58 protein-coding genes, 1 pseudogene and 3 riboswitches (2 of these 62 running past the window's edge) are annotated in these 56,359 nt (G+C 62.9%); of the genes and pseudogenes, 20 read left to right on the top strand and 39 right to left on the bottom strand.

Features of this window, described 5'->3' with window-relative positions:
• On the top strand, window positions 1–192 hold the 3' end of the coding sequence (gene thiD / locus AC1Q61_RS14180; protein ID WP_003945044.1) for a bifunctional hydroxymethylpyrimidine kinase/phosphomethylpyrimidine kinase. 651 nt of this gene lie to the left of the window's left edge; the window shows 192 of its 843 coding nt (coding positions 652–843); its start codon lies beyond the left edge, outside the window; the stop codon is at window positions 190–192.
• 18 nt (window positions 193–210) lie between these two features.
• Here the strand turns inward: thiD and AC1Q61_RS14175 are convergent, their stop codons facing one another.
• The 7 genes from AC1Q61_RS14175 to thiO form a co-directional block, all read right to left on the bottom strand.
• Window positions 211–1,062, bottom strand: coding sequence for an adenylate/guanylate cyclase domain-containing protein (locus tag AC1Q61_RS14175; RefSeq protein ID WP_047268851.1), 852 nt, complete (start codon window positions 1,060–1,062; stop codon window positions 211–213).
• A gap of 113 nt (window positions 1,063–1,175) precedes the next feature.
• On the bottom strand, window positions 1,176–2,627 hold the full coding sequence (locus AC1Q61_RS14170) for a M20/M25/M40 family metallo-hydrolase (protein WP_192712084.1): 1,452 nt from the start codon (window positions 2,625–2,627) through the stop codon (window positions 1,176–1,178).
• 132 nt (window positions 2,628–2,759) lie between these two features.
• Complete coding sequence (locus AC1Q61_RS14165; protein ID WP_003945038.1) at window positions 2,760–3,530, bottom strand: ABC transporter permease; 771 nt, start codon at window positions 3,528–3,530, stop codon at window positions 2,760–2,762.
• Window positions 3,530–4,519, bottom strand: coding sequence for an ABC transporter ATP-binding protein (locus tag AC1Q61_RS14160; RefSeq protein WP_058038516.1), 990 nt, complete (start codon window positions 4,517–4,519; stop codon window positions 3,530–3,532). Before AC1Q61_RS14160 ends, AC1Q61_RS14165 begins: the two co-directional genes overlap by 1 nt.
• Before the next feature lie 129 nt (window positions 4,520–4,648).
• Window positions 4,649–5,401, bottom strand: a complete 753-nt coding sequence (locus AC1Q61_RS14155; protein ID WP_007726857.1) for a thiazole synthase — start codon at window positions 5,399–5,401, stop codon at window positions 4,649–4,651.
• Window positions 5,394–5,609, bottom strand: coding sequence for a sulfur carrier protein ThiS (thiS, locus tag AC1Q61_RS14150; RefSeq protein WP_003944402.1), 216 nt, complete (start codon window positions 5,607–5,609; stop codon window positions 5,394–5,396). The genes AC1Q61_RS14155 and thiS overlap by 8 nt, the downstream gene beginning before the upstream one ends.
• Window positions 5,606–6,685, bottom strand: a complete 1,080-nt coding sequence (gene thiO, locus AC1Q61_RS14145) for a glycine oxidase ThiO (protein ID WP_003944311.1) — start codon at window positions 6,683–6,685, stop codon at window positions 5,606–5,608. The genes thiS and thiO overlap by 4 nt, the downstream gene beginning before the upstream one ends.
• Window positions 6,685–6,831, bottom strand: a riboswitch (TPP riboswitch). It overlaps the preceding gene by 1 nt.
• 26 nt (window positions 6,832–6,857) lie before the next feature.
• Here thiO and thiE point away from each other — a divergent pair.
• A complete protein-coding gene (gene thiE / locus AC1Q61_RS14140) occupies window positions 6,858–7,553 on the top strand; it encodes a thiamine phosphate synthase (RefSeq protein ID WP_003944422.1) in 696 nt (231 codons plus the stop codon).
• A gap of 248 nt (window positions 7,554–7,801) precedes the next feature.
• A complete protein-coding gene (locus AC1Q61_RS14135; protein WP_003944354.1) occupies window positions 7,802–7,933 on the top strand; it encodes a hypothetical protein in 132 nt (43 codons plus the stop codon).
• A gap of 92 nt (window positions 7,934–8,025) precedes the next feature.
• Here AC1Q61_RS14135 and AC1Q61_RS14130 read toward each other — a convergent pair whose 3' ends face one another.
• The gene (locus AC1Q61_RS14130) at window positions 8,026–8,625 is read right to left on the bottom strand and encodes an NUDIX hydrolase (protein ID WP_042925897.1); all 600 of its coding nucleotides are present in this window, start codon (window positions 8,623–8,625) and stop codon (window positions 8,026–8,028) included.
• 158 nt (window positions 8,626–8,783) lie between these two features.
• On the opposite strand from AC1Q61_RS14130, the gene AC1Q61_RS14125 reads away from it, so the two are divergent.
• From AC1Q61_RS14125 to AC1Q61_RS14115, 3 genes and pseudogenes are all read left to right on the top strand, one after another.
• Window positions 8,784–10,145: a GlnX family signal transduction membrane protein gene (locus AC1Q61_RS14125; protein ID WP_042452116.1), complete on the top strand. Its 1,362-nt coding sequence runs from the start codon at window positions 8,784–8,786 to the stop codon at window positions 10,143–10,145.
• Between the two features lie 14 nt (window positions 10,146–10,159).
• Window positions 10,160–11,146 carry a glutamate ABC transporter substrate-binding protein gene (locus AC1Q61_RS14120; RefSeq protein ID WP_042925914.1) on the top strand — a complete coding sequence of 329 codons (987 nt, stop codon included), beginning with the start codon at window positions 10,160–10,162 and terminating at the stop codon, window positions 11,144–11,146.
• A gap of 7 nt (window positions 11,147–11,153) precedes the next feature.
• Window positions 11,154–13,480, top strand: a pseudogene (locus tag AC1Q61_RS14115) (serine/threonine-protein kinase).
• A gap of 33 nt (window positions 13,481–13,513) precedes the next feature.
• Here AC1Q61_RS14115 and AC1Q61_RS14110 read toward each other — a convergent pair.
• The 6 genes from AC1Q61_RS14110 to AC1Q61_RS14085 form a co-directional block, all read right to left on the bottom strand.
• Complete coding sequence (locus AC1Q61_RS14110; RefSeq protein WP_007726849.1) at window positions 13,514–14,713, bottom strand: acetate kinase; 1,200 nt, start codon at window positions 14,711–14,713, stop codon at window positions 13,514–13,516.
• On the bottom strand, window positions 14,710–16,794 hold the full coding sequence (pta, locus tag AC1Q61_RS14105; RefSeq protein ID WP_042452123.1) for a phosphate acetyltransferase: 2,085 nt from the start codon (window positions 16,792–16,794) through the stop codon (window positions 14,710–14,712). The genes AC1Q61_RS14110 and pta overlap by 4 nt, the downstream gene beginning before the upstream one ends.
• A 146-nt stretch (window positions 16,795–16,940) precedes the next feature.
• On the bottom strand, window positions 16,941–17,954 hold the full coding sequence (gene fgd / locus AC1Q61_RS14100; protein ID WP_003944371.1) for a glucose-6-phosphate dehydrogenase (coenzyme-F420): 1,014 nt from the start codon (window positions 17,952–17,954) through the stop codon (window positions 16,941–16,943).
• 95 nt (window positions 17,955–18,049) lie between these two features.
• Window positions 18,050–18,397, bottom strand: coding sequence for a YidH family protein (locus tag AC1Q61_RS14095; RefSeq protein WP_003944317.1), 348 nt, complete (start codon window positions 18,395–18,397; stop codon window positions 18,050–18,052).
• Entirely contained in the window at window positions 18,394–18,867 is a 474-nt protein-coding gene (locus tag AC1Q61_RS14090; RefSeq protein ID WP_003944375.1) for an RDD family protein, read from the bottom strand. Before AC1Q61_RS14090 ends, AC1Q61_RS14095 begins: the two co-directional genes overlap by 4 nt.
• On the bottom strand, window positions 18,867–19,601 hold the full coding sequence (locus AC1Q61_RS14085; protein WP_042925894.1) for a hypothetical protein: 735 nt from the start codon (window positions 19,599–19,601) through the stop codon (window positions 18,867–18,869). Before AC1Q61_RS14085 ends, AC1Q61_RS14090 begins: the two co-directional genes overlap by 1 nt.
• Before the next feature lie 115 nt (window positions 19,602–19,716).
• Between AC1Q61_RS14085 and AC1Q61_RS14080 the strand changes: the two genes are divergently transcribed.
• The gene (locus AC1Q61_RS14080) at window positions 19,717–20,658 is read left to right on the top strand and encodes an alpha/beta hydrolase (protein ID WP_003944347.1); all 942 of its coding nucleotides are present in this window, start codon (window positions 19,717–19,719) and stop codon (window positions 20,656–20,658) included.
• A 30-nt stretch (window positions 20,659–20,688) separates the two neighbouring features.
• Here AC1Q61_RS14080 and AC1Q61_RS14075 read toward each other — a convergent pair whose 3' ends face one another.
• The 16 genes from AC1Q61_RS14075 to AC1Q61_RS14000 all read right to left on the bottom strand — a co-directional run bounded on the left by AC1Q61_RS14075 (window position 20,689) and on the right by AC1Q61_RS14000 (window position 35,834).
• Window positions 20,689–21,186, bottom strand: a complete 498-nt coding sequence (locus tag AC1Q61_RS14075; protein ID WP_073513513.1) for a nucleoside deaminase — start codon at window positions 21,184–21,186, stop codon at window positions 20,689–20,691.
• Between the two features lie 28 nt (window positions 21,187–21,214).
• Window positions 21,215–22,357 (bottom strand): LLM class flavin-dependent oxidoreductase, encoded by a 1,143-nt coding sequence (locus tag AC1Q61_RS14070; RefSeq protein ID WP_042925890.1) that lies wholly within the window; start codon window positions 22,355–22,357, stop codon window positions 21,215–21,217.
• Window positions 22,354–23,178 (bottom strand): DUF1684 domain-containing protein, encoded by an 825-nt coding sequence (locus tag AC1Q61_RS14065; protein ID WP_042925888.1) that lies wholly within the window; start codon window positions 23,176–23,178, stop codon window positions 22,354–22,356. Before AC1Q61_RS14065 ends, AC1Q61_RS14070 begins: the two co-directional genes overlap by 4 nt.
• Window positions 23,175–24,545 (bottom strand): NtaA/DmoA family FMN-dependent monooxygenase, encoded by a 1,371-nt coding sequence (locus tag AC1Q61_RS14060; RefSeq protein WP_042925886.1) that lies wholly within the window; start codon window positions 24,543–24,545, stop codon window positions 23,175–23,177. Before AC1Q61_RS14060 ends, AC1Q61_RS14065 begins: the two co-directional genes overlap by 4 nt.
• Before the next feature lie 24 nt (window positions 24,546–24,569).
• Window positions 24,570–25,688 carry an LLM class flavin-dependent oxidoreductase gene (locus AC1Q61_RS14055; RefSeq protein WP_042925883.1) on the bottom strand — a complete coding sequence of 373 codons (1,119 nt, stop codon included), beginning with the start codon at window positions 25,686–25,688 and terminating at the stop codon, window positions 24,570–24,572.
• Window positions 25,675–27,297 carry a dipeptide ABC transporter ATP-binding protein gene (locus tag AC1Q61_RS14050; protein ID WP_042925881.1) on the bottom strand — a complete coding sequence of 541 codons (1,623 nt, stop codon included), beginning with the start codon at window positions 27,295–27,297 and terminating at the stop codon, window positions 25,675–25,677. Before AC1Q61_RS14050 ends, AC1Q61_RS14055 begins: the two co-directional genes overlap by 14 nt.
• Window positions 27,294–28,184: an ABC transporter permease gene (locus AC1Q61_RS14045; RefSeq protein WP_042925872.1), complete on the bottom strand. Its 891-nt coding sequence runs from the start codon at window positions 28,182–28,184 to the stop codon at window positions 27,294–27,296. The genes AC1Q61_RS14050 and AC1Q61_RS14045 overlap by 4 nt, the downstream gene beginning before the upstream one ends.
• Window positions 28,177–29,175, bottom strand: a complete 999-nt coding sequence (locus AC1Q61_RS14040; protein WP_003944382.1) for an ABC transporter permease — start codon at window positions 29,173–29,175, stop codon at window positions 28,177–28,179. Before AC1Q61_RS14040 ends, AC1Q61_RS14045 begins: the two co-directional genes overlap by 8 nt.
• Before the next feature lie 2 nt (window positions 29,176–29,177).
• Window positions 29,178–30,815, bottom strand: a complete 1,638-nt coding sequence (locus tag AC1Q61_RS14035) for an ABC transporter substrate-binding protein (protein WP_003944291.1) — start codon at window positions 30,813–30,815, stop codon at window positions 29,178–29,180.
• A 139-nt stretch (window positions 30,816–30,954) separates the two neighbouring features.
• Entirely contained in the window at window positions 30,955–31,044 is a 90-nt protein-coding gene (locus tag AC1Q61_RS14030) for a putative leader peptide (protein ID WP_310504006.1), read from the bottom strand.
• 8 nt (window positions 31,045–31,052) lie between these two features.
• Window positions 31,053–31,147: riboswitch (SAM riboswitch) on the bottom strand.
• A 17-nt stretch (window positions 31,148–31,164) separates the two neighbouring features.
• Complete coding sequence (locus tag AC1Q61_RS14025) at window positions 31,165–31,755, bottom strand: GNAT family N-acetyltransferase (protein ID WP_042925869.1); 591 nt, start codon at window positions 31,753–31,755, stop codon at window positions 31,165–31,167.
• An 8-nt stretch (window positions 31,756–31,763) separates the two neighbouring features.
• Window positions 31,764–32,873, bottom strand: a complete 1,110-nt coding sequence (locus AC1Q61_RS14020; RefSeq protein WP_215515723.1) for an FAD-dependent oxidoreductase — start codon at window positions 32,871–32,873, stop codon at window positions 31,764–31,766.
• Window positions 32,874–32,883: 10 nt separating this feature from the next.
• Window positions 32,884–33,855 carry an ABC transporter substrate-binding protein gene (locus AC1Q61_RS14015; RefSeq protein ID WP_007726832.1) on the bottom strand — a complete coding sequence of 324 codons (972 nt, stop codon included), beginning with the start codon at window positions 33,853–33,855 and terminating at the stop codon, window positions 32,884–32,886.
• A gap of 34 nt (window positions 33,856–33,889) precedes the next feature.
• On the bottom strand, window positions 33,890–34,675 hold the full coding sequence (locus AC1Q61_RS14010; RefSeq protein WP_020968833.1) for an amino acid ABC transporter ATP-binding protein: 786 nt from the start codon (window positions 34,673–34,675) through the stop codon (window positions 33,890–33,892).
• On the bottom strand, window positions 34,672–35,646 hold the full coding sequence (locus AC1Q61_RS14005) for an amino acid ABC transporter permease (protein ID WP_003944440.1): 975 nt from the start codon (window positions 35,644–35,646) through the stop codon (window positions 34,672–34,674). The genes AC1Q61_RS14010 and AC1Q61_RS14005 overlap by 4 nt, the downstream gene beginning before the upstream one ends.
• 110 nt (window positions 35,647–35,756) lie before the next feature.
• Window positions 35,757–35,834 carry a putative leader peptide gene (locus AC1Q61_RS14000; protein WP_374195723.1) on the bottom strand — a complete coding sequence of 26 codons (78 nt, stop codon included), beginning with the start codon at window positions 35,832–35,834 and terminating at the stop codon, window positions 35,757–35,759.
• Window positions 35,835–35,841: 7 nt separating this feature from the next.
• Window positions 35,842–35,936, bottom strand: a riboswitch (SAM riboswitch).
• A gap of 199 nt (window positions 35,937–36,135) precedes the next feature.
• On the opposite strand from AC1Q61_RS14000, the gene AC1Q61_RS13995 reads away from it, so the two are divergent.
• The 8 genes from AC1Q61_RS13995 (at window position 36,136) to AC1Q61_RS13960 (ending at window position 42,703) form a co-directional block, all read left to right on the top strand.
• Entirely contained in the window at window positions 36,136–36,903 is a 768-nt protein-coding gene (locus tag AC1Q61_RS13995; RefSeq protein WP_003944404.1) for a sulfite exporter TauE/SafE family protein, read from the top strand.
• Between the two features lie 37 nt (window positions 36,904–36,940).
• Window positions 36,941–37,756, top strand: coding sequence for an HAD-IIA family hydrolase (locus AC1Q61_RS13990; RefSeq protein ID WP_003944345.1), 816 nt, complete (start codon window positions 36,941–36,943; stop codon window positions 37,754–37,756).
• Window positions 37,757–38,046: 290 nt separating this feature from the next.
• Entirely contained in the window at window positions 38,047–38,625 is a 579-nt protein-coding gene (locus tag AC1Q61_RS13985) for an alternate-type signal peptide domain-containing protein (protein WP_007726829.1), read from the top strand.
• Between the two features lie 7 nt (window positions 38,626–38,632).
• Window positions 38,633–39,220: a hypothetical protein gene (locus AC1Q61_RS13980; protein WP_128638010.1), complete on the top strand. Its 588-nt coding sequence runs from the start codon at window positions 38,633–38,635 to the stop codon at window positions 39,218–39,220.
• A gap of 30 nt (window positions 39,221–39,250) precedes the next feature.
• Entirely contained in the window at window positions 39,251–39,913 is a 663-nt protein-coding gene (locus AC1Q61_RS13975; RefSeq protein WP_039972748.1) for a signal peptidase I, read from the top strand.
• The gene (locus tag AC1Q61_RS13970) at window positions 39,900–40,499 is read left to right on the top strand and encodes a hypothetical protein (RefSeq protein WP_042924228.1); all 600 of its coding nucleotides are present in this window, start codon (window positions 39,900–39,902) and stop codon (window positions 40,497–40,499) included. The genes AC1Q61_RS13975 and AC1Q61_RS13970 overlap by 14 nt, the downstream gene beginning before the upstream one ends.
• Before the next feature lie 6 nt (window positions 40,500–40,505).
• Entirely contained in the window at window positions 40,506–42,119 is a 1,614-nt protein-coding gene (locus tag AC1Q61_RS13965; RefSeq protein WP_042924227.1) for a signal peptidase I, read from the top strand.
• A complete protein-coding gene (locus AC1Q61_RS13960; protein ID WP_007726825.1) occupies window positions 42,119–42,703 on the top strand; it encodes an alternate-type signal peptide domain-containing protein in 585 nt (194 codons plus the stop codon). The genes AC1Q61_RS13965 and AC1Q61_RS13960 overlap by 1 nt, the downstream gene beginning before the upstream one ends.
• A gap of 53 nt (window positions 42,704–42,756) precedes the next feature.
• Here AC1Q61_RS13960 and AC1Q61_RS13955 read toward each other — a convergent pair whose 3' ends face one another.
• From AC1Q61_RS13955 to AC1Q61_RS13945, 3 genes are read right to left on the bottom strand one after another with little or no spacing between them, the layout of a single operon-like run.
• Window positions 42,757–43,980, bottom strand: a complete 1,224-nt coding sequence (locus AC1Q61_RS13955; RefSeq protein WP_172403504.1) for an O-succinylhomoserine sulfhydrylase — start codon at window positions 43,978–43,980, stop codon at window positions 42,757–42,759.
• Window positions 43,977–44,405: a rhodanese-like domain-containing protein gene (locus AC1Q61_RS13950; RefSeq protein ID WP_007726822.1), complete on the bottom strand. Its 429-nt coding sequence runs from the start codon at window positions 44,403–44,405 to the stop codon at window positions 43,977–43,979. Before AC1Q61_RS13950 ends, AC1Q61_RS13955 begins: the two co-directional genes overlap by 4 nt.
• A gap of 46 nt (window positions 44,406–44,451) precedes the next feature.
• Window positions 44,452–44,877, bottom strand: a complete 426-nt coding sequence (locus AC1Q61_RS13945; protein ID WP_007726820.1) for an Rv0361 family membrane protein — start codon at window positions 44,875–44,877, stop codon at window positions 44,452–44,454.
• Window positions 44,878–45,107: 230 nt separating this feature from the next.
• Here AC1Q61_RS13945 and AC1Q61_RS13940 point away from each other — a divergent pair, with 230 nt between their 5' ends.
• A complete protein-coding gene (locus AC1Q61_RS13940; RefSeq protein WP_003944405.1) occupies window positions 45,108–46,505 on the top strand; it encodes an FAD-dependent oxidoreductase in 1,398 nt (465 codons plus the stop codon).
• Between the two features lie 109 nt (window positions 46,506–46,614).
• Window positions 46,615–47,454, top strand: a complete 840-nt coding sequence (locus tag AC1Q61_RS13935) for an amidohydrolase family protein (protein ID WP_223304639.1) — start codon at window positions 46,615–46,617, stop codon at window positions 47,452–47,454.
• On the opposite strand, the gene AC1Q61_RS13930 is transcribed toward AC1Q61_RS13935, so the two are convergent.
• From AC1Q61_RS13930 to AC1Q61_RS13905, 6 genes are all read right to left on the bottom strand, one after another.
• Entirely contained in the window at window positions 47,358–47,840 is a 483-nt protein-coding gene (locus tag AC1Q61_RS13930) for a DUF456 domain-containing protein (protein ID WP_042924222.1), read from the bottom strand. The two genes, AC1Q61_RS13935 and AC1Q61_RS13930, sit on opposite strands and share 97 nt — an antisense overlap.
• A complete protein-coding gene (purT, locus tag AC1Q61_RS13925) occupies window positions 47,837–49,072 on the bottom strand; it encodes a formate-dependent phosphoribosylglycinamide formyltransferase (protein ID WP_051649681.1) in 1,236 nt (411 codons plus the stop codon). Before purT ends, AC1Q61_RS13930 begins: the two co-directional genes overlap by 4 nt.
• 40 nt (window positions 49,073–49,112) lie before the next feature.
• Entirely contained in the window at window positions 49,113–50,618 is a 1,506-nt protein-coding gene (locus AC1Q61_RS13920; RefSeq protein WP_252194316.1) for a GGDEF domain-containing protein, read from the bottom strand.
• 240 nt (window positions 50,619–50,858) lie between these two features.
• Entirely contained in the window at window positions 50,859–51,005 is a 147-nt protein-coding gene (locus AC1Q61_RS13915) for a hypothetical protein (RefSeq protein ID WP_007726811.1), read from the bottom strand.
• Window positions 51,006–51,367: 362 nt separating this feature from the next.
• Window positions 51,368–51,490 carry a hypothetical protein gene (locus AC1Q61_RS13910; RefSeq protein WP_019749478.1) on the bottom strand — a complete coding sequence of 41 codons (123 nt, stop codon included), beginning with the start codon at window positions 51,488–51,490 and terminating at the stop codon, window positions 51,368–51,370.
• A 210-nt stretch (window positions 51,491–51,700) separates the two neighbouring features.
• Window positions 51,701–51,823 carry a hypothetical protein gene (locus tag AC1Q61_RS13905; RefSeq protein WP_003944443.1) on the bottom strand — a complete coding sequence of 41 codons (123 nt, stop codon included), beginning with the start codon at window positions 51,821–51,823 and terminating at the stop codon, window positions 51,701–51,703.
• 320 nt (window positions 51,824–52,143) lie between these two features.
• Between AC1Q61_RS13905 and AC1Q61_RS13900 the strand changes: the two genes are divergently transcribed.
• The 3 genes from AC1Q61_RS13900 to AC1Q61_RS13890 all read left to right on the top strand — a co-directional run.
• Window positions 52,144–53,877 (top strand): ABC transporter ATP-binding protein, encoded by a 1,734-nt coding sequence (locus AC1Q61_RS13900; RefSeq protein WP_007726810.1) that lies wholly within the window; start codon window positions 52,144–52,146, stop codon window positions 53,875–53,877.
• Window positions 53,874–55,940, top strand: coding sequence for an ABC transporter ATP-binding protein (locus AC1Q61_RS13895; RefSeq protein ID WP_042924214.1), 2,067 nt, complete (start codon window positions 53,874–53,876; stop codon window positions 55,938–55,940). The genes AC1Q61_RS13900 and AC1Q61_RS13895 overlap by 4 nt, the downstream gene beginning before the upstream one ends.
• A 107-nt stretch (window positions 55,941–56,047) precedes the next feature.
• A protein-coding gene (locus AC1Q61_RS13890; RefSeq protein WP_042924245.1) for a CaiB/BaiF CoA transferase family protein crosses the window boundary here: on the top strand, window positions 56,048–56,359 show its 5' portion. 789 nt of this gene lie beyond the right edge of the window; the window shows 312 of its 1,101 coding nt (coding positions 1–312); its start codon is at window positions 56,048–56,050; its stop codon lies beyond the right edge, outside the window.

The raw sequence follows: 56,359 nt of genomic DNA, 5'->3' as shown, positions 1-56,359 counted from the left end.
ATCGACACCGGCAACGATCACGGCGGCGGAGACACGCTGGCTGCTGCGATCACTTGCGCTCTCGCACACGGCTATTCCGTTCCGGACGCGGTGGCGTTCGGCAAGGAGTGGGTGACCAAGTGCCTCGAGGCGTCGTACGACCTCGGCGCGGGACACGGTCCGGTGTCCCCGCTCTGGCGGCTCCAGGTCTAGCGCTCGAGGTCCAGGGCGCTAGTTCCGGCGTACGCGCCAGATTCCCAGGTCGACGGGAACCCCGTTGGGCGTCGTGGCGAAAAACCCTCGTCGCCATGGCCGGATCGTGAGATCGAGATCCTCCAGGGTGCCGGCTTCGAGTTCCTCGAGAGTGGTCGCCGACATCATGACGTTTCCGTCGCCGCCCAAGCCCATCATCCGGGCGGCGATGGTCACGTCGACGCCGAGCCAGTCGTCACCGATCTGACGCGGGGTACCCGTGTGTAGGCCGACGCGCATGCGCGGGGTGTATCCGTCGAGATCGACTTCCGCGAGCGCGTCCTGCGCGGTGAACACCGCCTTCAAAGCCGCATCCGGGCGAATGAACACTGCCATCAGACCGTCGCCCATCCGTTTGACGACGTGTCCGCCGTTGTCGGTGATCGGAGTTTCCACGGCCTGCGCCACCGCACGCAGAAGGGTCAGCGTCGCGCCGTCACCGGCTGCGAGCGACCAGGTGGAGAAGCCCACCAGATCGGTGAAGACGATGGTCAGTTCTTGATCCCCGCGGCCGCGGCCCATCTTTTCCAGCGCTGCCTGCCAGACCTGCAGTGCTCCGAGGCTCACTTCGCGAGTGGCTGCCGGTTTCTGATCGAGCAATCTGTCAGCGACGCGGGCCACGGCGCGGGCACCGCCGGGGCCGGCGAGCGAGAGCGGGTCCCCGAACCCGGGATCGCCGGGTAATGCCCGCCTGAGCCGCCGTAGCGCATCGATGAGCTGCTGTCGACGGTTCAGTTCTGCCGCAGAATTCAAGACGACGTCGACGACGCCTCGAACCGAGGAGGAAGAAGCACCTGTCGTGTCGGTGTTCTCCGGGGACAGATCAGCCATAACTCAAGCGTAACTCAGAGTTACAGACAGTGTGCTGCCGCGGTTCTCGCACAGTGGCCTCCTGGTCGCTCGCGCAGTCGATCATTCGGTCAGTCGATCATTCGGTCAGTCGATCATTCGGTTCTGGCCTGTGTCCGGGCATCGCCGACGGGAACTCCGTTCGGCCCGCTCAAATCCTGGGCATACGTCGCAACTCCGAAGGCTACTGCAGAAGCGTTGGCAGCGAGCGCTTCGCGATCGATGTTCGCGAGGTTGTCCTGGGCACTGTGGTAGTTCGGGTCGAAGGTCTCCTCCGCTTCTCCGCCCCACTTCTCGGCCTGTGCCGGCGTCTTGCGCTCGTCCGCGCCGCTGAACACTCCGCCCGCCGGGATTCCGATCTCGATGAACGGGCCGTAGTCGGAACGCCCGTCGAAGTCCGTTCCGTCCGCCGCAATCCCCCGATCGGCAAGGAAGTCGACGAAGGTGCGCTCGATGCCCGCCGACCCCTCGGGCCCGGGCCCCTCCCCCACGGCGTCCGAGTTGTCGCCGTCGTAAGCCAGGTATCCGGCGTTGGGCGAACCGAGCATGTCGAAATTCAGGTACAGGGCGATGTCGGCCCGTTCCTGATCGCTCAGACCCTCGACGTAGCGGGTGGAGCCGACCAATCCCACTTCTTCCGCTCCCCAGAAAGCGAAACGCACGGCATTTTCGATGCTCGGTGAGCTTCCCATCTGCAGCGCGGTTTCCAGTACGGCTGCGGTACCGCTTCCGTTGTCGTTGATTCCGGGACCTTCCGGCACGCTGTCGAGGTGGGCGCCCACGACAACCACGTTGTCGGTCGCGCCGGTCTTGGTCTGTGCAATCACGTTGCGCGACTTCGTCGTTTCCGTCGACGTGTCGAGAATCAGCGTGAGGTCTCCGGGCGCTGCGGCAAGAGCCTCGCCCGACGCCTTGCTCACCCCGCCGGTCGGGATGCGGGCGTCTTCGGGTTCACCCAAGGTTGCCCCGCCCAGCATCGCGTCCTCGTTGTTGGCAACCAACAACGCTGCCGCGCCGCGGTCAGCGGCGATCTTCTGCTTGTCGCCGAACGGGCACACTCCGCGGGTGACCAGCACGATTGCACCGTTCACGTCGCGGCCGTCGTAGTCGGTGGCCTCGCAACCGGGGGTCTCGTCGGCGGGAATCGCCACCAGACGCGCCGTGATTCCGGTCGGTCCCGTGGAGGTGGAATATGTCAGCGCCCGCACCGGAACATCGGAGCCGTCAGCGGCTTTCAGGGATTCGGTGCCGGGATCGAAGGAGCTGAAGTCGAATTCCGGGGTGCTGACCTCGAAACCCTTGTCTTCGAGCAGGTTTGCCACGTAGTCGACACTGGCGTCATAGCCGGGGGTACCGGCCGATCGATTGCCCTCGTTGTTGGCGGCGATCTTCTCGAGTTGCTCCAGATGCCCGGTCACGGCGTCGACCGTGACGGTCTCGGAGAATGCAACCGGGTCTGTCGGGACGGCCGCTTCACTTCCCGACGAGCATCCACTCACCACGAGTGCTCCAGCCATTGCGACCACAACCACACCGAAGAGTCTCATCTTCGGAGGATATCGGCCGAAGCACAGGAAAGGGACCCAGTACGAATGGTTTTTCGTACTGGGTCCCTACTCTGCTGTCACTCCTGGTTCTCGGTAGGTCTCCCGACAACACCTACCGAGGGAGCGACAAGATCAGGCGTCGCGACGATTCACGATGACGATACTTGCTCCGAAAATCACCAGAACGAAGGCCGCGAAGTAGATCAGGCTGCCCCAGGGTCCCCAGTGGAAATCAAGGCTTCCGCCGCCAGGGCTGAGGAAGTGGTTTGCATTCGCGAACGGCAGGAACGGAGTGATCTTCTCGCCGACACTGCCGAACAGTCCGAACAGGCTCTCGATGAGCAGCGGCCAGAGCAGGAGCAACGCAATAGCGCCGGCCGACTGACGGATGATCGATCCGACGCCGACGGCGAGGATCACACACAGGAAGGCGTAAACCGGAATGCCGTAGATCGCACGCCAGTCATCGCCGGTCGACAGGGTCAGACCCGTGCTGGCCTCGGAACCGGCCATGGCCTTGGCCACCGCGTAGGACCCGAAAGCGAGGACAAACGTCAGCACCGCCCCGAAGGCACCGATGAGGCCGGCTTTGGCGATCAGAACCGAGGCACGGTTCGGAACGGCCTGGAAGGTGGTGCGGATGGTCCCGAAGCGGTACTCACTGGTGACCGCGAGGGCCGCCATGATCATGAGAACCATGATTCCGAAACCCGAGATGCCGGCCGTGGCAACGGCGGTGTCGAGGTCCGGTGCTCCCTGGACGTCGGAGGACGTCAGAGCCGACTTGGCAACCGCGCCCATGATGGCCGCGAAGCCGAGCGCGAGCACGACGATGATGACCGAGCACCACAGCGGCGACTTGGTCGTGGTGATCTTGATACGTTCAGCACTGAGAACAGCCATTACAGTGCACCTCCCATAGCCTGCTGCGTGTTTGCCTGCTGTGTATTTGCGTGGTGTGCACCGACACCCGGATCGATACCGGATGCGTGGTACTGGACATCGTCCCCGGTCAACTTCATGAACGCATCCTCGAGCGACCCCTGCTGAGAAGCCAACTCGTACAACACGATCCCCTGCGAACCAGCCAAACCACCGATCACATCGGTGGTCGAATCCACCACCACCAATGCCGGGGCAACACCGGAACCGTCTTCACGCACCGTCAGCCCCTGCGAGAGCAACACACTGCGCAACGCATCGAGCTGAGGGCTGCGCACCCGCACCGTCGACTCCGACGAACGATCCACGAACTCCGCGACCGTCGAATCCGAAATCAACCGACCCCGACCGATCACCACCAACTGCTCCGCCGTGAGCGCCATCTCCGACAGGAGGTGACTCGACACCAACACCGTGCGGCCCTCGGCCGCCAACCGCTGCATGAACTTACGAATCCAGACGATGCCCTCCGGATCGAGACCGTTGACCGGCTCGTCGAACAACAACACCTTCGGATCCCCCAACAACGCACCCGCCAACCCCAGACGCTGCGACATACCGAGCGAGAACCCGCCGGCCTTCTTGCCCGCCACCTCGGACAATCCGACCAACCCGAGCACCTCGTCCACGCGGGACTTCGGGATCCCGTTCGAAGCAGCCATCCACTGCAGATGCGCACGCGCACTGCGATTGGGGTGCACCCACTTCGCATCCAACAACGCACCGACAGTCCGCAATGGCGTCTTGAGCTCGCGGTACGGCTTGCCCTCGATCAACGCCGCACCCGACGTCGGCTGATCCAAACCCAGGATCATCCGCATCGTCGTCGACTTACCGGCACCGTTCGGGCCCAGGAAGCCCGTCACGATGCCCGGCTTGACCGTGAACGACAAATCGTCCACCGCTTTCGTCGGTCCGTAAACCTTGGTCAATCCCCTCAGTTCAATCATGAGGAGAACTTTGCCCTACCGGCAATGACCAGCACATCGGCCACAGGTCTAGTTCCGAGTGGTACTCAGGTAGGACACGAAGCCGGACAATCCGGGCATAACCCTGAGAAAACACCCGGAAATGGTCCGTCAGGACGATGCTTGGGCCCAGAACCGCTTGGGAATCCGGCCGGCGTGACGCGCTTCGAAACCTGCTACCACTGCGTGCCGCATCGCCGACGCCATCAACGCGGGATTCTTGGCCCGCGTCACCGCTGTCGCAAGTAGGACGGCGTCGCAGCCCAACTCCATGGCAAGGGTGGCGTCGCTGGCCGTTCCGATTCCGGCGTCGAGGATGACGGGCACGCCGGCGCGCTCGACGATCATCTCGATATTGTGCGGATTCGCGATACCCAGCCCTGTCCCGATGGGTGAACCGAGCGGCATGACTGCCGCGCAGCCGACCTCTTCGAGGCGAAGCGCCAGCACCGGATCGTCCGTCGTGTACGGCAGGACGGTGAATCCGTCGTCCACCAATTGTTCTGCGGCGGAGACGAGTTCGATTGCGTCGGGCAGCAGAGTCCGCTCGTCGGCGATGACTTCGAGTTTGACCCAGTTCGTCTCGAGCGCTTCGCGTGCCAACTGCGCCGTCAGGACCGCTTCGGCGGCGCCCCGACACCCGGCGGTGTTCGGCAACGGTTCGATTCCGAGGCGACGAAGCAGGTCCAGAACGCCGGTGCCGCCTGCCGCGTCGACTCGCCGCATCGCGACGGTGGTCAGTTCGGTACCGGAGGCGACAAGCGCTTCCTCGAGCACCGCAAGGTTGGCGGCGCCGCCTGTCCCCGTGATGAGCCGGGAACCGAAACTGCGGCCCGCGATAGTGAGAAGGTCCTGCTCAGCCACCCTGCACCGCCGTGAGGATCTCGATTTCCCAACCACGTCCGACGGATTCGTCCCAACGCCCGCGAGGAAAGAGCGCACCGTCGACGGCGACGGCGATGCCTTTGCTCGGCAACTCGAGGTGCGTCAGAAGTTCGGTCACCGTGACTGCTCGATCGAACTCGAGATCTTCGCCGTTGACGGTGATCCCGATCGGGACCTGCTCACTCATGAATTTTCCTTAGCTACTGCGAACCGCTCGGGTTCGGTTCCTTTTACCTCGACCAAAGATGTGCCGTTCAGCAACGCGACCGTCGCATCGGCGGTGACGGGCGTCAGCAGGACCCCGTTGCGGCCGTGCCCGGTGGAGACGACAACACGATCGGACACGCGCCCGATCAACGGCAGGTTGTCCGGCGTCATCGGACGCAGACCTGCCGCGCACTCGTACAGTTCGTATTCGCCGATCGCCGGCATCAGGGCCTCGGCATCGTTGATCAGGTCCCGTACGCCGGCCATCGTGACCTGTGTATCCTCGCCGGACTCGTATTGTGTTGCGCCGACGACGATTCCGTCACCGCGCGGGACGAGGTAGGCGGGCCGCCCGTGGACGCTTCCGCGGATGGTGCGGCTGGGCGCCGGGGTGACTCCAGGCCTACTGCGCAAGCGAAGGATTTCGCCCTTGACCGGGCGTACCGGTAGCCCGGGCCACAGCTTGGGTGACGCGATACCGGCGGTGAGCACTATCTGATCGGTATCGAGTTCGGCGAGGTCGTCGACGGCCCGCGCGATCAATTCGACGCCGGATTCCGCACAGGCCTTCTGCAACGCCGCCAGCAGAAGTCTGTTGTCGACGGCGGACTCACCAACAGCCATCAACCCCGACCGGATGCCCCGGCCCAGCATCGGTTCGAGTTCACGGATGCGCGCGCGACCGAGAACTTCGAGTTCGTGCCCCTGCGAGCTCACCCACTCGGCGATGGTCTGCAGGTCCTGCGCGTCGGCAGCGTCGAGTGCAACCGTCAGCGAGCTGTCCGCGGTGAAGACCGATTGCCCGAATTTTCCGAGTTCCTCACCGAACGTCGGCCACCGTTCCAGGGACGCTGCACCGATTGTCAACGCGGTTTCTTCACCCGGCCAGCCTTCGGAAAGCGGGGCAAGCATTCCGCCCGCCACCCACGAAGCACCTGATCCAATGGACGGGTCGTACAACCGAACGGCCCACCCGTCGCGGGCTGCTCGCCACGCGATAGCGAGACCGATGACACCGCCGCCGACAACCGACACCGTACGAGCGTGTGTACTCACGAAACTCCACCTCCACTTCCTGCGCCGGCATGATCCGGGTCAGGTCTGACGGTCGGGATCTGGTCGCGATCCCCTCTCAGCCCTACGAACCTCGCAGTCACGACAAAAAGTGACGACGACGTTTCAGGACTCCCGTGTCGAACCTTGCTCCCTAGAGGCTACCGTTTGCTCCGTGCACCCCACACATCCCAGTAACGACATCGACCGGCGCGAGCGCCTGGCAGCAGCACGGCTGTACCTGTGCACCGACGCGCGCCGCGAGAAAGGCGACCTCGCGCAGTTCGCCGAGGCAGCATTGTCCGGCGGAGTCGACATCATCCAATTGCGTGACAAAGGCTCTGCCGGTGAGCGCGAGTTCGGCCCGCTCGAGGCCAAGGACGAACTGGTGGCGCTGGGCATTCTCGCGACCGCAGCGCGACGCCACGGCGCATTGTTGGCCGTCAACGATCGCGCGGATCTCGCGATGGCTTCCGGCGCCGACATCCTCCACCTCGGCCAGAACGACATTCCCGTCCCCTACGCGCGAACCGTTGTCGGTGAAGACGTAGTCATCGGCCGTTCGACGAGCAGTCGCGCGCAGGCGAGTCTGGCCGCCATCGAAGAGGGCGTCGACTACTTCTGTACCGGGCCGGTCTGGGCGACACCGACCAAACCGAATCGAAGTGCGTCCGGTTTGGAACTGGTTCGATCGACCGCCGACGCCGCACCGCCGCGGCCCTGGTTCGCGATCGGCGGCATCGACGAGGAACGTCTGCCAGAGCTGCTCGATGCCGGCGCCACGCGCATCGTCGTCGTGCGTGCAATCACGCAAGCATCGGATCCCCAGGCGGCCGCGCAACGCCTCGCCGCAGCCGTCGCTGGGCGCTGAAAGCCGGTAACTGGCGTTCGTCAAGTGTTTGCCGGGCGATTTCCGCACAGTTACGGGTCAGCACGCCTGACTCGAATTGTGAACGGAAGTTGTCCGATCAGACAACAAACTCCCAGTTCCTAGGTGCGATTGGATGTCCGAAAAGTCGGATTAAGTGATCTTGCTCACAGTTGCTTCGATTGCGTGTCACATCCCATTCGGTTTGTTGTAGTTTACCTCCAGTTACTAACTGAACCTAGGAGCACTAAATGGGATCCCTCGACACCGGCTCGCTCAGCACCGAATCGCTCGAAGACCTGAACCTCGGCAAGATCAGCGAGCTGCTCAAGCTCGGTATCACCGCGGTCAGCTTCATCACGGCGCTGAACTCGCTCAGCTGAGCCTCGTTTCGGTCGACGACCGAAACACCGAAGGGCCGGACTCCCGCGGAGTCCGGCCCTTCTGCTGTGTATGAACTGTGAAGACTCGAGTGCTACGACTGCGTACTCGACGCCTCGGACAGGTTCTGGTCACTGCCTGACTGCTCACTGCCTTGGTGGGAACTACCCGACAACCATCCGAATCCGCCGTCCTCGAGCACGACGGTGTGCGGATCGCCGTCCACGGCCACAACAGGCTCGGTCCGGAGGTCGGGCCATGAGGAACCGAAGCCCGGATGCAGCGGCAGTGAGTCGACGTCGGCTTCGCGTACCCACCGCAACTCGGTGCTCTCACCATTGGCAACCGTCGACAGTGGATGCGCCGCGTCAGCCACGACGGTGGTGTAAGTCCACCCGCTCTCGGCGCGCATCGTCACTACTTCCCCGCGGACACGGACGGCGTCCTCGGCGATACCTGCTTCTTCGTGTGCTTCCCGGACGGCAGCGTGCGTCGTGCTCTCGTGTGAGTCCCGCGCTCCGCCGGGCAGTGCCCACGTTCCGCCCTGATGGCTCCACGCCGCACGATGCTGCAGCAAGACCATGGGTGATCCGTCCGAATCGGGGGCACGCAGAAGCAGTCCTGCGGCTCCGTGTTTACCCCAATGCCGAGTACCGTCCGATCCGATGGACCAACCGTCACCGTCACCACGCATCGACTACCTCGCTCCGCCTGCTCTCGCCGTTGTCCCACACTAACCGTTTCAATCTGCTCCAGGTGTAGGTGATGCTTATATGCTCGCGAAGATGCCCTGAATCATTTCTCGGCGGCATCATTTCTCGGTAGCCCGCCTACAGCGAAGTGAGGTGCTCGATGGTCGACCGTGTCGTCCCGTCCATCGAACCCCGGTCGCTGCCGCCCTCCGAGGCCACATCAGTGTCGGCGGAGGACGAGCAGGCACTTCTGCGGCGCGAACTGCAGGCCTTCATGTCCTCGACGCCTGGCCGGTTGACCGTCGTCGGACTGATCCTGATCGCGATCACTTTGATCGCCGGACTCCTCGCCACCGCAGCGATCGAGAACCGCCAGGCGAACCTCGACCTCCTCCTCGTCGAAACCGAGCCTCTCGCCAACTCGGCCCAGAATCTCTACAGTGCGTTGTCCTTGGCAGACGCCGCCGCGGCCACCGCCTTCATCTCCGGCGGCCTCGAACCCGCCGAAGTCCGCGACCGATACACGCAGTCGATCGGTGAGGCCTCTGCGGAGATCGTCCAGGCGTCGGCCGGTCTCGACTCGACCGATCTTGCCGGTCACAGCGCGTTGACCACAATCTCGACCGACCTCTCCGTCTACACCGGGCTGGTCGAAACTGCACGGGCGAACAATCGCGTCGGAAACCCGGTCGGGGCAGCATATTTGAGCGAGGCCTCGCAGTTGATGCAGACCTCGCTGCTGCCGATGGCCCAGCAACTGCACGCCTCGCAGGAGACGCTGGTCTCCCAAGTACAGCGCGATTTCGAGACTCCACCGTGGTGGCCGATCGTGGCGTTCGTCTTCGTGCTGTGCGCGCTGGTGGCGACACAGATGTACTTCTCCCGCAAGAGTCGCCGACGCTTCAATCTCGGGTTGATCCTTGCCTCGCTCGCGGTCGCTGCAGCTCTGCTGTGGCTGCTCACGGTCGGACTGGTCTCCGCACTGGCCACCGGGCGCGCGCTCGACGCCGGGGCCGAGCCACTGCACGAACTGACCGAGGCACGAATCATGGCGCAGCAAGCACGCACCGTGGAAACCCTCACGCTGGCGAGGCGGGATTCGACCGCCGAGGACAACGTGACGTTCACCCGCAAGGTCGATGCTCTGCGGGACATCCTCGAGGGCCTGCAAAGCGACGAACGCGCCCGAGTGAACAGCGAAGTGCTGACCGCCGCACTCGACTCGCGCCAGCAGTGGGTGGCTGCGCACACGCGCATGTACGACCGTCTCGGAAACGGCGACTTCACGTCCGCCGCAGCCATCACCATCGGCGCCGGAGAACAGGATTCGGCCGCGGAGTACGGAAAGCTCGATCACGAACTCTGGCAGGGAATCGTGGATTCGCGCACGAATCTTCGGTCCGACGTCTCGTACGCCTCCCGGGTGTTGGCTGCCTCTGCACCGGGCATGTCTGTATTGGCAGTTCTCGGAGTTGCCGGAATCTTCATCGGATTCTGGCCTCGACTGCGGGAGTATCAGTGACGGGAGTACCGGTGATGCGGAGGAAGAGCCCGGCCGTATGTGTCGCGGTTCTGGCAGCGGCCATGCTGATGCTCGCCGGTTGCGGTGCGGATCGAGCCGAAGACTTGGACAACGCAGGCGCCACGTCGTACACGGAACCGCCGCTGCCGGCCGAGGCCACCATCGCTCCCAGCCCGACACCGACGACTACCGCGTCGTGCACCAACCTCACCGCGAGCCTGCGGCCCACCCCCGCAGACGCATCTCCGCAGCCACCCACGCCGAGCCTCGACGCCATCCGCGCCCGCGGGCGGCTGATCGTGGGCCTGGACACCGGTTCCAACCTCATGAGCTTTCGCGATCCGGCCACCGGGCGCCTCGAGGGTTTCGACGTGGACATCGCCCGCGAAATCGCCCGAGATCTGCTCGGTGACCCGGAGAAGATCGAGTACCGAATCCTGACGTCGGACGATCGGATCGCCGCACTCCAGGAATCGATGGTCGACGTGGTCGTCAAGACCATGACCATCACGTGCGAGCGGCGCGAGAAGGTCGACTTCTCGACGCAGTACTTCTCCGCTGAACAACGAATTCAGGTCTTGCAGGGGTCATCCGTCCGCGGCATCGACGACCTCGCAGGCAAGCGGGTCTGCGCTGCCCGGGGAACGACCTCGGCGACTCGAATCCAGCAACTCCAACCCGAAGCCACCGTCGTCACCGTCCCGATGTGGTCCGACTGCCTCGTCGTCCTCCAGCAGGGGCAGGTGGACGCGATCAGCACCGACGACACGATCCTCGCGGGCCTCGCCTCGCAAGACCCGTATCTGATGATGGTCGGTGGCTCACTGGGCGTCGAACCGTACGGAATCGGAGTGAACAAGGACAACCCCGACTTGGTCCGATTCGTCAACGGAACACTGGATCGGATCCGGAGCGACGGGACCTGGAACCGTATCTACGACCGCTGGCTCAGCGTCCTCGGTCCTTCGCCCGGTCCCCCGCCGGCCGTCTACCGGGATTGAGGCTGACATGACCGAAGAAACCGGCCCCGAGCCCGACGCCACGCAGGCTTCCATGCGTCCCGAACCCGAAGCCACCGGCGCCTACGAGCGGCCCGAGCCCGAAGCCACCGGCGCCTACGAGCGTCTCGAGCCGACTTCAGCGCAGATACGGGGTACCACGCCCTCCGCATCCTCCTCCCCGACCGGCCGCTCCACTCGATCCCGCCGCAGCCGGTCGGGGCGAAAGCTACGTCTCGGCGGCGGCCTGGTCGAGGTTCCCCCCGTCCCGCAGATCGACCCCGCATCTGCGGTGATGAGTGACCCGACCGTCCCCGAGCGGAAACGGTTCTGTTGGAAATGCAACGAACCAGTCGGTCGTAAGAGCGCAAGCACCAAGGCAACTCAGCACGGCACCTGCCCCAAGTGCGGTTCCACTTTCGACTTCCGTCCACTCCTCGAAGAGGGCGAATTGGTGTCCGGTCAGTACGAGGTTCAAGGGCCCATCGCGCACGGCGGCCTGGGATGGATCTACCTCGCGATCGATCGCAATGTCAGCGACAGGTGGGTAGTTCTCAAGGGGCTCTTGCATTTCGGTGATTCCGAAGCGCAAGCCGTTGCGGTGGCCGAGCGTCAGTTCCTCGCCGAGGTCGCCAACCCCAGCATCGTCAAGATCTTCAACTTCGTCGAGCATCCGCGCCCGGACGGCACACCCATGGGGTACATCGTCATGGAGTACGTGGGTGGGCGATCATTGCGCGAGGTGCTGGCCGAATTCCCGGACGGCAAGCACATGCCGATCGAGCAGGCAATCGGCTACGTACTGGAAATCCTTCCGGCGCTGAGCTATCTGCATTCTACCGGCCTGGCCTACAACGACCTCAAACCCGAGAACGTGATGGTCACCGAGGATCAGTTGAAGCTGATCGATCTCGGCGCCGTGTCCGGAATCGAAGACTACGGGTACCTGTACGGTACCGCCGGCTATCAAGCACCCGAGATCATCGAGACCGGTCCGACCATCGCCTCCGACATCTTCACCGTCGGAAGAACACTCGCGGTTCTCACCCTCGACATGCCCTCGAAGCACGGACGGTACCTCGACGGCCTTCCCGAACCGGAGGACGAGCCACTATTGCGCGACCACGAGTTCTTTCACCGTCTACTGCTACGCGCCACCGACCCGGATCCGAAGAAGCGATTCCAGTCCGCCGAGGAAATCGCGGGACAACTCACCGGCGTTCTGCGAGAAATCCTCGCCGAGCAGACCGGGCAGGAGAATCCCGGACTCTCGCTCGTGTTCAGCAGGCAGCGAACGTCTTTCGGCACCGATGAATTGGTCGGGCAAACCGATGTGTACGTGGACGGTGTCAGCCACGACGCCGCTCTCGATCCGCGCGAAGTTGCGCACGCACTTCCCATTCCGTTGGTCGACCCCACCGATCCCAGCGCGCCGTTGCTGGCAGCGGCGGTGCACAGCGAACCGTCTCAGACTCTCGATGCTCTCAAGCATGCCCGCGAGAACGGAATCGACCGAACGTCGGGCACACCCGCGGCCGCCGTCTCGGGCGAAGTTCGACTGGCCGAGGCCAAGGCTCATCTCGATCTCGGTGATCCGGAAACCGCACTGACAGTTCTGGGCGAACTCCAGCAGAACATCGGGGACCACTGGAAGATCGAGTGGTATCGAGGACTTGCGGCGTTACAACTGGACCGATTCGAGCCCGCTTTCAGTCACTTCGAGGCAGTTCTCACCGCACTGCCCGCGAGGCTGCCCCCAAGCTGGCGTTGGCAGCGACGGCAGAACTGATTCTCCAGCACTGGGAGAGCGACGACCCGGACCAATGGTGCCGCTTCTCCGAGAAGTACTACCGCACCGTCTGGCGGACCGAACGAAACTACGTGAGCGCAGCATTCGGGCTCGCCCGACAACTCGCCGATCACGGCAACAAGAAGGCAGCCATCGCCGCCCTCGACGAAGTACCCACGTCTTCCCGGCACTACAACGTCGCACGGATGTCCAGCGCTCTGACGATGCTGTCCGGCGTTCCGATCGCCGAACTCGACGAATCGACTCTGCGGGAAGCCGCCCGTCGTGTTCGGGCGCTACCTGCTGAAGAGAGCCGAAGCCTGCAGATGCGAACCCTGGTGTTGGGCACGGCACTCGATTGGATTCGCTACGGCAATCGCTCGCACACCGAACTCGAACCCATCCTCGACCTGCCCTTCACCGAGCAAGGTCTGCGCACCGGAGCCGAAGCCTGCCTTCGCGCCCTCGCTCGCGCCACGACCTCCCGCACGCACCGCTACGCCCTCGTGGACCGGGCGAATGCGGTGCGTCCGCGCAGCAATTTCTGACGGACGCCCCGAGGTTTACAGTGCTGCAGAAACCTACAGTGCGGCCACCAAAGCCTTCGCCGCGCGGGCGATCGCCAACTCCTCGTTGGTGGGGACCACCAGCACCTCGACGGCCGACGAGGATGCGGAGATACGACGCTCGTCGCGACTCTTCGCCTCGTTGAGAGCCGGATCGACCTCGATACCGAGACGGGAAAGCCCGGCCAGGCTGTCGCGTCGTACGTCGATGTTGTTCTCGCCAACACCGCCGGTGAAGGTGATGACGTCGACGCCACCGAGTTGAACGATGAAGGCGCCGATGTACTTACGGAGCATGTGTACGTAAACGTCGTACGCAAGTTGTGCGTCTTGGTCGCCGCCCTCGATCAGTGCGAGCAGGGCACGGAAATCGTTGACTCCCGACAGTCCCTTCAAACCGGAGCGCCGGTTGAGGAGGTCGTCGATCTCGTCGACCTTCATTCCCGAGTTGCGATTGAGGTGCAAGATGATGCCTGGGTCGATGTCGCCGCTGCGGGTGCCCATGACAAGACCCTCGAGCGGGGTGAGGCCCATCGTGGTGTCGATGGCCTTGCCGCCCTTGATTGCCGAGGCCGAAGCGCCGTTTCCGAGGTGCAGGACTATCTGATTCAGCTCGGCGGGATCCTTGCCGAGGAACTCCGCGACCCGTCCAGACACGTATTCGTGTGAGGTCCCGTGGAAGCCGTACCGGCGAATCTGGTTGGCCTTGGCCACATCCCGATCGATCGCATAGGTGGACGCCGCCGCGGGCAGTGTGTGAAAGAAGGCAGTGTCGAACACTGCGACGTGCGGAACGTCGGGCAGTTCCTCGCGCGCCACCTCGATACCGATCACGTTGGCCGGATTGTGCAGCGGCGCAAGGTTCGACAAATCCGCGATGGCTTTCACGACGCCGTCGTCGATGAGAGTCGGCGAATAGAAGATGTCACCACCGTGCACGACTCGGTGACCGACTGCGATGATTCCGGCCTCACTCAGCGGCCGCCCGACCTCGGCGACGATGTCGAGCACCATCTTCAGACCTGCGCGGTGATCGGCGATCGGAAGGCTCCGGTCTTCGACTCCGGTGCGGTGGTTGTAGACGATGTGGCCGTCGGGCTCACCGATGCGCTCGATGAGACCGTGTGCCACCGATTCCGCCGTATCCGGATGCACGAGTTGAAATTTGATGGATGACGAGCCGGAATTGATGACCAGTACGGTGCCGTCGCTCACGCTTGCGCTCCCTGTGCCTGTATTGCCGTGATAGCCACGGTGTTGACGATGTCCTGGACCAACGCTCCACGCGAGAGGTCGTTGACCGGCTTGTTCAGTCCCTGCAGAACCGGCCCGACGGCGATAGCACCGGCGCTACGCTGCACTGCCTTGTACGTGTTGTTGCCGGTGTTCAGGTCCGGGAACACGAACACCGTTGCTTTGCCCGCCACCAGCGAATCCGGCATCTTCTTGTCGGCGACACTCTGCTCGACGGCGGCGTCGTACTGAATGGGCCCTTCCACCAACAGATCCGGTCGACGCTCGCGCACCAAAGCGGTCGCGGTGCGAACCTTGTCGACGTCGGCTCCGCTGCCCGAATCCCCGGTGGAGTACGAGAGCATCGCGATGCGCGGATCGATCCCGAACTGCGACGCCGTCTGTGCGGACGAGATCGCGATGTCCGCCAACTGCTCCGACGTCGGGTCCGGAACCACGGCGCAGTCACCGTAGGAGAGAACGCGGTCGGCCAGGCACATCAGGAAGATGCTCGAGACCGTCGAGACACCGGGGGCGGTCTTGATGATCTCGAACGAGGGCCGGATCGTGTGAGCGGTGGTGTGGGCGGCACCGGAGACCATGCCGTCGGCAATTCCCAAGTGCACCATCATCGTTCCGAAGTACGAGATGTCGGCGATCACCTCGCGGGCCCGCTCGATGGTCATGCCCTTGTGAGCACGCAGCGCGGTGTATTCCTGTGCGAAGCGCTCGGTGTACTCGGACTGCGCGGGTGCGAGTACCTGCGCGCCGCTGATGTCGACGCCGAGTTCCGCTGCGCGTCGACGCACACTGGGTTCGTCACCGAGGATCGTCAGGTCGGCAACCTGGCGCTGCAGCAGCCGGCCGGCCGCGCGCAGGATCCGGTCGTCGTCACCCTCAGGCAGGACGATGTGCTTGCGGTCGCGTCGAGCGCGGTCGATGAGCTTGTACTCGAACATCTGTGGGGTCACGACCGACGGAATCGGCAGTGCCAGTCGGTCCATCAGGACGTCGGCGTCGACGCGCTGTTCCATCAAGCTCAACGCGGTGTCGACCTTGCGCTGCGAACCGACTGCCACGCGTCCGCGGGTTTGGGCTGCAGCGCTTGCGGTGTCGAAGGTACCGAGGGTTGTCGTCAGGATCGGAAGACGCTGTTTGAGGCCGGCCATCAACGCTGCGATGGCTGGGTGCGGCGTGATTCCGCCGTTCATGATGATGCCCGCGAGCGACGGAAATCCTTCCGCCTCATGTGCATTGAGCAACGCGAGCAGTACGTCCGAGCGATCGCCCGGTGCGATGACGACCATTCCCTCGACCAGACGCTCGAGGATGTGCTCGGCGGTCATGCCGCCCACCATCACCTTGAGCGCTTCGCGGTGCAGCAGTTCCGGGTCACCCGAGTACAACTCGCCGCCGGTGGCTTCCATCAACTCGGCCATCGTGGGTGAGACGAGCAACGGAATCTCCGGCAGGCTCCACGTCGGAACACCGATGTCGGACAGCGCTGCGGTGACCTCGTCGAGCTTGTCGGGATCGCAACGATTGGCGACGACGGCGAGCAGATGAGCGTGGTTGGCGGCCAACTCGGCGGCACACAGATGCGCGAGCTGGGCGACCTCCTCGACACTGCGCCGAGCGCCGCGTACCGCCAGCAGAACCGGCGCGCCGAGGTTCACGGCGATGCGGGCGTTGAAGCTCAGCTCGCTCGGGCTTGCTACGTCGGTGTAGTCACTTCCGATGATGACGACGGCGTCGCACTGCTCGGCCACGGTGTGGTACTTCGCGACGATGTCGGCCAGCGCGGCTTCAGGATCGGCGTGAACCTGCTCGTAGGTGACGCCGAGTGCGTCGGCGTAGGAGAGATCGGCGGTGGTGTGCTCGAGCAGCAGTTCGAGGATGTAGTCGGTTTCCTCGGTAGAGCGGGCGATCGGGCGGAAGACACCGACCCGGGCGACGGTCGCGCACAGCATCTGCAGCACGCCAAGCGCGATGGTGGATTTTCCGGTGTCACCTTCAGGAGAGGCAACGTAGACACTCGACACGGCAGCGGGCGCTTCTGGCATGCCCAACAGCCTAGTGTGGGCCGCCGCCCACCTTGCCACTGATCGTGGTCACGCTCACGCTCGTGCCGACAACCGGCGGCTACGAGAAAGACGAACGGTGCCTGCCACACGTCGAGTGGCAGACACCGTTCAGTTGATCTCGAGGATCAGCCCAGAGCACGCAAGCGAGGCGCGAGGTCACGCTCGAACAGTTCGAGGAACCGGCGCTGATCATGGCCCGGTGCGTGGAACACCAGGTGATTGAGACCGGCATCGACGTAGGCCTTGACCTGCTCGACGGCGTCGTCCGGATCGGAAGCGACGATCCAGCGCTTGGCCACCTGCTCGATGGGCAGAGCGTCGGCAGCGGCTTCCATTTCGATCGGATCCTCGATGCTGTGCTTCTGCTCCGGCGTCAGGGACAGCGGAGCCCAGAAGCGGGTGTTCTCGAGCGCAGCCTCCGGATCGGTGTCGTAGCTGATCTTGATCTCGATCATCTTGTCGATGTCGGCGACGTCGCGCTCGGCCTTGGCTGCGCCCTCGGCAACGGCTGGAAGCAGCTTCTCGGTGTAGAGCTCCATGCCTTTTCCGGAGGTGCAGATGAAGCCGTCACCGGCACGTCCCGCGTATCGGGCGACAACGGGTCCGCCGGCCGCGATGTACACGGGAATGCCTCCCTCGGGAACGTCGTAGATCGACGCGCCACGAGTGGTGAAGTACTCGCCTTCGAAGTCGACACGATCGCCCAGCCACAGCTCACGCATCAACCGCACGGACTCACGCAGCCGCGCGAAGCGTTCTTTGAACTCGGGCCACTCGCCCTGGAAGCCGGTGGCGATCTCGTTGAGAGCCTCACCGCTGCCGACGCCGAGCATGATGCGTCCCGGGTAGAGACATCCCATCGTCGCGAACGCCTGAGCGATGACTGCCGGGTTGTAGCGGAACGTCGGCGTCATCACGGACGTGCCGATCTGCACGCGCTCGGTGCGCTCACCGACGGCGGTCATCCAGGCGAGCGAGAACGGTGCGTGGCCACCGTTGTGGCGCCACGGCTGGAAATGATCGCTCACCGCAACGGAATCCATGCCGTGCTGCTCTGCCAGAACTGCCAGCTCTACCAGTTCGCGAGGGCCGAATTGCTCAGCCGATGCCTTGTATCCGAGCTTGAGTTCCTGCGCCACCGTGCACTCCCTTGTCGTCTGTTTCGTTTACTTCTCTGACATGCTTCACGTTCTTTGCAGACTATCCAGACACCGCTCGGACTTCTCTGCGTATCTCAGCGAGCGAGGCTGGTGACCACCGTTGCCACGCCGGCTGCGACGGCAACCCCGGCCAGTGCCAGTGCAAACAGCCACAAGGCGTGCGGTTCCGGCATCGCCGCTCCGTCCTCGAGCGCCTTCTTCACCTGTAGCCAGCGTCGCATACCTACCAGTGCGGCCGCCGCCGCGAGTGCGATCAGGGTCAGACCGAGAGTCGTGCGAACCCACCCGGTACTCCATTCCGGTACCAATTGGACGACGGCGATGCCTCCGGCCAGCAGGGCGAGTGAGCTACGCATCCAGGCGAGGAAGGTGCGCTCGCTGGCAAGGGTGAAGCGCTCGTCCGGGCGGTTCGGTTCACTCATGCGTGCTCACCTCCGTGCGGTGCCACCAGATCCGGGTCCTGACGCCAGTCGTAGACGACCTCGGTGCGCAGAACGATGTCCTGCAACGAACGTCGTCGTCGATCGACCGCCGACCACAGCAATCCGAAGGCGAAGAGCACGCAGAGCACCGCACGGATGAAGGCCAACGGCCAGCGCACGAGGCGATGCCCGGACGTGATCACCCGCAGCCCCATCACGAGGGACCCGACGGTCCGACCGGTGGTCGCCCAGCAGGCGGTCAGATACGCCACCGAGACACCGAGAAATGCCGTCGTGGACAGGAAGATTCCCGGTTCCGAGAAAGTGAAACTCTGTGGCGAGAAGAGCAGTCGGACGAAGGCGAAGCCCACGTACACGGAACCCATCAGGAGCAGGACGACGCCCAGGTCGATCAGTCCGGCGAGTCCACGGGTGACGATGCCGGCTGGGCCGGAACTCTCCTGGGCCACTAGCGTTCGCCTGCGTTCGTCTTCGGATCGGTCTCTGTCGACGGTTTATCTGATGACGGTTTATCTGATGACGGTGCGTTGTCGCGGCCGAAGAGTCGCCCGACGAAGCCGGCGACAGCGTCGTCCGCCTGCATGCCCTGCACTCGAGCTCCGTGCACGGCTTCCGTGGAGAGTGAACCGGTCGATTCACGAATCATCTGGGGCAGGTCGACGCCCTCGATGACCTGGTCGGCGATCTTGACGAGGTCGATGCGGTTGACCTGGCGTTCGAGGTCGACCGTGTCGACTATCCCGTCGAGATCGAGGCGATCGATCACCGCTTTGACGTCGAGGCGGCTTGCGATCTCGTCCACGTCGACCCGGTCGATGATCGGTTCGAGCGAGACCCGTTCGGCAATCTTGTCCACGTCGATGTTCTCGGCGATCTTGTCGATGTCCACGTGGTCGACGACGATCTTGGTGATGTCGACTTCGGACAGAGCAGCGTCGACGACAGCTTTGATCACCGTCCGCAAGGTCGAGTCGGCGAACTCCACGGTCGAGTGCATCGCTTCCGTGCCGCGAGTGGTGACCTGGGTGATCGCGCCGTCGAGTGCGTCACCGACGACAGGGATCCGCTGCACGGAATCAAGTGCGAGACCAGCGGTTCTGCGCGCCGCACCAGCCGTGATCGCGGCCAGCCCGAAGGCCAGCCGAATCACGTCGGATTCGGGGTGGTGCGACTGCGATCCCACGCAATTGTCTCCATCTTCTTATACGACTGTTACCCGGACATTCGTCACTCCTCTTCGCATTGTGCCACTGTTGGAAGGCACAAATACGCTGTCCGGCTTGCGCCTGGGGGGAAATATGAAGACACGTCGTTTCACGGTTCGGCTGACGATGGCGGTGGCCATGGCCGCCGGCTTTCTCGGCCTCAGCGCGCCGACCGCGAGCGCGGATTCCGTGGTCAGTCGCATCGACGTCTACTCCCCCTCGATGGACCGCTGGATCGCCAACGACGTGATTTCGCCGGCCGGAGGAGGCCCGGCCCCGACCTTCTATCTGTTGACCGGTGTCGGCGGCGGCGAGGACGGGATCTCGTGGTTCAACAACACCGGAGTTCGTGACTTCTTCGACGACAAACACGTCAACGTGGTCATGCCGGTCGGCGGCAAGTTCAGCATGTACACCGACTGGAACGCCGACGATCCGGTGCTGGGCCGTAACAAGTGGCAGACGTACCTCACCAAGGAACTACCGGCGGCGGTCAACGCTCGGTACAACACGACCGGTGTCAACGCACTCGGCGGTGTGTCGATGGCAGGCGGACCGGTTCTGGACCTCGCGATCCAGTCGCCGGGCACCTACCGCGCAGTCGGCTCGTACAGCGGCTGTCCGCGCGCCGGCGACCCGCTCGGCCAGGCAGCGGTGCGCTCGATGGTCGAGATACTCGGCGGCGGCAACGCGGCCAACATGTGGGGGCCGTGGGGTAGCCCGCAGTGGGCGGCGCACGACCCGTTGATCAACGCCGAGAAACTGCGTGGCACAGCGCTGTTCATCTCGACCGGCAACGGCCTCCCCGGCCCGGTGGACGGAATCAACTCGCTGGCGATGGCCGCCGGCGTCGTTCCCGGCGCGGTCCTCGAAGGCATCACCAACATGTGCACCGCTGCCCTGCAGGGGCGATTCGGTCAGCTCGGCATTCCCGCGACGTTCAGCTTCCGACCCGAAGGCACCCACACCTGGGGGCTCTTCGAAGCCGACATGCGCGCGTCGTGGCCGATGATCGCGGGCGCTATCGGGGCGTGAGCCTCACGGCCCTCCTTACAAGCCATGGCGTCAGGTGAGACTGCGCGCCCAGTCCCGCATCCCGGCGGGGCCAGTGCCGGTGGCGTATTCAGCGAACAGATTTCGCGCTTCGTCACGGCGGATGCCGCCGAGGACTTCACGCGGCTTACGGAAAAACGGAAGTTCCACAGGCGGCGCCCACAGCTGCACGAGTTCCGCCGCACCGTCGTTCGGGGATTCGAGAGCGAACCACACCCGGGTCACGCCGAGCGTGATCGCGGCACCCATACACATGAGACATGGTTCGAGATTGACCGCCAATGTCAATTCACCGGACGCTCGAGTGAATCCGAGAGCCTCGTCGGCCTGCAAGAGCGCTTGAAGGTCCGCATGGACTACCCGTCGGCCGAGTGCCCGTTCTTGCGTATACGCCCGCCCGAGCACACGGTCGTCGTCGAACACGACTGCGCCGATCGGCATCTCCCCGAGCTCCATGCCCTCACGCGCTACGTCAAGAGCAACCGCAAGGGCATCTCGAGGTGAAAACATCACTCGACACTAATGGACCAAGGCAAACTCACGCTGCCAGTAGTGCGGGTAGTCCCCATTCCTTGGCAAGCAGCTCGTACGAGCGCAGACGATCCTCGTGCCGATGGGTCACCCCGGTGATTACCAATTCGTCCGCTCCGGTGAGCTTCTGCAAACTGTCGAGCCTGTCGGCGACGGTAGACGGTGAACCGACGAACTGCGTGATCAGCCGATCCTCCACCACTGCTTTGTCGGCGTCGGAAAGTGGGAGCGCTGTCGCGGGATCGGGGTACGGGATGGCGCCGTGTCCGCTGCGAATGCTGTGCGTCCAGTGCCCGAACGTAGACGCCAACTCTCTCGCCGTCGCATCGTCTTCCGCAGCAACAACATCCGCGGAGACGACGACATACGGCTCCGACAGAACTGCCGACGGTCGGAATGCTGCACGGTATGCCTCGACGGCATCGAGCGTACTCGAGGGCGCCACATGGTAATTCGCACCGAACGGCAATCCGAGTCGTCCGGCGAGCTCGGCACTGGGGCCCGCACTGCTTCCGAACACCCACAGTTCGACGTCGGCATTCTCGCCGGGACTGGCGTGCAATTCGATGCCGTCGCGGGTTCTGTAGGTACCGTTCAGGAGCGAGCGTATGTCGTCGACCTGCTGCTCGAAATCGGGCGCCTGCGCGCCCGGAAACGCCAATGCCTCGAACGACGCCTGCAACCGCGGTGACGTGAGAAGACCGGTTGGATCGAAGGGTGCCGGGATCACGACGCCGTCGCGTACGACGTTCTCTCGCTTCGATTCTGGCGGCGCAGGCGTTCCGGCAGCGACGGCGCGAAGTGCCTCCACCCGACGCTGTCCGCTGCGCCCGATACCGAGATCGATACGACCCGGATACAACGCTTCGACGGTACCGAAGGCCTCGACCACCTGAGCCGCCGTGTTGTTGCCCAGCAGCACGGCGGCCGAGCCGACGCGAATGGTGTTGGTGGCGGCCGCGATCAGCCCGACAAGCACTGCTGGCGACGAAGAGGCAACGCCGACGAAGTGGTGTTCGGCGACCCAGTAACGCTTGTATCCCCACGCTTCGGCAGAACGAGCGAGGTCCAGCGAGTTCCGCAAAGCCTGGCGGGCCGTTCCGCCCTCACTGATCGGCGAGAGGTCGAGTACGGACAGCGGCGCGCTCACCTCGGTCCGCTTTCGGAGCGGGTGTCCGGTGTCTTCTCGCCGGCTTCCACCGCGAACGCCAGGCGGTTCTCGGCGGGGGCCACCGGGCACGTCGCGTAATCGGTGAACGCGCAGGGCAGGTTCGACGCCCGATTGAAATCGAGGACTACCGCGCCACCGGGTTCAGGTGCGCTCACGTGCAGCGAGCGTGCGGCCGGGTAGGTGGACACACCACTGGTCGCGTCGGTGAACAGGATGTGAAAGCCGTTGTCCTTGCCCGCGAACGCAATCAGCGTATACGTTGCACCGTCGTGTTCGAAGCTGATGGTTCCTAGGGCGTCGTGATGATGCTCGAGGCGCTCGACGACCGCGCCCGTCGTCACCGTGCGAGCCTCCTCGAAAGCTGTGAATACACCCTCGATGCGCCACTGCGGGTTCGGCTCGAAGGTCGGGATACCACTGAACTGCGCCAATGCCGGGGCCGACGAATCGTGGATCCGCAGAGCCACCTCGCCGGTGCGGCGGATGACCTCGACCAACCGTGCGCCCTGCTTGACGATCAGTCCCGGCGCCCCCTCGATCGGATTCAGAGTGGCCGAACCGTCCACGGCGACGCCGTCGATCGACAAGTCGTCTGCGGGCGTCGCGGTGACGACAACGGCATTCGCGTCGGCGCGCCATGCACCGGGCAGGTCCGCGAAGGTGGAATCGGTGTCCACCAGCCAATGCAACGCAGTCAGGCTCAGCCAGCCGAGGGGTTCGCCGAAGGTGGCGTCGCGCGAGGCGTGCCAGGCATTCCAATCGCCGGTGAAGGTACTGGTGGAAGTGTCGGTAACGGTCATGATGCGCGGACTCCTTCAGCCTGCTCGTGCGGGTGGCGCAGCCCGAGATGGCTGCGCAGGGTGGTTCCTGAGTACTCGGTCCGGAAACTGCCGCGGTCCTGAAGTTCCGGTACGACGGTGTCGATGAACTCGTCGAGGCCCGCGGGGGTGATGTGGGGAACGAGGATGAATCCGTCGCTTGCGTCGCCCTGGACGTAGCTGTCGATCTCGGCAGCGACCTCGGCGGCGCTACCCACGAACTGTTGGCGGGCAGTCACTTCGATGATGAGTTCACGGATGCTGAGGTTTTCGGCCTCGGCCTTGGCACGCCACTGATCTGCGACCGCTCGTGGATCCTTGACGTGGCGGACGCGTCCACGGGTGATGTTGACGTCGTCCGACGGATCTTCCTTCGGCAACGGGCCGTCGGCGTCGTACTGGGAAAGGTCTCTGCCCCAAACCTGTTCGAGAAAAGCGATGGCAGTCTGGGGTCCGACCTGCTGCCGCCGGATGTGATATGCCTTCTCCTGTGCGTCCGCGGCGTTGTCACCGAGGACGAAGGTGGCGGCGGGGAGAATCTTGAGGTCTGCGTGCGTGCGTCCGTACTTGGCCAAGCGTCCCTTCACGTCGGCGTAGAACGCCTTGCCTGCTTCGAGCGTTCCGTGCCCGGTGAAGATGGCATCGGCCTTGGCCGCGCCGAACTCGCGTCCTTCGTCGGAGTCACCGGCCTGCAACAGAACTGGGTGCCCCTGCGGACTCCGTGGAACTTCGAAGCGTCCGGCGATGTCGAACTGCTTACCGGAGTGCTGGAACTGGCCGACCTGCTGGTCGGTGGCGAAAACACCGCGCTCACGGTCGACGATCGGACGGTCGACGCTCCAGCTGTCCCACAGCGTCCGTACTGCGTCGACCAACTCGTTGGCGCGTGCATACCGCTCGGAATGCTCCAGATAGCCACCGCGGCGGAAGTTCTCGCCGGTGAAGGCGTCCGAGGAGGTGACCAGGTTCCAGGCGGCGCGGCCGTCGGAGAGATGATCGAGCGTCGAGAACTGCTTGGCCAACTCGTACGGTTCGTTGAACGTGGTGTTGATCGTCCCGGCCAGGCCGAGATGCGTTGTCACACCGGCAACCGCATTGAGAATGCTGAAGGTGTCCGGGCGACCGACTACGTCGAGGTCGTGAATTTTGCCCTGATGCTCGCGTAGGCGCAAACCCTCTGCGAGGAAGAAGAAGTCGAACAATCCGCGTTCGGCACTGCGGGCGAGATGCTCGAACGAGCTGAACTCGATCTGACTCTTGGACGCCGGATCGGTCCACACCGTGGTGTTGTTCACGCCGGGAAAGTGAGCGCCCAGATGGACTTGCTTGCGAATCCTGTTCTGTGTCATCGGTGTTCCTGTTCTCTACTCGCGCTACGCGAACTGATTGACGGGCAACTGGAAGCCCAACCGCTCGCGCAGCGTCGGGGCGGTACTCGGTCGCGGATTGAGAGTTGGCACTACGTCCGTCGCGATCTTCTCCACGGCGGCGGCCAGCGCCAGTGGACGCAGAACCACACCGTCGATCCCGGCGAGCCCACCGATCTCACGCAGCAGCGCAGTCAAACCCGCGCTGTCACCGCGATAGAACAGCGAGTGCGGGGCATACGGCGCTCCCGCCCATTCCTCGAGTTCCGCCAAAGCGTCGTCGGCGGCTCCGCGATCAGCGCCGAGAAGCACGTCGACGTCGAGGAGAACCCTGACGCTGCGCCCGAGGGCGGCGGCACTCGCGTGGACCAGCTTGGCCGTAGTTTTGGCCTCGGCGAGATCGGTTGCCGAGATCCGAATCAGATCTCCGCGCGCAACCGCGAGTTCGCGTGCCTCCGGCCTGCTCGCGTCGACGGCGATCAGCGGCTGCCCCTGCGGGGAGCGCGGCGTGATGGACGGCCCTTTGACGGAAAAGTTCTTTCCCTCGAAGTCGATGTAGTGCAGCTTGTCCCGATCGATGAATCGTCCGCTCGCAGCGTCACGTATCTCGGCGTCGTCCTCCCAGCTGTCCCACAGCCGACTGACCACCTCGACAGCCTCGGACGCTTCCTCCCACGCAGACTCGGGGCCCTGCACTGCCTTTCGGCCGAACAACGACGCCTGCTCAGCGGTGTCGGACACCGCGACCTGCCAGCCGGCCCGCCCCGCTGACGAGTAGTCGATACTCGCGACGGCCTTGGAGATGTGGAACGGCTCGGTGTGCGTGACTGTCGCAGTGGGGATCAGGCCGATACGCGAGGTCACAGCACTCAGCCGCGCCGCAGTTGCAACCGCCTCCAATCTGCCCCGCACTGCGTGCTGGCCCTCGGATTGCAGTCCGAACGAGTCAGGGAGGAACGCCAGATCCACCCCACCCCGATCCGCGGTGGCCACCAGGTCCACCCAGTACGACGGTGTGAACAGATCTTCGGCGCGTGAGTCCTCGCGTCGCCAGGAGTACGGATGAGCTCCGGTGCCCTCGAATTCGAGACCGACCAGGAATGCTCCGGAACTACGCTCGGACATGTTCGGCCTTTCGTGTCGAATGATCCCGCCCGGGGATCGCCTCGAGAAGTGTGCGTGTGTACTCGTTTCGGGGATTGTCGAAAATCTCGGTGGTAGTGCCGATTTCGAGCAATCGCCCGGCCTGCATGACGCCGACGACGTCGCTGATCTGGCGAACAACCGCAAGATCGTGGGAGATGAAGAGATAGGTCAGGCCCAGTTCGCGCTGCAACTCGTCGAGTAGCGCCAGAATCTGCGCTTGCACCGAGACGTCGAGAGCGGACACAGGTTCGTCGAGAACGAGCAGGTCCGGCTTCAAAGCGAGCGCACGAGCGATCGCCACCCGTTGACGCTGGCCGCCCGAGAGTTCGGCCGGTTTGCGGCTCAGGAACTGCTCGGGAAGTGCAACCTGATCGAGCAACTCTGCTGCACGACTCTGCTGCTGGCTGCGTCCACCAACCTTGAAGGCCCGCAGCGGCTCCGCAACGATGTCCTGGACGGACAATTTCGGGTCGAGTGATGCATAGGGGTTCTGATACACGAGCTGGATCCTTCGGCGCAGCTCACGCAGGTCGCTGCCCTTGACCTTCGTGATGTCCTGGCCGTCGAAGGTGATGGTGCCTGCGTCCGCCTGCTCCAATCGCACGACAATGCGTGCGGTGGTCGACTTGCCGGAGCCCGACTCCCCCACCAGCGACACCGTCTGACCCCTCGGAACAGTCAGCGACACTTCGTTCACCGCGGTGATCGAACTCCCGCGTCCGACGTTGAAGTGCTTGGTGATTCCCGTCAGGGTCAGCAGCGGGCTGGTGTCCTGACGGACCGGGCGAACGACTGGTCCCGAGGACAGGCTCGGCGCAGAGCTCAGAAGTTTCTTCGTGTACTCGTCTCGCGGGTTGTCCAGAATATCCGCGGTGCGGCCGGATTCGACGATCCTGCCGCCCTGCATCACCAGGATCCGGTCCGCGCGGTCTGCGGCCACACCCAGGTCGTGCGTGATCAGGAGCACGGCGGCACCGGATTCGGCAATCCGCTCGTCGAGATGGTCGAGAATGCGCCGTTGAACCGTGACGTCCAGAGCACTGGTCGGCTCGTCGGCGATTACGAGGGCCGGGTTCGCGACAAGCGCGATACCGATCAGAACGCGTTGCCGCATACCGCCGGAGAGCTCGTGCGGGTACTGGCGTGCTCGGATTTCCGGCCGGTCGATACCCGCGCGCTCGAGCACCTCGACGGCGTCCAACCGGGCTTTGCGACGGTCTGCGAGGCCGTGGATCCGGAGGACTTCTGCAACCTGGTCGCCGATCCTCGTCACCGGGTTGAGCGAGGTCGTCGGATCCTGCGGCACCAAACCGATACGCGCGCCGCGGATTCGCTGCCACGCACGGTCGGAATACGAGTCGATCTGTTCACCCTCGAACTCGACGGTCCCGCCGGTGACGTGGCCACTGCCGGCGAGCAGACCCAATATCGCGTGGGCCGTGGTCGACTTACCGGAACCCGATTCCCCGACCACCGCAACTACTTCGCCCCGACCGACGGTGAAGCTCACGCCGGATACCGCGGGCTCGGCGCCGTAGGCGATCTGTAAGTCGGTGACGGAAAGCAACTGTTCCTCGGTCGTGCTCATCGCCGGTTGTTCCTTTCGATCTCGTGGCCGATACGGTGTGCCGAGATGACCACGGCGACAATCGCGAGACCGGGAAGTGTGGTCATCCACCAGGCATTGGCGAGGAAATTACGTCCCTCGGATACCAGCGATCCCCATTCCGGGGTAGGCGGAACGGCGCCGAATCCCAAGAAGCTCAGAGCCGACACCGCCAGTACTGCCTGCCCGAACTCGACAGCGGACAGCGCGACCACCGGCGCGTAGGAGTTGGGAAGCACGTGCCGACGCAGGACACCGAGCCACTGCACACCCGAACTGAACGCGGCCTCGACGTACTGAGCTCCGCGCACCCGCATCACTTCGGCACGCATCACTCGCGCGAAATTGGCGACCATACTGACGCCGACAGCAATGGCGACGTTGATGGTGCCGAAGCCGAGTGCGGTCACCAGTGCCAACGAGAGCAGCAGCGCCGGAATGGACAGCAGCACGTCGACGATGCGCATCAGCACGGCGTCGACGACGCCACCGACAAAGCCCGCGAGCAAACCGATTATCGATCCCGCCACCAATGCGATTCCGACCGCCACCAAGGTTGCGGTCAGGGACAGCGCGGCGCCGTGCACGAACCGTGTGTACAGGTCACGACCGAGATTGTCGGTTCCGAACCAGTGAGCCAGGCTCGGGCCCTGCAGTTTGTCCGCCGGGACACCGGACAACGGATCGCCGCTGGCAAAGAATCCGGGTGCGACGGCAAAGCCGATGGCAAGCAACACGATCAACACCGGAATCACCAAGCCGGGCTTTCGGATCCAGCCGATGGCCGTGGACTTTCGGCGCGAAACAACAGGTGCCTTCGCCTCGACGGTCGGATCGAGGAGTAGGGGTTCGATCAATGTGTCAGACATGAGCCGGCTCCAGATCGGTCGAGCTTTCGGTATTCGACTTTTCGGTGTGACTCTTCTTCGTCTGGATGATCCGTGGATCTATCAAGGGGTAGAAGAGGTCGACCGCGAGGTTGACGAGCACGAACACGAGAGAGGCGAACACAACGACTCCCTGCACCACCGGGATGTCCTGCGCCATCACCGACGTCTGTGTCAGACGGCCGACGCCCGCGCGGGAGAACACCGTTTCCACAACCACCGAGCCCGCCAGCAGCGTGCCGACCAGCACACCGGCAATGGTGAATGCCGGAATGCTCGCCAGTCGCAACGCGTGACGGGTCTGCACGCGCCAACGGCTTGCGCCCTTGGCGTACGCAGTCTCCACGTGCGGCGAACGTAGCGTCGACTGCAGGCTGGTCGTGAGCACCTGCGCGATCACCGCGCCGGTCGGGATCGCCAAGGTGATCGCCGGAAGAATCACCGTTGCGAATCCCTTGTCTCCGAAAGCGGGGAAGATGTGCAGACGGAACGAGAACAGCTGCAGAAGAATCAGGCCAACCCAGAAGGTAGGCACCGCCACACCCAGCGGCGGCAGCGAGAACAACAGATTCGCGAGCCACCGCTTGCGGGTGTAGGTAGCGAAGAACGCGATCGCCACTCCGAACAACACGGCCAGAACCAAAGCGGTGGTTGCCAAGACCAGAGTGCTCGGCAGCGCCGAGAAGATGGCATCCGTCACCGACTGACCGGTGGAGATGGACGTACCGAAATCGCCGCGAAGAGCATTCGTCAGCGACGTCCAGTACTGCACCCACACCGACTGGTCCAAGCCGTACCGTGCCCGAAGCTGATCGAGCGCAGCCTGATCCACTGCAACACCCTGACCGGACGAGTCGGCAGCCATGCTGACGGGATCACTCGGCAGGAGGAACAGAATCACGAACGAGATGGTGAAGGCGGCCCACAGAACCACTGCGGCCTGGCCCAGTCGGGTGAGTACGTATCGAGTCATGATTACTTACCCGACAACCATGCGTCGTAGAACTGCAGGCGCGAGGAGGCTTCGAAGTTCAGGTCCTGCACACTCGATCCGGCGCCGATGGCCTGCGAGAGCTCGATGGTGGGGATGGAGAGTCCACGGTCGAGGATCAATTCCTGTGCGGTGGATACCAGTTCGCCGCGTTGGCCGTTGTCCGTGGCTGCAAGCTGGTCTGTGAGTACCTTGTCGAGCTCCGGATCTGCGCCGCGACGGTTCAGGTTGCGGCCTTCGGTGCTGAACGATGCCCGCAAGATGTCGGCGTCCGCGCGAGTGCTGTTGTAATACAGCGAATCGTAATCACCCGATACTCCCTTCTCGGTCCATTCACCGTTCGAGACCAAGTTGAGCTGCAGGTCGACGCCGACCTTCTTGAGCTGCTGCTGCACGAGCTCGAGGATGGCCTGGTTACCCGAGAACACCGGACTGAAGGTGACGCTGAAAGTGAGCTTCTGCCCGTCCTTCTCGCGGATACCGTCGCTGCCGGTCTTCCAACCAGCCGCGTCGAGGAGTTTCGCCGACTTGTCGGCGTCGTACGTCACGACACTGGATTCGTCGCTGTAGAGCGGAGTGGTGTGAGCCAGCGGGCTCGTGGCCGGGAAGAACGACGGATCCAGAACGGTGTCGACGAGTTCTTGGCGGTTGATCGCGGGAATGATGGCCTGACGAACAGCCTGATCAGCGAGAACGCCGCGACTGACGTTGGGCTGGAAGAAGAAGCTCACACCCGGGTTCGGCCTTGTGAGGATTCGTCCACCCGCGCCCTCGATTTGCGGCGCATCCTGCGGAAGCGCATCGCTGACCGCATCGAGCTGGCCGGAGGCCACGCTGCCCGCCCGCACACCGGATTCGGGAACCACCGTGAAGTCGACGCCGTCGAGGTACGCCTCGCCCTGATGCGCGACCGCATCCGAGGCCCAGTTGTATCCCGCACGCTTGGCGATCTTGACGCTCTTGTCCTGCTGCCAGTCGGTGTACACGAACGGTCCGGAGGCGATCACCGCTGCACCGGGGCAGCGCTGCTCGGATGCCAGCGCGGTGGTGGAATCGGCGAGGATTCCGAGCTGTGGCGTCGAAGTTGCTTGCAGGAACTGAACATTGGGTCCGGAGAAATTGATCTTCGCCGTGTGAGCATCTACGACGTCGGTACCGGTGTACGAGGACAGGTAACTCTTCGCCAACGACGCGTTCGGTCCCAGGTTCTTGACCGAGTCGAAGGTCTTCTTCACCGAATCCGCCGTCACCGGTGTGCCGTCACTGAAGGTGGCGTCGTCGCGAAGGACGAACGTGAAGCTAGCGGCGTCGGGGCTGATCTCCCAACTCTTGGCGAGCCACGGGGTGATCTCTCCGGTGTCGGGATTTTGATCGGTAAGCGAATCCACCACTGTCCGAGTGACATACACGGTCTGGTTACTGCCGGCCTGGGCCGGATCGGCGCACGTCGGCGCCTGCGACAGACCGTAGCGAAGGGTTCCGCCGGACTGGGCGGGGCCTGCGTCGGCAGCACTGTCACTCCCGCTGCTGCAGCCGGCGAGGACGGTGCCGAGAACCGAGACAGCACCGATACCGGCGATTACGGTCGCGCGTTTGCGGGCACCGAATGAGGGCGAAGACACCAAGAACTCCTAAAGAGGCATGCCGAAGAGCGCACCCGTCGCCTGAGACGAAAAAGGCGATCGAGCACGAATCACTTGTGAGAGAAGAGAAAACAGACTTGTCGACGACTCGCCTGAGTGTGAATGACTGACCGAGAGGTCAGTTGGTACAGAAAGATCCCGCGGTGCGGCACAGGTCTACGTGACGACGCGACCAGGCGGTATCGAAACCGCCTTCGACTGCCTTCATTTCGTGTTCCTCCATCGGTCCTGGCGGTAGCACCCGCACCCGATCACTCGGGGGGTTGCTGCGACTTCAATGAGCCAGGTCTCTCGGTCGCTCTGGATGGTCGTTCGCAAGTGTACGAGGTCAAACCCGGGTGTTGTCAACCCGGTCGGTAGGAATTGCTGCTCGAGTCACATTTTCGAGCACCCGAAGTTGTTTCTCGAACGGGTGGACGCCCACCTCTTCGGGCGAGAGTGAAGCGTCGTAAAGCGGTGTGTATCCACTGGACAGATACAGCGCGACGGCCTCCGGCTGCCGAGGACCCGTCGTGAGAAACACACGGTTGTATCCACGAAGTTCGATCTCTCGTTCCAACTCGCGAACGACGGCCTTGCCGAGGCCGCGCTTCCGATAGTCGACCGACGTCCAGATTCTCTTCAGTTCGGCAGTGGTGGAATCGAATTGACGAAACGCACCACCGGCGATCGGCAGACCGTCGTGGGTGAGCACCAGAAGCGCACCCTGCGGGTAGGCAAATTCTTCTGCCGGATACGTCGTGAGATCATCGAGCATCGCTTCGCGAGTCCCGCCGTAACGCGAACTGTATTCGAGTGCCAACTCCGCGATCAGTGGAGCTGCCAAGGGATCGTCCTGCGATACCGAATAGACCTCTACCGCTCCGACACCCTCAAGCTGTCGAGTACCGAGCTCCAGTGCCACAACACTTTCCTCCATGAATCTGGTCAACGCTCCCCCAGCCTGAAAACTTCCGGAGCGAGGGTGGTTCCGTCGACGAGGTCCGCCACAAGTTCACCCAAGGCCGGACCGAACTTGAACCCGTGCCCCGAGAATCCCGCCGCCACCGTGACGGCGCCGACTCGGTCGATGACGAAGTTACTGTCCGGCGTGCTCGTGTACAGGCACGTGATCGACTCGACACGGGTGGAATCGACGCCGGGCAACCACGACTCGGCGTACTGGGCCAATCGCCGCTCTCCGTCGACGTCAGGGGTGTAGTCACGGGTCTGCGGAGTCACCACCGGCCCGGTCGCGTGTTCGCCGATCTTGATCCCGTCCTCGGAACCGAGCCCGTAGATCCCCGCGGTCTCCAATTCTGCGCCGGTGTGGTGAACGAAACTCGGCCACTCGACTCCGGGATCGAGCGGTGCGAAGTGTGCTGGTTGTTCCTGTGTCGTGCGCAGTGTCGGCAATACGATCTCGGAGCCGAGACCGCTGTCTGCGATCAGATCTGCAGTCCACGCACCGGCCGCGATCACGGCCTGACGAGCTGCGAGCGTTCCACTGTCCGTCACCACGTCCACGCCGTAGGACGCCCGCGCGAGTGCCAACACCCGAACATCGTGACGGACCTCGGCGCCCGCAAACACCGCTCCTGCCTTCAGAGCGGTCACGGCGCGGTCCGCGTGCAACCGGCCTGCGTCGGGATGATGGAGCACCGTGGTGTCGAATCGCAGCCCCGGCCAACGGGCGGACGCCTCGGCAGGAGTGAGGATCTCACCCTTGATGCCCGCCTCGCGAAGTATCTTCGCCTTGGACTGCACTGCCTGCGGCAGGCCGTGATCAACGGCACCGGTGAGTTCCAGGAACCCGACGTCCGTCGTGGTCTCCAACTCCCGCCACAGCGGCAGCGCGCCGGCCGCCAAACCTGTGTACAGGTGATTGTCGTACGCCTGCCGATAGATACGCGAAGTACCGTGCGACGCACCGTGCTTGTGACTCGGCCCGAACTGTTCCAGCTGAACTACGCTACGTCCGCGTGCCGCGAGCCGCCATGCGGCGGAGGACCCGACGAGTCCTCCGCCGATGACGATCACATCGAGAATCTCACTCATGGACGAGAGCTCACTTGGTCTTCGGAAGGCCGGGCGGGTTGATCAGGGATGTGTCGACGGCTTCGCTGGTGATGTTCCAGCGCTCGAGGATCTGCTGGTACGTGCCGTTCTCGATCGTGTGGTTGATCGCGTCGTTGATCGCCTTGATCAGGCCGTTGTCCTTCTTCACCAGCACCGCGATCTGCCCCTGCAGGGTGTCGCCGGCCCCGGAGAACTCACCGACAACCTCGGTCTCCCCCGACTGCTTGGCGTGGAACTGCGACGACGGGTTCGGGCCGAAGTAGGCGTCGATCCGGCCGGACTGCAGCGGGAGGTAGTAGTCGGTGGTGTTCTGGTAGTAAGAGATGTCGGTAGGCGCCAGGCCGGCCGCGACGTTCTGCTCACTCCACTTGACCAGCAGCGCTTCCTGATTGGTGCCCGAGGAGACGGCGATCTTCTTGCCCGCGACGTCCTTGGGTTCCTTGATGGAGATTCCGGCACCCTTCTTGGCTTCGAAGGCGAGGGTGTCGAGACGGTAGGTCGCGAAGTCGTACTTCTCCTTACGCTCTTCTGTGACAGTCACATTGGAGAGGAAGGCGTCGGCCTCACCGGAGTCGATCCGGACGAAGTTCTGTGCCCAATCTGCTGTCTGCAGGTCGACCTTCAAGCCGAGAACGTCACCGATCAGATAGGCGAAGTCGGTCTCGGAACCGATGAGGGTGGTGTCGTCGTCGGCGTAGAAACGGAGCGGCGGAGCGGAACCGGCACTACCGGTGACGCGCAGCGTGCCACGATCGCGGATGTCCTGAGGTAGCTCGGCGGCGATGGAATCCACCTTGTCGGTGGTGATGCGGTTCTGATCGGCCGTGAGGTTGTAACCCGCAGCAGCGGTGACCTGGGCGCCGTCGGACTCGGCGTCCGCGCTGCTGCATGCAGCGCTGAGCAATCCGACGGTGGCAAGCGCCGAGATCAGAAAAGTCGCGCGACGGGATGTGGAGAACATCAATTTTTCCTTCCGGGAATGAGTCTGGGTCGCGTCAGAGGACGCGGGAGAGAAAGGCTTTGGTCCGTTCGTGGACCGGATTGTCGATCACCTGCGAAGGCGGGCCCTGTTCGACGATGACGCCGCCGTCCATGAAGACCGCAGTGTCCGCCACTTCCCGAGCAAATCCGACCTCGTGTGTGACGATCACCAAGGTGGCGCCGTCACGGGCCAGCTGAGCGAGGACTTCGAGAACCTCGCCCACCAGTTCCGGGTCGAGCGCCGACGTCGGCTCGTCGAAGAGAATGACCGCCGGCCGCAGTGCCAGCGCTCGCGCTATCGCGACGCGCTGTTGCTGGCCACCGGAGAGTTGGCGGGGATACTCGTCCGCCTTGTCCCCCACTCCCACTCGCTCGAGCAGTGCGCGGGCCTCGCGGTACACCTCGTCACGATCACGCTTCTGGGCCGAGAGCGGCGCTTCCACCACGTTTTCCAACGCGGTCAGGTGCGGAAACAGGTTGAAGTTCTGGAACACGAATCCGATGTGCGAACGCTGTTTCAGGATCTCGCGGTCACGCAGTTCGTGGAGCCGATTTCCCTTGCGCCGGTATCCGATCAGTTCTCCGTCGATCCGTACGGTCCCGCGGTCGACCTTCTCGAGGTGATTGAGGGTGCGCAGCAAGGTGGACTTACCGGAACCCGACGGACCGAGAATGACGGTCACTTCGCCCTTGCGGACCAGGAGATCAACGCCGGCAAGTACTTCCAGCGTGCCGAAGGACTTGTGAATTCCGCGCGCTTCGACGGCATACACCGTCTCTTCGGCCAGTTCTGCGGTCATCGGGTCGCACCTCGCGGAATATCGAGACGCGCATCGCGAATCTCTTCGAACTTCTTGCGCGCCTTCTGTACCGGAGTCAACGGAAGAGCACGGGCGGATCCTCGTGCATAGTGGCGCTCCACGTAGTACTGACCGATCGAGAGCAACGTCGTGAGGATGATGTACCAGATCGTGGCGACCATCAGCAGGGGCACGACTCGTCCGTTGCGTCCGAAGATGACCTGCACCTGGTAGAACAGTTCGGCGATTGCCATGGTGGAGACGATCGACGTTCCCTTGAAGAGTCCGATGACCTCGTTGGCGGCGTTGGGGAGGATCGCCCGCATTGCCTGCGGGAGAACGATCTTGAAGAACTGGCGACTGCGCGGAATGCCGAGCGAGTGAGCAGCTTCGATCTGACCGTGATCCACCGAGATGATTCCGGAGCGAATGATCTCGGCCGAGTATGCAGCCTGGTGCAGCGCCAAACCGATGACTGCTGCGGTGAATCCGCCGATCACACCGCTGACCTGGAAGGTGAAGAACTCGGGACCGAAAGGTATTCCGAGAGAAAGCGTCTGGTACAGGTATGTGATGTTGAACCAGAAGAGCAGCTGCACGATGAGTGGAATCGAGCGGAAGGCCCAGATGTAGGTCCAAGCGATCACCTGCAGGACCGGGTTTTTCGACAACCGACCGAGTGCCAGGAAAACACCGAGACCGAATCCGAGGATCGTCCCCCACAGCGTCAGTTTGATCGTCATCCACAGCGCGGCGAGCACTGATTTCGCGGTGAAGTACTGCGCGAAGGTCGGCCAGTCCCAGCCGGGGTTGACGACGAGTCCGTGGATGAACTGAGCAAGCAGGACCAGCACGACCGCACTGATCACCCAGCGCAGCGGGTGCCAGGTGCGAGCGACGACAAGCTCCGAGTCGGGAAGTTGCGACTCGGACACCGACTTTTCGGGGCGGACATCGGTGGGCGCGCTCACGGCGCGCTACCTGACGGAGTGGACATCACGAATAGACCTTTCGGGGAAATGGGAACGCAGCTGTGTCCTCGAGTTGGTGCGCTCGAGTTGCGAAGACGACGAGAGTTCGGTCATCGACAGTGACACGAAGCGGTGCGGCACAGATCGATGTGACGTCGCTTGTGCGCAGCGTGCGAAGTGGTAACCATGTGATGCCTTCCATCGGTCCTGGCGGTAGCACCCGCTCCCGATCACTCGGGGGGTTGCTGCGACGTCGACGAGCCAGGTCTCTCGGTCGCTCTGGATGGTGAGCAAAGACTAGACCCGAAATGTCGAGTCGTCAAATGTTGTATTTCCCTGCACTGCAAGGGAAATGAAGGGTCCACGATGTTGAAATCGCATTGATTCCAACGGTGTCCGCAGCCGCGTTCGGCGTGTTGAATGGAGCGTTCGAATGAAGACCGGGACCGCCGTCCGGACTGACTTTTCCTCTGCCGTACCGTCTGCGGAGTGAGTGGACTCGACGCTTTCTTCATCTTGTTGGCCGGTATCGGCGCGGGCGCGATCAACGCCGTGGTCGGCAGTGGAACGCTGATCACGTTCCCGACGCTGGTCGCCTTCGGCATGCCGCCCGTGACCGCAACCATGTCCAACGCGGTCGGGCTCGTCGCCGGCGGAGTTTCGGGTACCTGGGGCTACCGACGTGAGCTGTCCGGACAGTGGGATCGACTGAAGTGGCAGATTCCGGCGTCACTCGCCGGGGCACTACTCGGTTCGTGGTTGCTCATGCATCTACCCGAGAAACTGTTCGAGACCATCGTTCCGGTGCTGCTGGTCCTCGCTCTCGCGCTCGTCCTCCTCCAACCACGCATCCAGGCGTGGGCCAAGAAGCGTTCCACCGAAGAAACGACGCTGTCCACCAAGAGGCTGATGCTCCTGACCGCCGGCACTTTTGCAGTCGGCATCTACGGCGGGTACTTCACTGCCGCGCAGGGCATCCTTCTCATCGGTGTGATGGGTGCCATCCTCCCGGAAACCCTCCAGCGCATGAACGGCGCGAAGAACCTGCTGTCGCTGCTCGTCAACATCGTTGCAGCAGGGATGTACATCACTCTGGCATTCGATCAGATCAATTGGGCAGCAGCCGGTTTGATCGCCGTCGGCTCACTCGGTGGTGGCGTTCTCGGTGCCCGCTACGGACGGCGCCTGTCCCCCACTGCATTGCGCTACACGATTGTCGTCGTCGGCCTGATCGGACTGTGGCGCCTTCTCGCTTGACCGCCCACATCGGGCGCCACCCGCACATACTGGAGTAATGACCAGTACAGAAGATCAGACCGGTTGGACCTACCTCATGGACATGGACGGGGTTCTCGTCCACGAGGAGCACTTGATACCTGGAGCGGACACGTTCCTGGCAGAGCTGGCGTCGAACGACATCCCGTACATGGTGCTCACCAACAACTCCATCCGCACCCCGCGTGACCTGCGAGCACGCCTGCTCAATTCGGGACTCGACATCCCGGAGAAGTCGATCTGGACGTCAGCGCTCGCAACCGCGACGTTCCTGGCCAACCAGCGGCCGGGCGGCAGCGCCTACGTGGTCGGCGAATCGGGCCTGACCACCGCCCTGCACGACATCGGTTACGTCCTGACGGACAGCGACCCCGACTACGTCGTCCTCGGCGAGACGCGAACGTACTCCTTCGAGGCAATCACCACCGCCATTCGCCTGGTCGAGCGTGGATCGCGGTTCATCGCCACCAACCCGGACGCCACTGGACCGTCGCGAGACGGCTCGCTGCCGGCCACCGGCTCGGTCGCGGCACTCATCACCAAAGCGACCGGACGCGATCCCTACTACGTCGGCAAGCCCAACGCCTTGATGATGCGCTCAGCCCTGCGGTCCATCGGCGCTCATTCCGCCAATACGTTGATGATCGGCGATCGCATGGATACCGACATCGTCTGTGGCCTCGAAGCCGGACTGCAGACGATTCTGGTGATGACCGGGATCTCGACCCGCGCGTCGGTAGAGCTCTATCCCTACCGCCCGACCATCGTCCTCGAGTCGGTCGCCGATCTTGTGGGAACAACAACCGATCCATTCCGTAGCAACACAAACAATTGATTCAAATTGCAAAACAAAACCGAAACTCGGTAATTAACTGGTAAAAAACAGCAGATTTGCCAGGTTCCGACTCGTCCGCTTTGTCCAACTGAACAAACCAACGGTTTTATTCGCACCAAACTTACAAACGAGTAGTTAGACGCAGGTCAAAGATCATTTCGACACCGAGTGACAGTTGGACTCCAGTCGTAAAATTGATTTTTCGAAAAGTGGTAACGAATCGTTTGCCGTGTCTGATACTCATGTCTGAATGGCCCCATTTCGGGTCCCAGACATGAAATGAGATTTTCATGAAGAAGCAGACCAAGGGTGCGATCGCTGCTGCGGCGGCCGGTGCCCTCCTCCTCGGCGGTGCCGGCTCGCTCGCAATGTGGAGTGACAGCGAAGTTGTCGGCGGCGGCGGCGCTGTCACAGCGGGCACGTTGCAGCTCGCCCCCTGCGCCCCGGTATCCGGAACGGGGTGGCAGTCCACGAACCCCACGGTGAAGCCGATTGCGGATATCACCGCATGGCGAATTGTGCCGACCGAAGTGCTCACTTTCGACTGCACAACGTCGATCACCGCAGATGGCGATCGACTCGCTGCAACTATCGCAGCGGACACGAGCACCATCACAGCCGGCACGACGGCAGCTCCAGGAGCCACCGCGAATCAACTCAAAGACAACATCACGGCAACAACGGTGGTGACCGTAGGCGGCACCGTAGTCACGGCCGCATCCCCACTGACCGAAGCCGACAACGGCAAACCTGTGACGGTGAAGGTGACTTTGACCTTCGCTGACGTTCAGCTTCTTGTGGCTCAGGGCGCGTCGGTCAACTTGTCGAACCTCGCCATCAAGCTGCAACAGCAAGCCATCCCGGCATAAACGATCGATGAAGGGGAGAGCTTGGGGAGCCCTTGCGGGCGCGTCGGTGATTGTGTTGATGTTCGCATCAGCGCAAGGCACCGGCGCGCTTTGGAAGTCCGCTGCCCCGATCAGCAACGACGTACTGACCGCCGGTGGTAGCACGTTCGCACTCAAGGTGGGTTCTACGGCTGCCAACGCCGCCAGTACCTACACCTGGAGCACGTTCGCGGGGACTGGGATGACGTCTACAACCGCCGTGCAGATGCCGCTGACCATCCTGAACCCGGCAACCAACGCTTCCGGTCTGAGATTCAGATTGGCTTCCGTGACTGCCACCAGCACAAATCCTGTTCTCGACCTCAAGATATCGACCGTGTTGAGCACCACGGATTGCCCGAACAACGTATCAACAGGCTCACCCGTTGCCGGAACCTCTGTCTATTCGGGACCGGCAACAAGCGCCGTATATCCGGTGCCCGCGAACCCCGGAATCTCCTTGGCCAACGGCAGTTCCACGGTCTGGTGCATGCGCGCGTCGGTGAACATGACAGGAACCACAGCGGGCGGGGTGTCGACCAAGCTCGTTTTCACCTTCACAGCAGTTCAGGTGTAGGACTCGATCAAAATGACAGGCGACAAGCGAATGAACACGAAACACTCCCATCGACGTGAACGGACCGGCCCGTTGTGGTGGGTCAGCTCAGTTGTGACCTGGGTTTTACTGTTCGCTCTGTGCGCGGTCATCGTCGTCACGATCGTGATACCGATCGTGACAGGCTCACAACGTTTTACGATCCTCACGGGCTCGATGCGCCCTACCTACCAACCGGGCACACTCATCATTGTCAAACCTGTGGACGAGGGCGATCTGACCGTCGGCATGCCTATCACCTACCAACTCGAATCAGGCCAGCCGACTGTTGTCACACATCGAATCATTTCGATGAGCATCAACACCAAAGGCGAACGCACGTTCATCACGCAGGGCGACGCCAACAACACCCCCGACGAGAAGCCCGTACGCCCCGTACAGATTCGAGGCAAGGTGTGGTATTCCGTTCCCTACCTTGGACACGTCAACAGTTGGTTGACCGGCGACCAACGCAAGACCATTCTTACTGTTGCAGTCGGCACGCTGGGTGTTTACGCGCTGTACATGATCGCCAGCGGGACACGTGAAAGTATGCGCTCTCGCAACAAGAACCGGAGCGAGCCACAAGGATCCGCACCAGACGATTCAGCTGACACCGCAAATCCGGAAACAACCAGATCGACGAAAGATGGTGTGCACCATGGCGGGCAATGACAGCTCGTTGCGTCAGCGTTTTTCCGGAGCCCGAAGCACTCGTATTCGGGCGCTGCTCTCACTCGGTATGGTGCTCGGAGTCGGCACTTTGAGCACTATGGCGGCCTGGGGTGCAACAGCCACATCCACGTCAGGAGACTTCTCCGCGGGAACCGTCAACCTGGTCGCATCGAGCACTGGTGTGACCGAGGCAAAGAACATCACCATCACCCTGTCGTCGAGCGCCATGACATCCACAACCGCTGTGACACAGAGTCTGACCGTGAAGAACACCGGGTCCTTCGGTGCCTCTCTCGCCATCACGGCCCAGTCTCCCGCATCGACTCCGCCTAGTTTCGCTGCGGCGCTGAAAATCTCGGTGTATCTGGATAGCACATCCTCTGGATCGGCGTGCTCCGGCACTGCGCAAAAGGCAGAGCTCGCGCTGGTCGGCGGTGGCAGTACAGCGGCGCTCCTCGCAAGCCCGATAACGCTGTCCGCTGGGGCCAGCAGGATTCTGTGCGTGAAAATGACTCTGGCCGCAGGTACTCCGGCAGGCGGAAACCTCCCCTATACGCAACTCAACATCGTGGGAACGGCGGTCTGAATCGATATGTCACATCCCAACCGCCCGGACACGATCAATCGCCTCAAGCAGGCTGCGCTGACAACGGGCGCAGTACTCGGAATTCTGTGCATCGTCGCCACAGCACTGTCATTGGCATTCGGCATCAAACCCGTCGTCTTTCGATCCGGCTCGATGTCTCCCGCGATACCGACCGGCTCGTTGGCATTTGTGAAATCCCAACCGGTATCCGAGTTGACGGTTGGCGACATTGTCAGTGTCACCACCAACGGCGGAGATCGACTCACTCACCGCGTGTACGGAATCGATCAGCTGGACAACAATCTGTCGTCACTGACACTCAAAGGTGACGCCAACAATGCTCCCGACAGCGAAACATACGCGGTCGCCGACGCAGACCTGGTTGTATTCAGCATGAGTCGAGTCGGCTACGTACTTGCGTGGCTGTCCGGTCCGATCGGAATCTTCGCCGGCGGATTGTTCGCCGGCACCCTGTTGATGATCGCATTTCGTCCAGCACCGCGCGGCGAAGGTCCACCGAGCGGCGGCATGCCTGAAGAGGGCATACCCAACGACACTCCGACTGTGCCCGAACACAATTCGCCTCGTTCACGTTCGACGCAGGTCTCGTCGCGCATCCTCACAGCACCCTGGCGGCAGAGGGAATTGATCCTCGTTACAGCTGCCGGACTGGGTGCACTGCTGGTGATGTCACCGATCGGTAATACCGCCGCCGCGATCACCGACACCGCAACCGCAAAGACCGGCCAGTTCGCCACAGTCCAGACATTCACATGCGAGGACTATTCGCCGGGTCTTTTTGCCTCCAGTGCTCGAATCACGTGGACGGCGCCAGGACCGGGAACCTACACCTATCGTGTTCTGGTACTCAAGCCCGACGGAACCACGTACAGCGACAACACCCAGAGTTCCACTAGCGTCGACATCACGCTCCCACCCGCACTTCTCGATCTGAGCGGCACATCTACAGTACGGATTTACTCGATTGAAAACGGACTGACGGCCCCTATGTGGACGGGCTTCACTCTGACCAAAGGCCTTCTCTTCGGTGGAACATACTGTGGCTCGAAGATTTCCGGAACCAGCGCCGCCAGCAGAATGGCTGCCAGTGCACCCACGCCCACATCGACTCAGTCGACCGTAACCACTACTCCGGCAACAACAACACCGACGGCAACCACCGCCACAGGTACCACCGAACCGACTCCATCAACGTCCACGTCGACCACAACGACACCGACTACAACCACGCCGACGACTACTGCGAGCACAACACCGGAAACCACGACCACTACCGAGATCACAGCGATAACAACAACCCCGCCCCTGACTGAAACACAGATCGGATCCGACCTCGTCTCAACAGGTCCGGATTCATATACCGCCCGCAGAATCCACAGCGACACCGGAATTTTGCTTGACGTGTACGACGCGCTCGGGACTCGGATCTATCGCACGTCCATCGAATCGACCGATGTACTGCACTGGCTATCCGGCACCAATCAGTTGTGGATCATCGGCACCGCAGGAGCGCAATTCGTCGAATTCACAACGGGAGCGGGAGTGCGACAGACAGCAACGGGCGAACTTCCGGCCGAGATCGAGGACTTGGTGCCCTGATGCAGAGACAAATAAAGGGTGCGCTTGCAGCGACCGTCGCGCTGGCGGTCATGCTCGGCGGGGGGAACTCACTCGCAAAATGGGTCGACCAGGAAACACTGTCCGGCGCGAAGGTCACGGCAGGCACGTTGTCACTAGGGGCGTGTGTCAAAGACGGCGCGAGCGGGTGGTCCGAGAGAGTCTACGCACCAGACCCCAACCCGAACGTTTATACCGAAATTGCCGATATCGCTTCGTTCAGACTGCGGGCAGGCTACGACTACGTCTACTACTGCTATTCACCGGTTTCAGCTACTGGCCCTCGGTTGCGAGCATCGGTAACCGCGGACCCATCACTTGCCGGCGGCACCCTGCCAACTACTGTCAACGCATTCAGAACCTATGTAACAACACAGTCGAACGTCGAATTGTACAACAGCACACTGACTCCCAAGATTCGCAGTGACCTCACCTCAGCGCAGAATGCCCAAGACGTTCTGGTAACCGTGGCGTTCAGCATCCTTCCGAACGACCCACTCAGCGCAGGTGGAACCCTGAACATGGCCGGCCTCAGCCTCGTCACACAACAATTGGCGCCAATCTGAGCGGAGAGTTTCGACGGCACTACCCTCGAAACTCTCCGCGGTTTACGGCGGGACTACCCCAGAGCTCGCTTCAGATCAGCCAACAGATCAGCCGTGTCTTCGAGCCCGACGGACAGACGGACAACGCCGTCTGTAAGACCCACTGCTGCACGGCCTTCCGGACCCATGGCCCGGTGCGTCGTCGTGGCGGGGTGAGTGATCAACGACTTGGAATCTCCCAAGTTGTTGGAGATGTCGATGACGCGCAGACCGTTGAGAACCTCGAACGCCCGCTTCTTGCCCTCTCCGTCAGGCGCATCGAGCTCGAACGTGACAACCGTTCCGCCACCGCTCATCTGAGACTTCGCGAGCTCGTGCTGCGGATGCGACGTCAGGTACGGATACTTGACCCACTTGACGCCGGAGTGTCCTTCGAGGAATTCGGCGATCTCGAGTGCCGAAGCCACGGAGTGCCGAATACGGACCGGCATCGTCTCCAGGCCCTTGAGCAGAGTCCACGCATTGAATGGACTGAGCGCAGGACCGGTGTGCCGCATCAGTTCTCGGACGGGACCACTGATGTATTCCTCGGTTCCGAGAATCGCGCCACCGAGCACGCGCCCCTGACCGTCGATGTGCTTGGTGCCGGAGTACACAACGACGTCGGCGCCCAGATCGAGGCTGCGCTGCAGAAGCGGCGTCGCGAAGACGTTGTCCAGCACTACCTTTGCACCGGCTGCATGAGCAAGCTCCGACACCCGTCGAACGTCGACGAGAGATTGCATCGGGTTGGACGGCGTCTCGAAGAACACTGCCGTGGTAGGCACGGACAGCGCCTCTTCCCACTGCGCGTTGTCTTCACCGTCGACGAAGACGACCTCGACTCCCCAGCGCGGAAGAATCTCGTTGCACACGACGAAGCAGGATCCGAAGAGGCTGCGCGCAGCCACCAATCGGTCGCCGTTGGCCAACAGTGCGCCCAACGCCGTGAAGACTGCCGACATTCCGCTGGCAGTCGCAAAGCAGGCTTCTGCACCTTCGATGAGACGCAGACGCTCTTCGAACATCTTGACGGTCGGGTTGCCGTAGCGGGAGTAGACAAAATGATCCACCTCGCCGGTGAAGGCTTGTTCGGCGGCTTCTGCACTCTCGTAGACGAATCCGGAGTTGAGGAACAGCGCTTCGGAAGTCTCCTCGAACCCGGTACGCATCAGTCCGCCGCGAACACCGAGGGTGCCGAGACCGACGTCGTCCGGCAGCGCTCGTTGAAATGCGCCACCCTGGGGAATTCCGCTCACTGCTGCCTCCATGGCAAGCCGATGGCCCGCCAACCTACAAGTCCGCGATGTCCGTCGGCACCCAATGCGCCTTCGAACCCGTCGAGCACGTTGTACGACGGGCCGATGCCCGCCGCAGTCGCAGCTTCCGCCGCACCGATGGAACGCTGTCCGGATCGACACAGGAAAATCACCGGACGCTCCGACCCGGAGGAATCAGCAGTGATGCCGGCTTCCTTCAACTGGTCGACGAAGTTGTCATTGCGCGCGCCGGTCGGGTGGCTCACCCATTCGATCAGTGCGGCCTGCTTGCCGAGGGAGGACACATCGGGGACACCGACGTACTTCCACTCCGCATCGGTCCGCACGTCGACCAGCACGGCGTCGGGGTTTTCGCGGAGCAGCTCCCAGGCTTGCTCCGGCGTCAGATCGCCTGCGTAACTCACGTAGTCCATGTTTTCACAAGACTGCCGTGAGCGCCTGAGCGGGCCGTCAGTTGCAGACGACCCAACGGTTGCCGTCACGGGTCAGGGCCCAGGTCGAGACTCGCTCGCCCGCTCCGCCACCGGTGATCGTCACGTCGGCCCGGGCGCGATCGCCGTTGACCGCGACCCCGTCCACACCCTTCAGCTCGACCGTCCCGTCGACGCCGGCCATCGGACCGTTGCTCGAATTGAAGCTCGCGCAGGTCAGGGTCTTGATCGTCTCCGCGTCATTCCGATTCTCGGCATCGACGTAGTCGGTGACGGAGCGGCTCACGCGGTCCGACTCGGTGACGTTCTCCTCGGCCGGCGAGATCCACGATGCGACGAAGATTCCACCCAGGATCAAGGCGACGATGGCGACAGCCAAGAGGAACGGCCCCGCAGACGCCTTCTTGCCATCGATGTTGTCGGATTCGCGCAGCTCGTCACTCATAACGCCAATAGTCCCCCACAACTAGAAATTGTGGCCCGTCAAGGATCAGGCCCCTACCCCGGATACCCGAGACAACAGGAGAATGGGAGGAAAGAATAGGTTTACCCACAACCGATCGAGTGAGAGTGTGGATCCGTTCGGCCGCAACCGAGGCACTGTGCTTAGGTTCGGCTAAATTGGATACTTGTCGATATGTTGTCCGAACTTCGAAGAAGGTAGCTGTCCTCACGATGACTGACTCCAACCGCCCACTCCGGGTCGCGATCGTCGGCGCCGGCCCCGCCGGCATCTACGCCGCCGACGCCCTCATGAAATCCGACACCGCAGTTTCCGGCCGCGGCGTCAGCATCGACCTCTTCGAGCGCATGCCCGCGCCCTTCGGCCTGATTCGTTACGGCGTCGCGCCCGATCATCCGCGCATCAAGGGCATCATCACCGCCCTGCACAAGGTGCTCGACAAGCCTCAGGTACGCCTGCTCGGCAACATCGACTACGGCACCGACATCACCCTCGACGACCTGCAGTCGTTCTACGACGCGGTCATCTTCTCCACCGGCGCCAACGCCGACCGTGCGCTCGGCATCCCGGGCATCGAACTCGACGGCAGCTACGGCGCGGCCGACTTCGTCTCCTGGTACGACGGCCACCCCGACGTACCGCGTACGTGGCCGCTCGAAGCCGAGAAGGTCGCCGTCCTCGGCGTCGGCAACGTTGCACTCGACATCGCCCGCGTTCTCGCCAAGACCGGCGACGAACTGCTGCCGACCGAGATCCCCGCCAACGTCTACGAGGGCCTCAAGAACAACAAGGCCGTCGAGGTTCACGTCTTCGGACGCCGCGGCCCAGCCCAGGCCAAGTTCACCCCTCTCGAACTGCGCGAACTCGACCACTCGCCGACCATCGAGGTCATCGTCGACCCCGAGGACATCGACTACGACGAGGGTTCCGAGCAGGCTCGCCGCAACTCCAAGCAGGTCGACATGGTTGCGAATACGCTGCAGGACTGGGCAATTCGCGACGTCGGAGCCCGTCCCCACAAGCTGTTCCTGCACTTCTTCGAATCTCCCACGGAGATCCTCGGTGAAGACGGCAAGGTCGTCGGCCTGCGCACCGAGCGCACTCAGCTCGACGGCACCGGCAACGTCAAGGGCACCGGCACGTACAAGGACTGGGATGTCCAGGCCGTGTACCGCGCCGTCGGTTACCTCTCGCAGAACATCACGCAGTTGCCGTTCGACGACCAGGCCGGCACCGTCCCCAACGACGCCGGACGCGTCGTCGCCGACGACAACGCCGAGGGCGCAGCCCGGTTCATGCCGGCCACCTACGTCACCGGCTGGATCAAGCGCGGCCCCGTCGGCCTCATCGGCCACACCAAGGGTGACGCCAACGAAACCGTCGCGAATCTTCTCGAGGACTCCGTCGACTTCGCGGGCGCCGCGAACCCCGACGAGAACGCCGTCATCGAGTTCCTCGAAGGCAAGCAGGTTCCGTACACGACCTGGCAGGGCTGGTACCGCCTCGACGCGCACGAGCGCAGCCTGGGCGAGCCCGAGGGCCGTGAGCGCATCAAGGTCGTTGAGCGTCACGACATGCTGAAGGCATCCGAGCCCGACCGCGCGAACTGAGTGCGCGGAAGTAACTGAACAGAAGCCCTCCACCGGCCCGACGCGACCCAGGTCACATCGGGCCGGTGGTGTGTGCAGGGACCCAGGGCAACAGGGCAAAATAGACCCCGTGTTTGACGCCCATGTGCATATCATCGACCCGCGCTTCCCGCTGGTCGAGAATCACGGGTACCTGCCTGAGCCCTTCACCGTGGCCGATTACCGGGCCCGGATTGCCTCGCTGAAGGGCCTCAGCGTTGACGGCGGCGCGGTGGTGACCGCGTCGTACCAGGGCAATGACCAGGAATACCTGAAAGCTGCCTTGTCCGAACTCGGCGAAGGCTGGGTGGGCGTCACTGCTTTGCCGCTCGATGCGACGGATGAAGACATCGTTGCCCTGGACGCACTGGGAGTACGTGCCGTCCGGTTCAACCTGCGCCGCGGCGCCACCGACCTGCGTCTGCTCGCCGATCTCGCCAACCGCGCATTCGATCTGGTCGGCTGGCACGCCGAGTTCTACGTCGATGCCACGCTGTTGCTGTCGTTGGAACCGGTCTTCGCCAAATTGCCCGCGGTGAGCATCGACCACTTGGGAATGTCCACCCGCGGACTGCCGTATCTCCTCAACCTCGTCGACCGCGGAGTGCGCGTCAAAGCCACCGGGTTCGGCCGCACCACCATCTCCGACGTCAGCGATGTGCTGCGCCAGATCCACGCGGTCAATCCCGCTGCGCTGATGTTCGGCACCGATCTACCCGGTACACGGGCACGTCGAGCGTTCGAGGTCCACGACCTGGACGTGATCGCCGACGCTGTCGGCGACGACCTGCCCGCGGTCATGTGCGACAACGCCCGCTCCTGGTACCGCTGCGCTCAGGTGAACGCAACGGCTCCCAGCCACAGCCCCGCCGCGATCAGCGCTCCGAACAGTTCCACCAGCATGGACAATCCGACTGCCTTCACCGCGTGAAGCGTCGACGACCAAGCGATGTCGTAACGGCGCAGCCGCGCTAGTTCCGCGAAATACGTTCCAACGATGAATCCGAGGAACAACCCCACGACCGGAATCACGAAGAACCCGATGATGCCGACGACGCCGCCGACCACCACCGACAGGTTGGGCACTCCCCCGGACTTCATCCGCTTGCCCGGCCACGTGTACTTCACGATCCCGGTGACCACCAGTGCCAGCGCGGACAGCGCGAACACCGTCCACGCCGTGGCACCACCGGTCATGATCGCCCACACCAGAATTGCACCGAAAACGAGAAGCGTCCCCGGGAGAATCGGAACGACGACACCGATCAGACCGACCAGGATGACCAGCCCGACGAGGACCTCGGCCGCTGGACTCATCCGACGGGACGCACCTTCGACGCAGCCTCGCGAGCACGGTCGCGTGCAGTAGGCACATCGGCGGCCGTCGACACTGCAACACCCATGCGACGACGCGTGAAGCTCTCCGGCTTGCCGAAGAGCCGCAGGTCCGTCTCGGGAACCGCGAGCGCCTCGGCGACGCCGTCGAATCCGATCCCCTTTGCCTCCACTCCGCCGTAGATCACTGCCGATGCTCCCGGAGACATGAGCGTCGTGTCGACCGGCAAGCCCAGGATCGCGCGGGCATGCAGTTCGAACTCCGAAAGTCGCTGCGTCCGCAGAGTCACCAATCCGGTGTCGTGCGGCCGTGGGCTCACTTCGGAGAAGAAGACGTCGTCGCCCTTCACGAATAGCTCGACGCCGAAGATGCCTCGCCCGCCCAGAGCCGTGGTCACCTTCTCGGCGACGTCTCGGGCCGAGGCGAGGGCAACCGCGGACATCTGCTGCGGCTGCCACGATTCGATGTAGTCTCCGGCCTCCTGCAGGTGCCCGATCGGTTCGCAGAACGACGTCTCGACCTGACCGCTCTCACCGACGGCTCGAACTGTCAATTGCGTTATCTCGTAATCGAAATCGACAAAGCCTTCGACGATCACCCGGCCGTGATTCACACGACCTCCGGCCATCGCGTAATCCCATGCGGCGTCGAGATCTTCGGCGGATCGAACCGTCGACTGTCCCTTCCCCGACGAGGACATGACTGGCTTGATGACGCACGGGAAACCGATTCGGTCTGTCGCTGCCTGCACTTCGGCAAGCGAGTCCGCGAAAGCGTACGGCGAAGTGGGCAGGCCCAACTCCTCGGCCGCGAGCCGACGGATTCCCTCACGGTTCATCGTGAGCTGGGTGGCTCGGGCGGTCGGAATGACCACCGCACCCCCGCGTTCTTCGACGAGTGCAAGCGCATCCGTCGCGATGGCCTCGATCTCGGGAACCACGAAGTGAGGCTTTTCCAACTCGATGACGGCAAGCAGTGCTTCCGGATCGGTCATGTCGACGGTATGAGCACGATGAGCCACCTGGTGCCCAGGGGCATCGGGATACCGATCCACCGCAATCACTTCGACGCCCAGACGCTGCAGCGCGATGACAACTTCCTTGCCCAACTCGCCTGATCCCAACATCATCACGCGGATGGAGTTCTCGGTCAGTGGGGTTCCGAATCGGAGCGGAAGCGTCGGCAGGGGCGAAGGCGTCGAATCAAGCTGCATGGGTGCGACTATATGCCAATCCCGATGCAGGTCAGCGCGGTTATCGGCCGTCCACCACACCTTCGCGGCCAAATCCTCGCCGGATCGTTCGGGGTAGCGCAGGTTTGCGATAGGTGCGGGTGGCAGTGTCCGGCTCGGAATTCCGTTGCGGCACGGTGTCGTTGCCGACGCGGTGCACTTTCACGAGGTTGCGCCCAGCACGCTTGGCGTCGTACAGAGCCTCGTCTGCGACGCTCATGAGGGTCGACAGCGCCGGCGTCGCATGATCGACCCACGCGACGCCGACGCTGACGGTGCTCGTCACATCTGATACGGCCGAGTACTCGACTTGCGCGCCGCGGACCGCCTCGGCGACATCGATTGCTCGCGCGTAGCTGCAGTCCGGAAGCAGAACGGCGAACTCCTCGCCGCCGAGCCTTCCGATCAGATCGCCGTCCGACAATCGGTCAGCGGCCCGCTCGGCGAAGTTCGCGAGAACGCTGTCACCGGTCATATGTCCATGCGTGTCGTTGATGCTCTTGAAGTGGTCCAGGTCGAGCATCAGCAGGCCGACCGGAGATTGTGTGCGAGCCGCGTCGGCAAGTTCCGCTTCCGCGTGGCCGAGGAACGCACCACGCGAGAGGACCCCGGTCAGATGGTCGAATTCGACGGCAAGGAAGAGCTCACGCTCGGCAGCACGGCGTTCCTCGGTCGCACAGGCAACCGCTATCGGCCCCAACGCGATCAGTGTGACCGCTATGGATGTGATGACGTCCTCGTTCCACGTCGAGGCGGCTTGATCTCCGATGTCGAGTCGACCGCTACCCGCCATCATGAGTGACCACACCGACCAGACCACTGAAACGAAGGCAGTGCTCGGAACCGAGATGCGAGTGGCACACCAGAGGAGAGCTGGAATCGGCAAGACCAGCGCAATCGGCCCTTCGATACTGAGGGCGATCGGCACGCAGGCTGCAGTGGCGAGTAGCGGAACGCTCAGAGCGGCGACAGTTCTGGCGGTCAGTTTCCTGCGGAACTCGGCAAGGCTCGACGGGATGGTGAGAGTGAGAATGAGAGGAAGGACCAGCAGGTACGCCATGACCTCGGTGGCACCCCAGTGGAAAAACGTGTCGGCAAAGGACTGACCGCGTGAGAGCCGGTCCAAGGCGCCGGCCGTGGCCGCGGTACCAGTCGCCGCCACGAACGAGACGAAGACCATCCATACCAGCGACTGCGAATCGACCAATCGGAACGGTGTGCGCTTCAAGTAGTACAGAACGAGAACACCGAGCGTCACTCCGGCGAGGTTGGCCCCGTTCAGCTGCAGGGCAAGCGACAGCGAGTTGCCCGTAATCAGGTCAGCGCAGACGTATCCGACGGCCGCGGCGATCCACGTCCGCCATTCGATCAGGACCGGCCATCTGACCATCATTCCCAGCAGAATGGCGTTGGCGCACCAGAAAGTCGCGAGCAAACCTGGTGGGCGCGTGAGGATGCCGATCAACGATGCCGCAAGTACGACGGCCAGCACTAGGAGAAGGCGCAGAAAGCGACTCGTCCCTACCATGCGTCACCTCGCGGTCGGTAACCTCTGAATTCGGGAGCACCGGACGTCGCGGTGACCGTATGCCGATGTCGTCGAACCATCGTACGCAGGTGCTGCCACTCGCAGTTCTGTGTTCACATGCCAAAACGGCAGCTGCGACCATCTCCGCAAACGCGGATGCCCTCCGGCCACGACAGTGGACAGAGGGCACCTGCATGCAATCCGATCGGCAGAGCCGAATGGACCTGCCGGAAGGGATGACTACTCGGCGGATCCGCTGGACAGACCCGAGAGTGAACCGGTGGACGAGCCCTCGCCCTTGCCGGACAGCGATTCGGTGGGAACGGACTTGAGGAAAGCTCCGAGCGCGGTGAGCAGGGGTCCGAGGGTGCTGAGTGATCCGAACATAGGAGGTTCTCCTGTATGTGAGGTGATGTGATGTTCCAGCGCCATTCCGGCCGCAGGCGGTGGCCGAGATGGTTCGGGAACTTCTGCCGCACGGATGGCTGAACCGCCCCCCGAACAACATCCCGAGCTGTGATGTAGCGCACTTACTTGGCGCTGCCTGCATTTATAGACCGGCTTTCCACACTTGTCTAGCTACCTAATAGCTATCAATGCGGACTTTCGGTCACACCTTTACGGATAATTGCAGTTCAAAGGGCAAATTCACCCTCTAGAATGTCCCATAATGTGATTTAGCTCACAGTGAAAAGCCGAAAAGTGTGACCCGCAGACAACTGCGAGCCACACTTTCGGACAAACTGGACTTACTTATCGGCCGCCGATCCCGTCCCAGGGGTGAGAGAGCCACCACCGAGTGCCGTGAACAGGTCCTTGAGCACCGGAATGAACGTCTTGACGACGCCGCTGAAGTCTTCGAATGAACCCATGTCGGGCCTCCTTTTGTCGGAATGCAGTTGAGATGAAGTGAGGACCGAGAACTACTCGGCGGCCGAACCGGCCGAACCCGAGCCGTCTGCCGATCCCGCGTTCAACTTGGTCACGAATGCAAGAACGCTCTTGAGGAAGGCGTCGAGATTCTGAATCGAGGTCATGCGACTACTCCTGTGTTGTTTCGGAAGATTTCTCGAGGTCGAACGTCAGGAGTTCGAGCTCGCGGTGTCCAGCCCCTGAAGGGTTTTGAGCATGTTGACCAGGGGCAGAAGCTGGAGAATGCCCCAGCCCATACCGTTGGCCTTGAGGAGGTTTCCGAGGGACCCCATATGTGACTCCTTGCATGAATATCTATGACGCGGCGCACGTTTTGTTCGCTCCACGTCTTTGTAGCCAAGCTAAATACGTACGTCCAGTTTGTTTCTGTCCAATCGAAAACGTGACACCTTGGATGAATATGTAAACCTGCAGTTCAGGTGCTGTGACCTGAATCCAATCTCGAATTCGAGTGTGTTCGAGATCACAGTCAATTAGGACAAAAGGATGCAATCGTCAGAGTCGGTGCCAACCTCGACCGCGATCTGTCATACCGTGTGCGTGTGATCAATCGCGAACGAGCGGCAACCGAGGCAACTCACCGGGAACCGTCGTGCTAGCAAAACTCCTCAAGACGTACCTGCCGCCGTACCGCTGGTTGCTTGCCGGGGTCCTCGCACTGCAACTCTTCGGGGCCATCGCGTCGTTGGTCCTCCCCACACTCAACGCGCGGATCATCGACGACGGCGTCGCCCGAGGCGACACCGGATTCATCATGTCCACCGGCGGGATCATGCTCCTGGTCTCGCTTGCGTCGATCATCGCGTCGGTCGCATCGACCTATCTGGCTGCAAAATCGTCGATGGGCTTCGGCCACGACGTTCGAGGCGCCTTTTACAAGGCAGTCGGCAGTTTCTCGGATCGCGAATTCAACAGTTTCGGTGCGCCGACGCTGATCACACGCAACACCAACGACGTCCTGCAGATCCAGGCCCTGGTCATGCTGACGTCCTCGATGCTCGTCAGCGCCCCACTTATGTGCATCGGCGGCATCATCATGGCTCTGCGCGAGAACCTGCAGATGTCCTGGCTCCTGACGATTTCGGTACCACTGCTCGGCATCACCGTCTCGGTCGTGGTGGCCAAGCTGATCCCGCATTTCCGGACGATGCAGACGCGGATCGACAACATCAATCGATCACTGCGCGAACAGCTCACCGGTATGCGTGTCATTCGCGCCTTCGTTCGCGAACCCGACGAAACGATCCGCTTCGACAAGGCCAACAAGGAACTGACCGACACTTCGCTCCTCATCGGCCGGTACCAGGCGGTTCTGCTGCCCACCGTCATGTTGATCGCCAACCTGTCGAGCGTGGCGGTCCTGTGGTTCGGCGCGCATCTGGTCGACACCGGGGACATGCAGATCGGACAGATCAGCGCCTTCCTCGCCTACGTCATGCAGATCCTGATGTCGGTGGTCATGGCGACCATGTTGGCCGTCGTGATCCCCCGCGCCGCCGTGTGCGCCGACCGCATCACCGAAGTACTCGACACCGAGGCGACCGTGCCCGCGCCGGCCCAGCCCCTTCGCCCGACCAGCCCATACGGCGTGGTCGAGTTCGGTGGAGCCGGATTCACGTATCCAGGAGCAGAAACGCCGGTTCTGTCGAATGTTTCGATGCGATGCATGCCAGGCACGGTCACCGCGATCGTCGGCAGTACGGGCAGTGGCAAATCGACCCTCGTCTCACTCATCCCCCGGCTCTTCGACGTCACAGCCGGCGCCGTCCTGGTCGACGGCTTGGACGTCCGTGGCTGGGATCAGGACGAACTCTTCGCCAACTTCGGATACGTGCCCCAGAAGGCCTATCTGTTCGCCGGCACGATCGCGAGCAATATCCGCTACGGAAACCCGACCGCCACCGACGACGACATCTGGGCAGCCCTCACCATCGCCCAGGCAGACGACTTCGTCCGGGAACTGTCCGACGGTCTCGAGTCACCGATCGCCCAGGGCGGCGGCAATCTCTCGGGCGGACAAAAACAACGTCTCGCCATCGCCAGAGCGGTGGTCCGCAGACCCCGGATCTTCGTCTTCGACGATTCGTTCTCCGCTCTCGACATGCATACGGACGCCGCGGTCCGACGCGAACTCCGGACGGTTTCGACTCATTCGACGGTCATCATCGTGGCTCAGCGCGTCGCATCCATCATCGATGCCGACCAGATCATGGTCCTCGAAGACGGTGCGCCGGTCGGCCTCGGCGACCATCAGTTCCTTCTGGCCAACTGTCCGACGTACCAAGAGATCGTGGCTTCCCAGATTCCCGCGGAGATGAGCGCATGACCAGCCCGCAGGACCCGACATGGGGCGGCCCCAACAGCCAGTACTTCGACGATGCCCCGACGGTGGTGTTCGCCAAGATCCCGAGCGAACCTGAATCCGCGGACGGCGATGCGAAGTCGAGTAACCCCGAGACCCCCGACAAAGAGCCGAAGCCCGCGCTGACCGCGACGGACACCAAACCTCGCCACTTCAAGGCGACGATGAAGCGGCTTCTCTCGCTTCTGCAGCCGCACAAGTTTGCAGTCTTCTGTGTCGTCGTTGCGACGATCGCCAGCATCGCGCTGTCGGTCGCAGTGCCGAAAATCCTCGGTCACGCGACAGACCTCATCTTCGCCGGGTTCATCGGCAAGAGCCTGCCCGCCGGACTGACCCGCGAGCAGGCCGCAGACGCCATCCGGGCATCAGGGAATTCGACGTTCGCCGATCTTGTCGCCAACTCGACCGACGTCGTTCCCGGTGTGGGTCTGAACTTCGACGCCATCGGCAAGGTCGTCATGCTCGCGATCGGCGTGTACTTGCTCTCGTCGCTGCTTGCCTGGTTGGAAGCATTCCTCCTCAACATCATCGTCCAGAAGACCATCTACAACCTGCGTGCATCGGTCGAGGCGAAGCTTCACCGTCTCCCCCTTCCATACTTCGACAAGACGCCGCGTGGCGAGATCCTCAGCCGCGTCACCAACGACATCGACAACATCTCGTCGACGCTGTCGTCGACGTTGACCTCGCTCCTGACGTCGGTGCTCACCGTCCTCGGCGTCCTGACGATGATGTTCGTCATCTCTCCGATGCTCGCCCTGATCGCACTGATCGCGGTGCCGGTATCGGTGCTCCTCGTTGCCAGGGTCGCCAAGCGAGCACAGGTGTTGTACAAGGCTCAGTGGACCGAGACGGGCAAGATCAACGCGCAGATCGAGGAGAACTACAGCGGTCGCGACCTGGTACGCGTGTACGGGCATCAGGCCGAAGCCGAGCGTGAATTCGCCGAGCAGAACAAGAAGCTCCTCGACGCGTCCTTCGGCGCACAGTTCCTCTCCAGCCTGATCATGCCGGTCATGAACTTCGTCGGAAACATCACCTACGTGCTGCTCGCTGTGGTCGGCGCTCTCAAGGTCGCCAGCGGCAACATGTCACTCGGTGACGTTCAGGCCTTCATCGTCTATTCGCGCCAGTTCAGCCAGCCACTGACGCAGATCGCGTCCATGTCGACCAGCCTGCAGTCCGGAGCCGCGTCGGCGGAGCGGGTCTTCGAGCTTCTCGACGAACCCGAGCAGTCGCCCGACATCGACGTGCCGCTTCTCCCCGAGCCCGCCGGACGTCATCGCAACGTCGGTCACATCGAGTTCGAGAACGTCTCGTTCCGGTACGAGCCGGACAAGCCGTTGATCGAGAACGTGTACCTCACGGCCCGGCCCGGGCAGATGGTCGCCATCGTCGGGCCCACCGGTGCCGGCAAGACCACCTTGGTCAACCTGCTCATGCGCTTCTACGAAGTCGACTCCGGCCGAATCACTCTCGACGACGTCGACATCTCGCAGATGCGCCGCTCCGACTTGCGCAAGCACGTCGGCATGGTTCTGCAGGACACCTGGCTCTTCGGCGGCACGATCCGCGACAACATCGCATACGGCCGACTCGACGCCAGCGAATACGAGATTCACGAAGCCGCACGCGCTGCCTTCGTCGACCGCTTCATCCACACGCTCCCGGACGGTTACGACACCGTGCTGGACGAGGAGGCGTCGAACATCAGCTCCGGCGAGAAGCAGCTCATCACGATTGCCCGAGCATTCCTGTCGGAGCCGTCGCTGCTGATTCTCGACGAGGCGACCAGCTCAGTCGACACACGTACGGAACAGCTTGTGCAGCAAGCAATGTCCGCGTTGCGCGTCGGGCGGACCAGCTTCATCATCGCGCACCGGCTCTCCACCATCCGTAACGCCGATCTGATCGTCGTGATGGAGTCGGGCAAGATCGTCGAGCAGGGCACACACGACGAACTCATCGCAGCGGCGGGCGCGTACTTCCGTCTCTACAACGCTCAGTTCGAGGGTGCCGCCGTCTAGTGATCGGCGCCTCCCTCGGTGGACACAGTGCCCCGGAGCACACCTGATCGATTCGACACGTTACCGTCGGGTCAGAAGTGTTGTCACCGTCTGAATTGGGAGTGCGTGTGTCTGCAGAAGCTGTGGAGAAGAAGGGCCCGCTCGCGGGCATTCGGATCGTGGAATTCGCTGGATTGGGACCGGGCCCGCACGCCGCGACACTGTTGGCGGACATGGGCGCCGACATCGTCATCGTGCAGCGCGCAGGGCAGATTCCGCAGGACTCGAACGCAACCGACCAGATCAAGCGCGGCCGCCGCATCGTCGAGGCCAACCTGAAGGACCCGGCCGACGTCGCGAAAGTGCTCGATCTCTTGGGCCGCGCCGACGTCCTCATCGAGGGTTTCCGTCCCGGCGTCATGGAACGCATGGGACTCGGA

The organism is Rhodococcus sp. MPR-R1B (assembly GCF_058793255.1).
The sequence above is the reverse complement of the archived record's forward strand: the minus strand, read 5'-3'. Positions and strand labels throughout refer to the sequence as shown.

Bases quoted from the DNA above. Each gene is read 5' to 3' on its own strand.
- AC1Q61_RS13985 (WP_007726829.1), top strand. From the start codon at position 38,047: ATGAAGAAGCAGACCAAGGGTGCGATCGCTGCTGCGGCGGCCGGTGCC.
- AC1Q61_RS14165 (WP_003945038.1), bottom strand. From the start codon at position 3,530: ATGGCTGTTCTCAGTGCTGAACGTATCAAGATCACCACGACCAAGTCG.
- AC1Q61_RS14095 (WP_003944317.1), bottom strand. From the start codon at position 18,397: ATGAGTGAACCGAACCGCCCGGACGAGCGCTTCACCCTTGCCAGCGAG.
- AC1Q61_RS14170 (WP_192712084.1), bottom strand. From the start codon at position 2,627: ATGAGACTCTTCGGTGTGGTTGTGGTCGCAATGGCTGGAGCACTCGTG.
- AC1Q61_RS14040 (WP_003944382.1), bottom strand. From the start codon at position 29,175: ATGACTCGATACGTACTCACCCGACTGGGCCAGGCCGCAGTGGTTCTG.
- AC1Q61_RS13945 (WP_007726820.1), bottom strand. From the start codon at position 44,877: ATGAGTGACGAGCTGCGCGAATCCGACAACATCGATGGCAAGAAGGCG.
- AC1Q61_RS14120 (WP_042925914.1), top strand. From the start codon at position 10,160: ATGCGGAGGAAGAGCCCGGCCGTATGTGTCGCGGTTCTGGCAGCGGCC.
- AC1Q61_RS13990 (WP_003944345.1), top strand. From the start codon at position 36,941: ATGACCAGTACAGAAGATCAGACCGGTTGGACCTACCTCATGGACATG.
- AC1Q61_RS14030 (WP_310504006.1), bottom strand. From the start codon at position 31,044: ATGAAGGCAGTCGAAGGCGGTTTCGATACCGCCTGGTCGCGTCGTCAC.
- AC1Q61_RS14015 (WP_007726832.1), bottom strand. From the start codon at position 33,855: ATGTTCTCCACATCCCGTCGCGCGACTTTTCTGATCTCGGCGCTTGCC.
- AC1Q61_RS14175 (WP_047268851.1), bottom strand. From the start codon at position 1,062: ATGGCTGATCTGTCCCCGGAGAACACCGACACGACAGGTGCTTCTTCC.
- AC1Q61_RS13915 (WP_007726811.1), bottom strand. From the start codon at position 51,005: ATGTTCGGATCACTCAGCACCCTCGGACCCCTGCTCACCGCGCTCGGA.
- AC1Q61_RS13910 (WP_019749478.1), bottom strand. From the start codon at position 51,490: ATGGGTTCATTCGAAGACTTCAGCGGCGTCGTCAAGACGTTCATTCCG.
- AC1Q61_RS13975 (WP_039972748.1), top strand. From the start codon at position 39,251: ATGAACACGAAACACTCCCATCGACGTGAACGGACCGGCCCGTTGTGG.
- purT (WP_051649681.1), bottom strand. From the start codon at position 49,072: ATGCAGCTTGATTCGACGCCTTCGCCCCTGCCGACGCTTCCGCTCCGA.
- pta (WP_042452123.1), bottom strand. From the start codon at position 16,794: ATGCCAGAAGCGCCCGCTGCCGTGTCGAGTGTCTACGTTGCCTCTCCT.
- AC1Q61_RS14025 (WP_042925869.1), bottom strand. From the start codon at position 31,755: ATGGAGGAAAGTGTTGTGGCACTGGAGCTCGGTACTCGACAGCTTGAG.
- AC1Q61_RS13930 (WP_042924222.1), bottom strand. From the start codon at position 47,840: ATGAGTCCAGCGGCCGAGGTCCTCGTCGGGCTGGTCATCCTGGTCGGT.
- AC1Q61_RS13940 (WP_003944405.1), top strand. From the start codon at position 45,108: ATGACTGACTCCAACCGCCCACTCCGGGTCGCGATCGTCGGCGCCGGC.
- AC1Q61_RS14160 (WP_058038516.1), bottom strand. From the start codon at position 4,519: ATGATTGAACTGAGGGGATTGACCAAGGTTTACGGACCGACGAAAGCG.
- AC1Q61_RS14050 (WP_042925881.1), bottom strand. From the start codon at position 27,297: ATGAGCACGACCGAGGAACAGTTGCTTTCCGTCACCGACTTACAGATC.
- AC1Q61_RS14125 (WP_042452116.1), top strand. From the start codon at position 8,784: ATGGTCGACCGTGTCGTCCCGTCCATCGAACCCCGGTCGCTGCCGCCC.
- AC1Q61_RS13895 (WP_042924214.1), top strand. From the start codon at position 53,874: ATGACCAGCCCGCAGGACCCGACATGGGGCGGCCCCAACAGCCAGTAC.
- AC1Q61_RS14080 (WP_003944347.1), top strand. From the start codon at position 19,717: ATGAAGACACGTCGTTTCACGGTTCGGCTGACGATGGCGGTGGCCATG.
- AC1Q61_RS13905 (WP_003944443.1), bottom strand. From the start codon at position 51,823: ATGGGGTCCCTCGGAAACCTCCTCAAGGCCAACGGTATGGGCTGGGGC.
- AC1Q61_RS13960 (WP_007726825.1), top strand. From the start codon at position 42,119: ATGCAGAGACAAATAAAGGGTGCGCTTGCAGCGACCGTCGCGCTGGCG.
- AC1Q61_RS14055 (WP_042925883.1), bottom strand. From the start codon at position 25,688: ATGTCCGAGCGTAGTTCCGGAGCATTCCTGGTCGGTCTCGAATTCGAG.
- thiS (WP_003944402.1), bottom strand. From the start codon at position 5,609: ATGAGTGAGCAGGTCCCGATCGGGATCACCGTCAACGGCGAAGATCTC.
- AC1Q61_RS14010 (WP_020968833.1), bottom strand. From the start codon at position 34,675: ATGACCGCAGAACTGGCCGAAGAGACGGTGTATGCCGTCGAAGCGCGC.
- AC1Q61_RS13970 (WP_042924228.1), top strand. From the start codon at position 39,900: ATGGCGGGCAATGACAGCTCGTTGCGTCAGCGTTTTTCCGGAGCCCGA.
- AC1Q61_RS14045 (WP_042925872.1), bottom strand. From the start codon at position 28,184: ATGTCTGACACATTGATCGAACCCCTACTCCTCGATCCGACCGTCGAG.
- AC1Q61_RS14135 (WP_003944354.1), top strand. From the start codon at position 7,802: ATGGGATCCCTCGACACCGGCTCGCTCAGCACCGAATCGCTCGAAGAC.
- AC1Q61_RS14000 (WP_374195723.1), bottom strand. From the start codon at position 35,834: ATGGTTACCACTTCGCACGCTGCGCACAAGCGACGTCACATCGATCTG.
- AC1Q61_RS13920 (WP_252194316.1), bottom strand. From the start codon at position 50,618: ATGGTAGGGACGAGTCGCTTTCTGCGCCTTCTCCTAGTGCTGGCCGTC.
- AC1Q61_RS13965 (WP_042924227.1), top strand. From the start codon at position 40,506: ATGTCACATCCCAACCGCCCGGACACGATCAATCGCCTCAAGCAGGCT.
- AC1Q61_RS14130 (WP_042925897.1), bottom strand. From the start codon at position 8,625: ATGCGTGGTGACGGTGACGGTTGGTCCATCGGATCGGACGGTACTCGG.
- AC1Q61_RS14020 (WP_215515723.1), bottom strand. From the start codon at position 32,873: ATGAGTGAGATTCTCGATGTGATCGTCATCGGCGGAGGACTCGTCGGG.
- AC1Q61_RS13980 (WP_128638010.1), top strand. From the start codon at position 38,633: ATGAAGGGGAGAGCTTGGGGAGCCCTTGCGGGCGCGTCGGTGATTGTG.
- AC1Q61_RS14060 (WP_042925886.1), bottom strand. From the start codon at position 24,545: ATGACACAGAACAGGATTCGCAAGCAAGTCCATCTGGGCGCTCACTTT.
- AC1Q61_RS14065 (WP_042925888.1), bottom strand. From the start codon at position 23,178: ATGACCGTTACCGACACTTCCACCAGTACCTTCACCGGCGATTGGAAT.
- AC1Q61_RS14075 (WP_073513513.1), bottom strand. From the start codon at position 21,186: ATGTTTTCACCTCGAGATGCCCTTGCGGTTGCTCTTGACGTAGCGCGT.